The organism is Microbacterium sp. A93 (assembly GCF_051842835.1).
Genome location: NZ_JBPXMT010000001.1, coordinates 737,314 through 793,696, shown reverse-complemented (window position 1 = coordinate 793,696; position 56,383 = coordinate 737,314). Strand labels below are relative to the sequence as shown.

The window sequence follows — 56,383 nt, the reverse complement described above, 5'->3', positions numbered from 1 at the left end:
CGTGCTTGCCACGCAACGGCTCGTGGCGGGTGTGCTCCCGTTGCTGCGTCGTGCCGCGGCATCCGATGGTCACGGTGACCTGGTCTTCGTGACGTCGACGGCCGCATACATCGCCTACCCGGGCGGCAGCGGCTACAACGCAGCGAAGGCAGCACAGTCGATGATCGTCAAGGTACTGCGCCAGGAACTCAACGGCGAGCCGCTGCGCGTCGTCGAGGTCGCACCCGGCATGGTGCACACCGAGGAGTTCACGCTCAACCGACTGCGAGGCGACCGACTCGGTGCAGAATCGGTGTACTCGGGTGTCGAAGACCCTCTCACCGCGCACGACGTCGCCGATGTCATCGGCTACGCCCTTGACGCGCCAGGACACGTGAACCTCGACCTGATCACGATGCGCCCGGTCGCGCAGTCTGCACAGCACCTTCTCGCGCGTGGCGAGCTGCGGGTGCGTAACGAGTCCGAGGGCTGATTCTTCGTGCTGGCCTGGTCACTGGAGGATCTGGCGGCGGAAGGTCAGATCGATCGAGGGTGGGCTGAAGCTCTCGCACCGGCCGCCGACATGATCCGCGAGCTCGGTGAACGTCTTCGCGTGGAGCAGGACGCAGGCCGGGAGTATCTGCCATCCGGCGATCGAGTGCTGCGCGCATTCCAGCAGCCTTTCGCCGACGTGCGCGTGTTGATCACCGGACAGGACCCCTATCCGACCTCAGGGCATCCGATCGGGTTGTCCTTCGCGGTGGATCGCCATGTGCGGCCGCTGCCGAGGAGTCTGGTGAACATCTATGCCGAGCGTGAGAGCGATGTCGGCATTCCACCGGCACCGCACGGTGATCTGACTCCATGGAGCGATCAGGGCGTACTGCTGCTGAACCGGGTGCTCACTGTGCGCCCAGGGGAGGCGGCATCGCACCGCGGATGGGGTTGGGAACAGGTGACCGAGCTTGCGATTCGCGCGCTCGTGGCACGTGAGCAGCCCCTTGTCGCGATTCTCTGGGGGAAGGATGCGGGGGGCCTGCGGCCGATGCTGGGCGAGACGGGAATCATCGAGTCTGCCCATCCTTCGCCGCTGTCCGCGCGACGCGGATTCTTCGGCTCTCGACCATTCTCCCGGGCGAATGAACTCCTCGCACAGCAGGGGGCTGACCCGATCGACTGGCATGTCGACGGAGACGATGCACGACCCGAGCCTGCTCCGGCACTATTCTGACTTCATGCAATTTGAACCCGGCGACCGGCGTCGACGGCTGCCGCGTCATCTGAGGGCCCCTGAGCCTGAGGCCGACACCTTCACATTCGTGATCAGGCCTGCGCGCATCGGCGACCTGCCTGACATTCGTGAAATATACAACCACTACGTCGCGAACTCAGTGGTGACCTTTGACGAGAAGCGCAGCACGCATCGATACTGGCGCGAGAAGTTCGCCTTGCTGACCAGACTCACCCTCCCGTTCCTCGTCGCCGTAGGCCCGTCGAATCAGGTCATCGGTTATGCCCTGGTGCAGCCATGGGCGAGCAAGACGGCATACCGCTATACCGTCGAAGATTCGATCTACCTCGGACCAGGCGCTGGCGGAAAAGGTCTCGGCTCTGCGTTGCTGCAGGCGCTGATCGAGGCCTGTGAACAGATTCGCCTGCGTGAGATCGTGGCAGTGATCAGCGACAGCGGCGCCGACGCATCGATTCACGTGCACACGAAACTCGGGTTCGTAGAAGTGGGGCGCATGGGCAGGGTCGGCTTCAAATTCGGACGATCTCTGGGGACGATCTACCTGCAGAAGTCGCTCAAGCCGAAGCCTGTCAGGTCGAAGCCTCGCCGCCGCGGACAGCACCAGGAATGACCGGGATCGCCGCCAGCAGCTGTTTGGTGTAGTCCTGCTGCGGGTGCCGCAAGACGTCCTTGGTTGTGCCGCGCTCCACGATGTGGCCGTCTTTCATCACAGCGACCGTGTCGCACAGGTTCTGCACCATCCCGATGTCGTGGGAGACGATGATCAGCGTCAGATCCTGCGTCGTCAGCAACTTTTCGAAGAGCTCCAGCACCTGGGCACGTACCGTGACGTCCAACGCCGACATCGGCTCGTCGCCGACAAGGATGCGTGGCCGATGCACGATTGCGCGAGCGATCGCGACACGCTGCCGCTGCCCACCGGAGAACTCGTGCGGGTAGCGGTCGGCCATTTCTGAATCCAGCCCGACCTGCGTGAGAACCTCGCGCACCCGCGCGCGACGATCGCCCTCGATACCCAGCGCCCACAGTGGCTCGGCGATGATCTGGCCGGCGCTCATCCGCGGGTCGAGCGAGGCGTAGGGATCTTGGAAGACGAGCCCGGTCTGGCGGCGCAGCCAGTGCAGCGCACGGGCAGAGCCCGTGGCATCCACCGCCTTGCCATCGATTGAAATCGAGCCGGCTGTCGGACGATCCAGGCCGAGCAACAGCCGGACCAATGTGGATTTTCCGGAACCGGACTCGCCGATCAGGCCGATGGATTCACCGGCCTCGATACTCAGATCGGTCGGATGCAGTGCGGTCTGAAAACGAGCGCGGTCGAACATCGTGCGCTTGGGTACGGGGAAGTCTCGGCGCAGTCCGCGCGTTTCGATGAGGCTCATGCGTCACCGCCATCAGGGCGCCACAGGGTCGCCGTGGCATCGCGCAGCAGCCCCTGTGTGATCGGCGAGACCGGGGCGGTGAGCAGCGTCGTCACCGGGGCCGCTTCGATCACCCGACCGTGTTCGAGCACCACACCATGCGTGGCAACCTGAGCGAGCACGGCAAGGTCGTGGGTGATGAACATCAGCGACATGCCCTGTTCTTCGACGAGCGACAGCAGAAGCCGCAGGATATCGGCCTGGATCGTGACGTCCAGCGCGGTGGTGGGTTCATCAGCGATGAGTAGCCGCGGACGGCAGGCGAGAGCCATGGCGATAGCCACGCGCTGACGCTGTCCACCGGAGAGCTGATGCGGGAACTTCTGCACGATGGATTCCGGATCGGGCAGGTGCACGCGTGCAGCCTCTTCGATCGCCCGCTCGCGCGCCTCGCGTTTGCTCGCGCCGGTGTGGATGCGCACGGACTCGGCGATCTGCCTGCCCACGGTGCGGATCGGATTGAGCGCGGTGCGCGGCTCCTGGAACACGATGCCGATGTCGTCGCCCCGGAAACGTGCCAGCTGCTTGTCCGGCATTCCGATCAGCTCGGTGTCGTTCCAACGGACGCTGCCGCTGGAGGTGGCGCCGTCGGGGAGGAGACCGAGTATGGCGAGGGCAGTGACAGACTTGCCGGATCCGGATTCGCCGATCAGGCCAAGGCGTGCACCGTCTGGCACCTCGAAGGAGATGCCGTCGATGATGCGGCGTCCGTCGATGTTGACGACGAGATCCTGCACGACGAGGCTCATGCGACCACCGCCGGGGTGTGTGTCTCTGCCGCGCGGTGCTGCAGCGTCGGGTCGGTCGCTTCGCGCAGCGCATCACCGAGCAGGTTCAACGCCAGCACTGTGATCGTGATCGCGAGTCCCGGCCAGATGACCGAGAGCGGATGGATGCTGATGTACCGCTGCAGGTCGGCCAGCAGGATGCCCCATGAAGGCTCTACGATCGACGCACCGAAGCCCAGGTAGGAAAGACCGGCCTCGGCGAGCACCGCGACCGCCATCGACCACGACAGCTGCACGATGAAGACCGGCGCGACGTTCGGCAGGAGATGACGCACGAGGTTCTGCGATGTCGTGAGGCCGCAGGCACGCCCGGCGAGCACGAAGTCGCTCTGCTGCACGCGGCGCAGTTCAGGGCGAGTGACTCTGGCGATGTTCACGCCGAATCCGATGCCGACCGACCAGATCACGACCCACAGCGATCCGCCCCACACCGACGAGATCATCATCGCGATGATCAGCACGGGAAACGCGATGAGAATGTCGACGAGGACCGCGATGGTCTCGCGCATCCACCGGAACGTGAGAGCGCCGAGCGCGGCGAGGGTGATGCCGACGACGGTTGCGACGATTCCGGCGCCCACGCTGACGAAGACTGTGGTGCGCGATCCTGCCATGACGAGGCTGAGGATGTCTCGGCCGGTGTTATCCGTACCCAGTAGATGCGGCCAGCCTGGCGCCGCCCAGCGGCCTCGGATATTGGTCTCGAGCGGGTTGAACGGCGTCCAGAACACCGAGACAAGGGCGACGACCGCGATCACGGCGACCGTGATCAGGCCGAAGCGGCCGGTCGCGCTGCGGAAGAGCGTGCGCAGCCAACGGGGCATCAGGCGGCCTCTCTCTGTCGCGGGTCGACGAAGTGGTGAGTGAGATCGACGATGAAGCCGATGATGAGCACGAGTCCGGTGAGCACAAGCAGTTCGCTCTGCACCTTGATCAGGTCGCGTGTGCCGACGTCAGCGACCAACATCCGCCCGATGCCAGGAAGCGTGAAGAGCTGTTCAATCACCACGGAGCCGACGATGATGCCTGCCACCTGGAGACCCAGCACCGTCACGATCGACAGGCCCACGGCGGGGATGCCGTGTTGGATGAGTGCTCGGTTGCGGCTGAGTCCTTTTGCGGCGGCGGTGCGGACGAAGTCCTGACCGCGCGCCTGCAGGGTCGCGCTGCGCACGAAACGCAGCAGCATTGCGCCCTCGACGATGCCGATGGTCAATGCGGGGAGCAGGAGCGAGCGAAACGCCTGCCACGGCTGAGACCAGCCGCCGCGGGGGAAGCCCTGCGCCGGCAGCCAGCCGAGCCAGATGGCGAACACTACGATGAGCATCATGCCCGCCCAGATCACCGGGACTGCGGCCAGAGCCTGCGCAGTGACGCTGAGGGCCGTGCCACCTGCGCGACCGCGAAACAGCGCCGAGAGCACGCCGAACGGGACCGCTATCAGCAGCGCGATCACCAGAGCCATGATTCCCAGCGGCACAGTCACCTGTGCCTTCTCCGCCAGCTCTTCACCGACGGAGGCACCGCTGAGCTGAGAGGTGCCGAGATCTCCGGTGAGCACTCCGCCGATCCACTCGCCGTACTGCGCCATCAGCGGACGATTCAGCCCGAGCGATTCACGCAGCGCTTCCACCGTCGCCGGCGTCGCCTGCGTCCCCGCGATCAGCTGAGCGACGTCTCCGGGGAAGACGCGCAACGTCAGAAAGATGAGCACGCTCGACACGAGGAGCCCTGCGATCAGCAGGACCCCTCGTGTGAGCGTGTAGCGGATCACTCGTGTTTATTCTGCGGCGACGGTGATACCCGCGAGGTTGATTCGCGAGTTGATCGAGTCTTCGGGGAAACCGGTCACGATTGGGCGCACGGCGGTGATGGTCTCACCGGTGTAGAGCCAATCAGCGGCGTGATCCTCGGAGACGAGACGCGCAGCCTCGGCGAGAAGCTCGGCGGAGGAATCTTCATCGATCTCGGCGAGGGCTTCGGCGTACAGCCGCTGCACCTCCGGGTTGTCGTAGTTGAAGTAGTAGTCCGGGTTTGCGAAGTTGCCGAAGTCGCGCGGCTCGACGTGCAGCACGAAGCTGAGCTCGTAGTCCTTGTTGGTGTAGACGTCTTCCAGCCAGGTCGCGAACTCGACCGGCTCAACCTCGAGGGTGACGCCGACCTTTGCGAAGTCGGAGATCAGCACCTGCGGCACAGTGGTGCCGTAGAAGGACGGAAGCGTGAGGGTCAGTTCCAAGTCTTCCTGCCCAGCTTCCGCAAGCAGCTCCTTGGCGCGCTGCGGGTCGTAGGGGGCGAGATCTGACAGGTCTTCGTAGCCGGGGTCAAGTTCGGGGATCGGACCGTACTGTGTCTGACCGGCGCCGACTGCCTCGATGAGCGCCTCGTGATCGATCGCCAGACGCAGCGCCTCTCGCACACGGACGTCGTCAAGCGGTGCCTTCGTGTTATTGAACGCGAGGGTTCCCTTGTCGGTGGTGCGGCCCTTGGTCAGCAGGAACTCGCCGGAATCTTCGAGCTCGGGAGCGAGGTTGGGGTCGACGGCGGTGAGTACGTCGAGGCTGCCGTCGAGCGCGGCATTGACACCCGCGGTGAAGTCAGGGATGTACTCGAAGACCACCTCGGCGACGCTGGCAGGTTCGCCCCAGTAATCGGCATAGCGAGCGAACGTGATCGCGCTGCCCTTGCTCCACTTCTCCAGCGTGAACGGGCCCGTCCCGTTCTCTGCGCTCTGCAGATCGGTGGTATCGCCGGACTGGAACACGAGTCCCGCAGGTCCGGTCAGGGTGAAGAGGAAGTTCTGGTTCGGTTCGGTCAACGTGATGACCACTGAGGTGGCATCCGGTGCCGCGATCGACGCGATGTGAGCGAACTCAGCGAATCCCTGCAGCGTTTCGTCGGTGCGAACAGCTTCATAGGATGCCACGACATCCGCAGACGTGAGTGCGGTGCCGTTGTGGAACGTGACCCCCTCGTTGAGTGTGAATGTGTAGGTGAGACCGTCTTCGGAGACCTCGTAGTCGGAGGCCAGGGCGGGCTCGATGGTGTTGTCCTGCGTGCGGGTGACGAGGCCCTCGTACACGTTGTCGATCAGAATCTGCTCGATCGCTGCACCGCTGGTGTGCCGGATGTCGAGGTTCGTCGGTTCGAGAACGAGGCCGACGGTGAGCGTGGCGTTTAGATCTGGCTCGCCAGTGGAGGTCTCCACTGGCTCAGGGCCCGAACCGGCGCAGGCTGTCAGGATGACGGCGGTCGCGGCGAGTGCGGAGATGACGGCAAGGCGTCTGGGGCGTCGGAACATGAAGTGCGGGATCCTCTCGGTGCGGCAATTGCTGTGTTGCCGATTCGGTAGAGCCTAGGGAAGGGCAGTCAGTGTGATCAGAACAGTGGAATACGGCGTCGCATTCCTCAGACGGGAGCGTTCACAGTTTCGCGGATGAGGTCGGCAAGCTCACCAGGTGCGGTCTCCTGCACGTTGTGGGTGGCGATGAGGGTGATCACCCGGGCGGTCGGTACACGGCGCTGCAGTTCGGCACCATCTTCTTCGCTGACGAAACCCGAGGTGGCACGCACGAGCGTGATGGGCGCCGTCGCTCCGGCGAGGTCATCCCAACCGGTGGTGGCGAGGATCGCCGGCGCGGCGTTGTCGGTGGTGTCCGCTGCCAGCGCACGGGCTGCGAGGTGAGCGAAATGGTGCTTCCACTCGATACGCCCGTCCGCCCGTACGCGCGTGTTGAGAAAGACCCCGCGTTCGGTGTCGGATCGCGAGCCACCGAAACCGAGCGAGATCGCACGATCGACCAGTTCATCGCGACTCGCGAAATCGGTGGGGCCCTCGTAGAACTTACGGAGCACGGCTGGCCCGCCGGAGGTGTCGATGCCGGGGGTGATGTCGACGGTGACCAACTCACGCACCAGATCAGGGCGAGTGAACGCCACGGCTGCAGCCGCGAGCCCACCGAGCGACTGGCCGACCAGCACCTGCGGCTGAGATGTCCACTGCTCGAGCGCGATCACGACATCGGCGGCGAGGGTGCGCGCCGAGTAGTCAACGTCGTCGCGCCAACTGGAGTCGCCGTGGCCGGCGAGATCGATCGCGAGAGTCGGCTGCCGCAGCAGGAGGGCAGTCGTGTCCCAGGTGTGGGCATTGAGGCCAGCGCCGTGCAGCAGCGTGACGGTCGGAGCATCCTCGCCGTAACGGAGCGCACTCAGCTCGCGGCCGTCAGGAAGTGTCAGCGTGAGGCGCGTGACAGGAACCACCTCCACGCCGAGCGCCTGTGCCTGGTGCGGAAGATAGCTGAACTCATCGGTTTCTGTCGCCACGTCCATATTCTCACCCTCACACCCGGCTTGCAGGAAATGCCAGATCAAAATGACACGTAATAAGCGGCACATACGGTGCAGAAATTTCTTAAAATCTAGTAAAAACTTGTCATATTGCATTTTCTGCGAATCGAGCTCTGTCAGCGACTCGTCCTATCATGGAGCCATGAGTGAGACGCGAGTACATCTGTCCAAGACTGAGCCGACGGCCTATCAGGCGTTAGACGCATTCTCCCGCACTGTAGGCGAGATTTGTGCGGCGAACGGGATCGATGACCGGCTGAAAGAGCTCGTGATGATTCACAGTTCACAGCTCAACGGCTGCGCCTATTGCACGCGCGTGCATGTCGATCGTGCGGCCGCGGCGGGCATCGACGCCGATACCCTCACCCAGATCCCCACCTGGCGAGAGAGCGGAGTCTTCTCTGACCGTGAGTGCGCGGCACTGGAACTTGCCGAGGCGTTCACCTTCATTCACGAGGACGGCATCCCGGACGAGGTGTACGACAAGGTTGGCAGTGTGTTCACCGAGAAGGAGTACGCGGCACTGAGTTGGGCGTGCATTTCTATCAACGCCTTCAACCGTGTTGTCATCGCCGGTCGTTACCCGGTTCCGGCACGCTCTGCGCAGGTGACCGAGTGACGGTCATCCAGGTCGATGGTGTCTTCAACGTCCGCGATGTCGGCGGGATGCCGACCGAGAGTGGGCGAATTCGCGAGGGCAAGCTCCTGAGATCGGGAAGTCTCGTTGCAGCGACAGACACGGGTATCGCTGAGTTGCATAAACGCGTCGCTCACGTCGTCGATCTGCGCGACGGAAAGGAAGTCGCTGCCGCGCCCTCGGCGACGAAGACCATCGCGACCACCCATCTGCCGCTTTTCCTCGGATCTGTTGCGTCGTTCTTTGACAACGACCTCAGCCTCGAGCAGATGTACCGTCAGCTGCTCGAGGAGAGTGGTGAACGACTCGTCGATGCGATCCGCGTGATCGCACGCGGCGAATCGACGCTTGTGCACTGCACCGTTGGCAAAGACCGCACAGGCGTCACCGTCGCGCTTGCGCTCGCGGCCGTCGGCGCAGATCGAGATGCGGTGATCGCCGACTACGCACTGACCGCGTCACAGCTGCCAGAGGAGCGAAACCGAAAGATCGTGATGTTCCTGGAGACACAGCATCCCGAAGCGAAACACGCGGTAGCGCTGGCGACGCTGTCGCCGGCCGAGGTCATGCGGAGCATGCTGGACGAAGTTGATGAGCGCTGGGGTTCGGCGGCTGAATACCTCACCATGAACGGGCTTACGGATGCCGAACTCGCAGATCTGCGAACCGCGCTGGTGGAGGACTGACCGCGACCAAGGTTAGGCAACCCTTCATCGGTGGTATGCTGGGGGAATCATGACGACCTCCACCTTCGTTCGCAGCGGACGCGCCCAGCGCCGAGCCGCACGTCTGAGTGCCCACCACCTGGTGACGGCGGACGAGAACTCCCTGGTGGAACTCGAGGTCTTTCTGGCAACGCTTCCGCTGTGCGCATCTGGTCGAGTGTTCATCGAGGTTCCTGAGGTGAGCGACATCAGCGTGGTCGATGTCCCCGCCCGAATGACGGTCACGTGGCTCGCGCGCTCATCGCGCTCCGGTGCACCGGGAACCGGCCGCTCCTGCGCACCGGGTGCGGCTCTGGCGCGGGCCACCTGCGCGTGGGCGGATGAGATGCTGTGCGACGACGAGAAGCCCACACGGGTGACGCTGCTCGGCGGCTACCTGGGCACCGCCGACATTGTCGAGCACCTCACTGATTCGCTCGACGTTCCGATCTCTATGATCCACACGCCGGAGCGTTTCGGTCTGCTTTCGACTGACCGCTGATCTCACGTTCGGTGCCGATCGCTGAGCAACGTTCAGTGCCGACCGCTGATCAACGTCAGCGGCGCACGTAGTTTCCGTCTTCGAGCCCCGCTTCGATCTCAAAGCGGTTGCGCAGCGGATTGCGGCCCGCGAACAGATAGAGCAGCGGCATCAGGAATCCGTAGCGCAACCACTGCGCTTTGTGCACGGCTTCGTGTCGCAGAACGGCGTCGCTCGGGTTCTTATCGCCAGTCAAGAAGCATCCGCCGACGCACACCCCGCCGCGATTGAACGACCACTGGGGCATACCGCGAAATACCCACAGGCCCTGCCGGCGCTCAACGGGGCCGGTGCTCCACAGAGAGCCCCACACCCAGCCGACCGTGGTTCCCCATGCGTAACCGAGCCGACTGATCGGCGAGCGCAGCAGGAACGAGGGGATGCGGCGATCGAAGCGCTGTCCGCGCGCGAGTGCTGCCTCCGCGGCCGGGCGCCAGTCTGCGCTCACGCGACGGCGCCGACGAGTCGCAGGATCGTGCCGAGGTCTTCCATCGCGTCCGTTGGTGACCGCGGCGCGAAACCGGCGATGGTTGCACCGGCCAGAGGAATACGTGCACGCAGCGCGCGGACAGCCGCGGAGAGCACAGCTGCGCTGGTGCCGAACGGTGCGGCGGCGGAGACCCCAGCGATCTCGGCGGGGTCGAGCACGTCGACATCGATATGCACCCAGACCCGCTTTGCGCCGGTGGCGGCGACGGCATTGGCCAGAGCATCGATGTCGGTGAGATCGTCGACGCTCAATCGAGTGAGTGTCGCGAGCGGAGCTTCCTCCGCATCGTCGATGACGCGCGCGCCGACGAGGACCACACGATCGTTCGAGATCGCGGGGGAGAGCGCGAGCTGCGGTTCGCCTTCGCCGAGGATGCTGCGCAGCGCCATACCCGAGTACGCGCCGGATGATGAGGTCTCGGGCGCCTGGAGGTCGGGATGCGCATCGCACCACACGATGGCGAGGTCATCGTGTTCAATCGCACTCAACGCGGCGACCGTGACACTGCAGTCACCACCGATGATGACGGTGTCCGGCGCCATCGCATCGGCGACGAGAGCGCGAACCCGCTGAATCGAGCTCAGTCGGTGCACGCCGGTGCCGAGCGAGTCGCCCGCTTCGATCGGCACGTCGAGAACCGTCGTGGCGCTGCGGGGAAGATCACCGGCAATGGCGGATGCGCCGTCGACGAGCAGCATCGCACGTGCGGCAGGCGAACCCTGCCATTGCGGAACCACCAGGAATTTGGCCACGAGGACCTCCAGAAGTAAAAGGAGGATGCCCCGGGCACACCGGCCCGGGGCATCCGGAGTCTCAGGACTCGAGCTGCGACTGCGGCTTGCCGGCCTTCAGCTCAGCAAGACGTGCTTCGACCTCGGTGAGCTCACCGAGATCTTCGAGGCTCTCGAACTGTGCGTCGAGGCTGGAAGCGGCAAGCTCCACCTTGCCGGCAGCGAGGGCCTCCTGGCGGCGGACCTTGTCCTCGAAGCGGCCGAGCTCACTGGTCGGGTCGAGCACGTTGATCGACGAGACGGCATCCTGCACCTTGGTCTGTGCTTCGGCGACCTTGGCACGAGCCAGAAGTTCGCTGCGCTTGTTCTTCAGCTCGCCGAGCTTGTCCTTCATGCCGTTCAGCCCGCTCTTGAGCTTGTCGACGACCTCGGTCTGTGAGCTGATGGTCGGTTCTGCACCGACCGCCTCACGCTCGGCGCTGATCTGACGCTGCAGCGCGATCTTGGCGAGGCTGTCGAACTTGTCGGCGTCGCTGGCGTCGCCTGCTCCGCGCAGTTCGTCGGCCTTGCGGCTTGCCGCGAGTGCCTTGTTGCCCCAGTTCTTCGCAGACTGGACGTCTTCTTCATGGTCACGCTCGAGCAGGCGCAGGTTCCCGATGGTCTCGGCGATCGCTGCCTCGGCGTCGGCGACGTTATTGGTGTAGTCGCGCACGAGCTGATCGATCATCTTCTGCGGGTCTTCCGCAGAGTCGATCATCGAGTTGATGTTGGCCTTCATCAGCGTGGAAATGCGACCGAAGATGGACTGTTTGGTCATTGTGGTTCCTTTCGGTTGAAACGGAGTCTTTTGAGGTCGTGCACGTCGTGAGAATAGGGGACTGATTAGAAGCGACCCCCTCCGGAGCGTCCGCTGCGGCCGCTGGAGCGACTGCCGCTAGAACGACTTCCGCCACCGAAGCCGGAGCTGCGGAATCCGCCGCTGCTGCCACTGGAACGCCAGCTGCTGCGGTGAGAGGAACCACTGCTTCCACCGCCGGAAAGCAGGCCGCCGATGATGCCACCGAGGATATCGCCGCCCAGGCCGGAGCTGTTCGATCCGCCGGACGAACCGCCGAAGATGCCGCCGCTCCAGCTGTTGTCCTGGTACTGGTTGCGGTTGTAGCCGTTGACATCCGCCTGCGCCGAAGAACGTGCCTGCCGCGCCAGATCGAGCGCCCGTTGCGCCTCGTTGAGAGCTGCCTGCGGATCGCTCGCGCGAAGACTCTGCGCCTGCGCGAGGGTCGCCTCCGCCTGGGACAGCCTTGTGCGGGCGGTGGATCCGACGGAGCCACGCCGCGTCTCGATGTAGTCGCGCACGCTGCGGACGTCTGAGGTGGCCTGTGTCAGAGTCTGCTCGAGCATCAACTGCGTCCGCTGTGCGCGCTCGACCGTCTCTCTGCCCTGGGCAATCGCGGCGTCGATCTGCGTGTTCGCTGCAGTGAGCGCTTCGAGCACCCGCTGGGGGCTGCGTGCAGAACCGGTGAGGTTTGCCTCTGCCTGCTGCAACTGGGTGGCGGTCGCGGCGGTAGCGGCAGCGATCGCTCCCGCGGTATCCGGTAGCTGCTGAGCAGCAGCGAGATCGCCGTGCAACTCGGTGATCAGTGCCCGTGCCTGCTTCTCGCTTTCAGCAAGTTCTGCGCCGAGAGCATCGATGGCGTGTGTCAGCTGCACGGCTTGGGCGACGGCCTGCTCAGCTGTGCGGATCGCGAACGCCGCTTCGCCAGTGCGTCCTTCAACAATCGCCTGGGCCGCCGTGTCGATGGACCGGTCAGCGAGCGCCGCGCGCTCCTGCGCCTGGGCGGGGTTATCCGTGATCGTGCTCAGCGCTTCTGCGTCGTAGGTGGCTGCCAGTGTCGCAAACGCCGGCGCTGCGCTCTCCAGAAGCGGCTGCAGCTGTGCACGTTCGCTACGGACCCGCTCGAGCTCTTGCGGCGCGTTCTGCTCGAGTTTGCGGAGTGCGTCGAAGGCCTCGGTGTTGTCATCGAGGACGTCATCGATCTCATCGCAGAGTTGAATGATGCGGATATGCCAGGCCCGACGATCATGGATCGTGTCTTCGATCTCGTCGTCGAGCTTCTGCTTGAGGTCGAACGCCTCCGACATCTTGGTCTTGGCAGTCTCGATGGCTCCACTGAACGCAGCGGTCGCGCCCTCGCCGTATTGCGCCACCGCGAAGCCGAGTTCCTCACGGCTTGAGGTGATCGCATCGTCAGCCTGCACGAGCGCGGAACCCGCCTCGGTCTCGACCTGCTCGTCAGTCATCGTCGAGAACGGGTTATTGGGGTCGGGCGTTTCCGGCATGGCGCCGCGCTTGCGAATCACGGCATTCTTACGAGCTCGTCTGATCAGCGCGACGATCAGCCAGATCACAAGCGCCAACACCACGATGCCTGCGAGGATCAAGAACACGCGCACCATGCCAGCGCCTCCGTCGCCCTGAATCTCATCGGCGGCGAGGATGATCGCACCGTGCCAGTCGCTCTGCGCGAGCAGGGGCTGGATCTTCTCCTCGATGTCGTCGAGCTTGCTGTAACTCAGTGGCCCATCTTCGGCGGCGGAGATGTAGTAGTTGCGCCCCTCGCTCGAGATCGCGAGCAGGTACTGTTCCGGGCCGAGGTTGTTGATCTCGGCCACTTTGTCGGCCCACGCGGTGTACTCGGATGGCGAGGTGAAGTCATCCACCAGCACGACGAAGAGATCTGCTGTCGAATTTTCGGTGAGCTCCTGCAGGCGGTCTTGCGCAGACTGGTTCTCGCTGGCGCTCAATACACCCGCAGCATCTGTCACGTAGCCAGGATCCAGCGGGAGCGGATCAGTAGCGAATGCCGCTGGCGCAGAGAAGGCTCCGAGCAGAGCAACAAGCGTCACCGCAGCCGCAGTCAGCCACCTCGTCTTCATAACTGTTCCCCTCCGACCGGCAGCCGTGCCCATGCAACGAGTCTATGCACAGCGGCCGACACGCGACAGCATCCAACGCGTGAACTTCGTTCGCCATCAGCGCAGACACATACGCTGGAAGGCATGGACGACATGTATGGCTCGGATGTGCTCGGTGCGGGGTGGCGGGAGCGCGGCGCCGTGCACGTGGCGACCGTGGAGGCCGAGCGTGAACTGGTGGTGGAAGTCGCTGTAGACGGATTCTGCGGTGCTGTCACGCGCGTGCAGGGCGGCACCGTCGAACTTGAGGACTTCCATGGCCGCAAGCGACTTTTCCCGCTCGGAGGCGGGTTCATGATCGACGGTAAACCCGTGCGTCTGATCCCGCCGGCTCCGGCCAAGCAGGCGACAAAACGCACGGCTTCCGGCTCGGTGGCCGTTGCTGACCAGCGTGCACGTATCGCACTGCCTAGCCGCATCCTGGTAGAAGGCAAACATGACGCTGAACTCGTCGAGAAAGTCTGGGGCGCCGACCTGCGGGTCGAGGGCGTCGCTGTCGAGTTTCTTCAGGGGCTGGACAAGCTCGAGGAACTGCTGGCGAGCGAGCCGCCGAATGCCACGCGGCGTTATGGGGTTCTGGTGGACCATCTCGTGCCAGGTTCCAAGGAATCGCGGATCGCGGATGCCATCATGCGTGGGCCGCACGGTCGGCACCTGAAGATCGTCGGGCATCCGTTCATCGATGTCTGGCAGTGCGTCACACCGAAGACGCTCGGGATCACCCGCTGGCCCGAGATTCCGCGGGGCACAGACTGGAAGACCGGGATCTGCAAAGCATTCGGCTGGCCGTACGAGACCCAAGGTGACACTGGTCGTGCGTGGCAGTTCATCCTCAGCAAGGTGAATTCTTACCGCGATCTGGAGCCGACGCTGCTGGGTCGGGTCGAAGAACTCATCGACTTCGTGACCGCTGACTGACAGATACCCTTGAGGTATGCATGATCCCCGCACTTTCCGTGATGAACCGGTCTCCTTCGTTCGCCGGAGTGGGCGGATGTCTGAGGCTCAGGAGCGTGCGTTCACCGAGCTTGCGCCGCAGTACTTTATCGACGTCCCGCGTGGAGACGCCGAGACGAGCGTTCACCCGGATGCGCGGATGGATCCTGCCGCGACGTACGGCCGCGAAGCCCGGCTGATCGTCGAGATCGGTTCGGGTCAGGGACACGCGATCATCTCGGCGGCATCCTCTCGTCCTGACGATGACTTCCTGGCTGTTGAGGTGTTCCGTGCGGGAATTGCGCGCACCATGCTCGATGCAGACAAGGCGGGGGCGCGAAACCTCCGACTCGTCGAGGCGAATGCGCCAGAGGTCCTGGCAACCTACCTCCCGGAGGGCAGTGCCGAGGAGGTCTGGATCTTCTTCTCCGACCCATGGCACAAGTCACGCCATAACAAGCGTCGGCTGATCCGCGAAGGTTTCGGTGCGACCGCTGCCCGCGCGCTCAAAGACGGTGGGCTGCTCCGGCTCGCCACCGACTGGGAGGACTACGCGCGCCAGATGCGCCAGGTACTGGATGCCGAGCCGCAGTTCGAGCGCGCGTTCGAAGGCGACTGGGCGGAGCGTTTCGACGGACGTGTGATGACTTCTTTCGAACGCAAGGGAATCGACAAGGGGCGCGACATCCGCGACCTCGTCTACCGCCGGAAGCCTCGGGCATGACGCGCGCCTCGACAGGGTGGGGGCCGGGACTCGTCCCCGCGGCACTGGTGTGCCTCGCCGCTCCCGCGTTCTTCGTTGCACAGTGGGCCTGGCTGGGCTGGGTGCTGCTAGCGGTCGGAATCGGCACGGCCTGGGTGGTCGAACGGCGCTGGCCGGCGCAGCGACCGACAGTACGGATCGGATCGAGTCTGGACACCGCGCGGGATATTTCAGCATCCCCTTCACTCACGCGCGACCTCTCGCTGATCGCGATCGGCATGCTGATCGTCAGCGTCATCCCACTGGCGGCTGAACTCGACAATATGGCGATGCTGCGGTTCACGCTTGCGCTCGGTGGCGCCGTGGTCGTGCCGTACCTGATTTCGCGATTCGTGTTCCGTGAGCGTGCGATCAGCTTCCCGTGGCGAACCCACAAACGATGGGGAAAGCTGCAGTGGGGATGGCTGATCGCGGTGCTGGTGCTCGGCTGGTTGATCCTGCCGTTCTATTTCATCAGCAGCGGCGTCTACCAGAATTGGCCGGTCGTCGACTCTCCTGAGCTGATTGCGCGCCTGTTCGTCGGGGTCGGTGCGGTGGGCATCTGGGACGAGCTGTTCTTCATTTGCACGGTATTCGCGCTGCTGCGCAGACATTTTCCGGCTGCTCTCGCGAATGTGCTGCAGACGATCGTGTTCGTATCGTTCCTGTGGGAACTCGGCTACCGCGAGTGGGGGCCGCTGCTGACGATCCCGTTCGCACTGTTGCAGGGCTACATCTTCCTGCGGACGCACTCGCTTGCCTACGTCGTCACGGTGCACCTGCTGTTCGACGCGGTGGTTTTCGCGGTGCTGGTGCACGCGCACAATCCAGGAATGCTGCCGATCTTCCTGGTCTGAAAGGCGCCCGGCATGGTGGACAATCAGAAAATGCTCATCATCGGTCTGGTCCTCGCAGCGGCGGCTGCCGCATTCCACGTCTTCATCTTCGCCCTTGAGTCGCTGAGATGGACCGAGCCCGAAACGCGCAAAATCTTCGGCGTCGCCAGCGAAGCGGATGCCGAGACCACGAAGCCCCTGGCGTTCAACCAGGGCTTCTACAATCTCTTCCTGGCGCTCACGGTGCTGCTCGGTATCGCGCTGCTGCTGTCCGGGCTGGCCACGGTGGGCTTGACTCTGGTCTTCGCCGGCACCGGGATGATGGCTGCGGCCGCGCTCGTGCTCGTGCTCTCCAACCCGAAGCAGGCGAAGTCGGCAGCGATGCAGGGCGGGATCCCGTTGCTCGCGATCATCGTGACCGCTGTGGCGGTCGCGATCAGCTGAGCGGTGTGACGGGCTGGACGGGCTGGCGCAGAAGTGTGCGGCGCTTCGCCGGATCGCCCTTGCGTGGATCACTGAAGTAAATCTCGTGATGCTTGCCGGTCATCTGCAACCCGTGTTGCGGGATGAACCCGTCGTGCATTTCGGCGAGGACCGGGCCTTCGTCGTCGAAGGCGCCGACGTGCAGAGTCTGCACGCAGGCTCCTTCGGTGAATGACCCAAAGCGCACTTCATGAAAGCGTGCTTCCGCCTTCTTGGCAGCGGCCTTGGCTACGGCATCTGCGAACATCTCATGATCGATCCAGTCGGGCTGCATGATCATCAGCGTCCAGTCCCACTTCGACTTGTCGCGGGACGCCGTGAACGCGGCGTGATCGTCCGCCCACCACAGCCCTTCCAAGGGCATGACGGTGTAGTCACGGTCGAGCGTGTTCTTGCTGGCGAACTTCAGCGCGTAAGCGACCGGGTAGAGCGCCTCGACGGCCGTGGTGAATTCCGGTGACGTGTTCGGATCGCCATGCCCGTCGATCATGAGGTAGCTGAGCTCAGGAACATCGACGACGTCGAAGCGGCCCTTACGGGCACGGTATGTGTCGATCGTCGTTTTGAAGTCGGCCTTGGATGCCATTTGTGCATTGTGCCATTTGATGGGTGCTGTTGCTGCTGCAGAACCAGTGTTATCGTATTAGGTAACATATTGGTTCCGAACGAATGGGTTGAGTATGCGTATCGGATTGTCGTTGCGGCGGGCTCGCGAACGCGAGGGCGTGAGTCTGCGCCAAGCATCGATCCGAGCCGTCGTGACGCCGAGTAGCTTGTCGTTGATCGAGAATGGATTGCGCGATCCGACCGCCACCACAGTGGAACGACTCGCTGCGTCGTTCGGGCTTCGCGTGGTGCCGTTGTCGTGGCCGACCGGTCACGTTGCGGTAGCGGACGTCGCAGAAGCAATCTCGGATGCGCTTGAGCGAGACGACGAACCCCACGCCTATCGTGCGCTCCTAGAGCTCTCCAACATTTTCGACGGTCTCGGCCCATTCGAAAGGGTGCTGATCGCGATTGAAGCTCCGCTTCGGATCACTCCGCATTGGGATGCCGCGATCGCTGGCGTCGTGGAATGGAAGCTCGTGCAGGGGTCTGCTCCGTTGCCTCAGTGGGTGAAGGATTGCCTGGGTACGCCCGACGAAGACTGGCAACCGCGACGAGTGAAGTTCCCGATCGCACTGGAAGTTCACGACGTCCCAGAACCTCTGCGGCGTCGTGGAGTGCATGTGGGCGCTGCGGAACTGGCTGGAGTATGAATCGCGTCACACTCTCGCGGGTCGACATTATCGATGTGCTCTCCGAGTTGGCGTCGGAACTGCATCGCGACCACGAGACCGCTCATCTTCAGATCGTCGGAGGTGCGGCGATGGCATTGATGCTCACGGGCGATCGAGAATCGACGGTGGATGTGGATGGCGTTCTCGAGCCTCGCGGGGCGATTCGTCGCGCGTCGAATCGTGTGGCTGAGGCGCGCGGGTTGCGCGACGACTGGCTGAACGACGCCGCAATGCACTTCCTACCCAGTGGAATGGGCCGTGCATCCGAGTGGATCACGATTCTCGATGACGACGGAATTCGCATCGAGGTGGCTTCCGCTGAGACTTTACTGGCGATGAAGGTGTTCGCGGCTCAGCGCCGCGGACAGCGCGAAGCCTTCGATCTTGCGGTGCTGATCCGGACGCTTGGTCTTCGGGACGCCGACCAGGTGGAGCGACTGTACGGCGAGTTCTACCCGGGCGACGAACTGACGCCTCGCACGTTCGACTTGATCGAGCAGATTATCCGGAACGCCCCCGCGTCATTCACGCCGCCAGAGCCCCCGCTCATCCGGATTCGGTAGCCAGGATCCCGGCAAACCTGCACGCTCAGCCGAGCGCGCGCTCGGAGATGAAAGCGCGCAACTGCTGCTCGTCGTGGGCCATCTCCACCACGCGCTGCGGAGCATCGAGGAGTGCGCGCGTCTCCGCATCCGGTTCGATCGTGGTGCCGAGCGCCTCTGTGATGAGTTCCGCGAACTTGGCGGGCTTCGCCGTCTCGAGCACGAGCATCGGCACGCCGGGTTCGACGTGGTCGCGGGCGACCTTGGCGCCGTCGGCGGTGTGCGGATCGAGGATGACCCCATTGTTCTCGGAGAACTCACGGATCGTCGCGAGGCGGTCATCGTGTGTGCTGGTGCCGCTGACGATCCCGAACTCGGACTCGAAGCGGTGCAGCTCGGCGGAGAGGTTGATCTCGTCGCGCTCTTCGAGCTCGTGCCAGGCGGCTGCGGTGCGCTCCGGGTCGCGCCCGAGCAGATCGAAGACGAAACGCTCCAGGTTCGAGGCGCGGGAGACATCCATCGAAGGGCTCGAGGTCGCAAGGGTGTTCTCTGCGTTGCGCGGGCGGTAGTGGCCGGTGCGGAAGAACTCGTCGAGCACGTTGTTCTCGTTCGAGGCGAGCACGAGCTTGCGGATGGGGATGCCCATGCTCTTGGCGTAGTGGCCGGAGAGGATGTTCCCGAAGTTGCCCGACGGCACCGCAAAGGACACCTTGAAGCCGGCGCGCTCGGCCTCCGGCAGAGTATCCGTGACGCGCAGCCACGCCCACACGTAGTAGGCGATCTGGGCAGAGATGCGGCCAAAGTTGATCGAGTTGACTGCGCCTAGGCTGTGCGCGCGCTTGAATTCGAGGTCGGTCGAGAGGCGCTTGACGAGGTTCTGGCAGTCGTCGAAGACGCCCTCGACCGCGATGTTGTGTACGTTCTCGTCCTGCAGCGAGTACATCTGCGCGCGCTGGAACGCGCTCATGCGCCCCTGCGGGGAGAGCATGAAGACCGAGACTCGTTCGCGTCCGCGCAGGGCATGCTCTGCGGCAGAGCCGGTGTCACCCGAGGTCGCGCCGAGAATGTTCAGCACGCGGTCGCTCTTTTCGAGGACGTGCTCCAGCGCCTCGCCGAGGAACTGCATTGCCATGTCCTTGAACGCGAGGGTCGGACCCTCTGACAAACCGACGAGGGTCATGCCCTCGCCGATGTCGCTGAGTGGGACGATCTCTTCGGCTGCGAACTTGCCGCCGCCGTACGCCGACTCGCAGAGCCGAGCGAGGTCCTCGCGAGGAATGTCGGTGGCGAATAGCCCGATGATCGCGGTCGCGAGCTGTGGGTATGTCAGCAGCCGCAGCCGTTCAAGGTCATCGGTGCTGAGCTGGGGCAGTCGCTCGGGAACAGCCAGGCCGCCGTTGGGGGCGAGCCCTTCAAGAAGGACATCGCAGAACTGCCCGAGAGTGCCGCCGCGTGTAGAGATGTACTGCAAGTCTCGAACCTCGATTGTGCTGGGGGATGGATACCAGGACGTCGCTTCTATCGTAGAGCGTGGGCTGGTGAGGTTACGTCGCGTTCTCCGGTACTGGCGAGTCTTCTCTGGGGGATCCAATGCCCTCTGCGCGCCAGCGACGTTCGGCGCGAGCTCCCCACCACGTCGCGAAGAGAAGTATGGCTGCACCCGCATACCCGAGTGGCCCGATCCGGTCTCCGGCGATGAGCACTCCCGCCAAGAGCGCCCATCCGGGTTCCGTGCCCAGAAGCATGCCAGCACGCGAGGCAGAGGTCTGCTTGGTGGCCCACAGCTGTCCGAGGAACGCAACAATCGTGCAGCCCAGGACGAGGTAGGCCACTACGAGCCAGTTCGTCGCGGTGAAGTCCGGCATGTGCTCCATCAGAGAACTTCCGCCCCAAATGGCGAAGATGATCGCGCCGAAGGTGATCTCGACCGTCGTCAACCCCAGCACGTCGGCATCCCTACCCATCGTGAACCGTGCTTCGGCCACGCCGAGCAGTGCCCGCGTTGCCGCAGCGATGAGGATGAGTCCGTCTCCGAGGTTGAAGGCGACGAATCCGTTCCCGCTCACGAGGAGCGCGATACCCGCGAGTGCGAGCAGGATGCTCCCGATCAGCGCCGGAGAAAGGCGCCTCCGCGTGAGCGCGGATTCGAGTATCGGGATCAGGAGGATGGACAGCGCGATGATGAGGCCCGCGTTCGTCGCACTCGTGAGCGTGACGCCGATCGTCTCCAGCGCGATGGTTGCTGCACGCAGAGATCCGAGCAGAATGCCGGGAAGAGCGGATTCCCGGAGCGTCGTGCGCGGGCGAGCGAGGCTCAGCGAGAGCAAGATCACAGCCGAGGGTACAAAGCGCGCGCACATCACCGCGGCCGCCGATGAGGCCATCGCCAGGTCTTGCGTCGCGAGATAGCTGCCTCCCCAGAGAATCGCCACGAACAGGAGTACTGCGTCGGGGAGCAGACGGCGAAGAGGCGAGGATGCGAGGGTCACTGTGTCACGGTACTGAGCGCGGTTCATGCAGAACAACGGGCACTATCTTCCGCATCCCGTAAGGTCAGCTTCATGGAAGTGCATCACCTCCGAACGCTACGCGAGCTCAGAGACAGGGGATCGGTCACCGCAGTGGCCGCGGCCCTGCACCTGTCTCCGTCTGCGGTGTCGCAGCAGCTCGCCGCGTTGCAGAGGGGAGTCCCGATCGCGCTCACAGAGCAGCGAGGACGAGTGCTGGTGCTCACTCCTGCGGGTGAGCGACTTGCGGATGCAGGCGGCGAGGTGCTGGAGTCATTGGCGCGCGCGGAGAATTCCGTCGCCGACTATCTCGCGGCGCGCCAGGAGCTCGTTTCGGTCACCGCCTTCCACAGTGCGGGCTTGGCATGGTTTCCCTCATTGATCGTGAGTAGCCTCGCTGACCCAGAGGGGCCGATGGTGCGATGTCGGGACGAAGACGTGTCGGTCGAGAAATTCGTCGACCTGGTCAGCGAGCACGATGTCGTGATCGCTCACCGACCTTGGACGGCAGAGCCGTGGCCCGCGAAGCGCGTGCACGTCACGCCTGTGTTGCAGGAGCCGATCGACGTGGCGCTTCATCGTGAGCATCCGCTCGCAAAGCGCAAGACTGTGCGCCTGTCGGATCTCGCGGAAGAAACCTGGGTGGCAGCACACGAGGGGTATGCGCTCGAACCGCTCATCGTGCAGGCGCAGGCGGCGAGTGCGGGCGCCCCAATCCGGATCACTCATCGGGTGAACGAGTTCAATCTGGTTGCGTCGATCATCGCCGAGACGCGCGCCGTCGGGTTGTTACCTCGCTATACCGGCCTCATCTCACATTTTCGAGAGCAGGTGGTGCTTCGCCCGATCGAAGGGCTGGCCATGGGGCGGCACATTGACATCCTCACCCGCCCGGAAGCGCAGGCGAGAGCGAGCACGCGCATCGTGATCGATCGATTCGTCAAGATTGCGGAAGAAACGCGGCTACTTGCCGAACGGCAGTTCGACTCACCACGTCACTGATCGACGACAGATCACTGAACGGCGACGGCTCGCATTCGGCTCGTGGTCCAGACGACGCCGCCCGCGGCGAGCAGTGCGAACAGCAGGCCGGCGATGTGGAGCCAGAGTGAGAGAGCACCCCGCTCTGGCAGCAGGAAGCCGTACGGAACCCACCCGTCGGTGACGCCGCGCACGATCACGACGATCAACCAGATCACCGGGTAGGGGAGCACGATCCACAGGCGGCGCCAGGCCATCGACGGGCGGTCACGGATGAGCATCCAATCAAGCAGGACGGCGATCGGGAAGAGGATGTGCAAGACGAAGCTCACCCACGGCGGGGCCGAGCCCGTGCCCGGCACCAACACGTTGTAAATCACACCGACGATGATGAGGCAGGTCACCGCGATCGCTCTGACGTGGATGAGCCATTCGGGGACGCGTTGCCGGGCGAGCGCCAATGCTCCGGTTGCGATCAGGATGACGCAGGTGAGCAGCGTGGTCTGATTCGTGAAGTACCCGAAGTAGTCGAACGGGTTGCTGTCGCCGTCGGCGATGCGCAGCGCATACGCGTAGCCCAGGACGCCCAGGACCGTCGTCGCACCTGCGATGCGAGTGATTCCCACGATCTGCGCTGAGGTCATCCGTCGAACGTATCCGACGCGCTGTCGTGTCGCGGAACGCATCGCGCGACGCCGGTGGAATGGGGCAGGGCGAGGGCGCTTTGGGGACCTAGGTCCCCTGCACCGGAGTATGCAGTCACCCTAAGGTTTTGGTGCCGCCTACTACCTGAAGGAATTCACCGTGCACAAAACTGTACTTCCCGGGGTGGCCGCTGCTGCAGCCCTGACGCTCTTCAGCGTCGCTCCAGCATCCGCCGCAACCGAGACAGTGACCACCATCACAACTCACAGCGTGCCAGCAGACGTCGCCGCTGCCATTCCCTTTGACTATGACGTGTGGGGGGACAGCAACTACTTCACAGAAGGCGGCATCGTTGATTTCCCGCTGGAAGCCACGAAATACGACGGCACCTTCACCCATAACACCTTTGCGATGTCGGCAGAGGCACCCGAGGGCTGTGTTCGAGTCGTAGAGAGCTTCTCATTCGGTTACACGCTCGACGAATACCCGCTGGTCGAGCAGCGCTGGATCTCGCTCGCCGGCGGCATCGGTACAGGGGAGCCGTTTGAGTTCGTCTCTGTGGCCGAAGGCGGCGTGAACCACAGTGGCGACGGCGTGGTCTCCGACGAAGAGAGTGAACTTGAAATCGATCGCGCCCGTGTCTGGGTGGACTTGCCGACAACGGGCGAGCGCAATCCTCAATCCGGTGTGGTGACCCTTTCCTACTCCGAGCGGGTTGGTGCCGAAGAAGCCCGTGGATACATCGGCTTTGGGAACCCGGATATGACCACCTGGGTCGTCGATACAGCATCGTTCCTCGTGACCGACACCTGCACCAGCGAGGTTGAGATTCCGGTTGTGCCGCCGGTTGTTGTGCCGCCGGTTGTGGATCCGCCGGTTGTTGTCCCGCCGGTTGTGGATCCGCCGGTTGTCGTTCCTCCGGTTGTGGATCCACCGGTTGTGGATCCGCCGGTTGTCGTCCCTCCGGTTGTTGTCCCTCCGGTTGTTGTCCCGCCGGTTGTTGTCCCGCCGGTTGTTGTGCCGCCGGTCGTTGTCCCGCCGGTTGTTGTCCCGCCGGTCGTGGATCCGCCGATTGTCGTTCCTCCGGTTGTGGATCCGCCTGTTGTCGTCCCACCCGTCGTCGAGCCGCCAGTCGTTGTTCCCCCTGCACAGTCCCTGGCTGCGACAGGCGGGGATGCCGGCTTCGCCACGATTGCCGGAGGTGCTGCGGTGCTCCTGCTCGGTGCTGGTGCTGCCGCTGTGCTGCTGGCCCGCCGCCGCGCGACCAACTGATCGCATGATGAAGGCGATGCACATCGAACCGAGTGCATCGCCTTCATCTGTGTGGGCGTATCACCCCACGGTTGCGTTCTGACCGCTGACTGCGTGGCCCGAGGTATTCGGAGATCCGGTTCACGGTAGAGCATGCGCGGACATGGAATACGCGAGGGCCGGAACTGTTGAAGTCAATAGCCGGACGTCGTGTAAGCCCGCGAAGTTGCCACCCTCTGAAGAAACTGAATACATGCCTATCGATCTGATGCACATCGTCTCGTACGAGGTGCGTTTCTCATGAACTATGGTCATCCGCTGGAGTTCGGCACGCTGATCACCCCGGTTTCTGCATTCTCAGGTGAGGCGGTTGAACTTGCCGTTTTGAGCGAGCGGTACGGCTACGACATCGTCACGGTGCGTGAGGACCACGACCAGTCTGAGCTCCTTGACCCGTGGACGCTCATGTCGTGGATCGCAGGCCGCACCGAACGCATCCGCGTCGGCTCGAGCGTTATGAGCATGCTGGCTCAGACCCCTGCGGTGGCTGCCCGCGCCGCTGCAAGCCTCGATCTGCTTTCGGGAGGTCGATTTACCTTGGCGCTGGGCTCGGGCACGGCGTGGGATGCGCGCGGAACACACGATCCCGCTTTCCTGGGGACCGAGACCGCCGCCGTCGAAGAAGTGATCGAGATCATCCGCAACATGTGGTCTTCCGAACAGGGAAACCTGCGATATTCCGGTGACTACTACCGGGTCGAGGGCACGCCTCGCGGCCCGGAGCCGGCACATGAGGTGCCGATCTGGCTCGCCGGTCTGGATCAGTCGATGCTGCGGCTGATCGGCCGCGAGTCCGATGGCTGGCTGTCTTCAGCTGCCGACATGATCCCCGGCCAGTTCGCGGCAGCGAACCAGGCAATCGACGAAGCGGCGAGGCAGGCGGGGCGGAACCCCCGCGAGATCCGTCGGCTGGTGAACATCTCCGGCGACTTCCGATCCTCGCGAACGGGGTTCCTCGTCGGCCCCAGCAACCAGTGGATCGAAGAGCTGCTGCCGTTCGTTGTCGACGAGGGCGTGGGCACGTTCATCCTCGAAACGGATGACGCGGCGACGATGCGGCAGTTCGCCGAGGAGGTGATCCCCGGTCTTCGCGCCGCGGCCGATCTCGCGCTACCAGGCGACCTCACCGGCGGCAAAATGCGGCGCGCATCCGTGCGTGCTCGCCGTGCCCCCGGCATCGCGTACGAGGCGGTTCCAGCGAGCATTGCCGATCACGTGATCGAGCCCGGCGACGTGGGCTATGGGACGGTGCGTTCGACCTACTTGCGAGGAGGCGCACCCGGACTTGTGATCCAGCCGCGCCACACCGCAGGGGTTGTCGACGCCATCGGCTTTGCGCGGAAGCATCCTGATCTGCCGCTCGGAATCCGCAGCGGCGGACACGGGATCAGCGGGCGCTCGACGAACCGTGACGGCATCGTCATCGACCTGTCTCGGCTGAACACAATCGAGGTGCTCGACGTTGAGGCGCGAATCGTGCGGATCGAACCCGGCGCACGATGGATGGATGTCGCTGCCGCACTGTCCGAGCATGGCTGGGCGCTGAGCTCCGGAGATTACGGGGGAGTGGGCGTCGGCGGGCTCGCCACGACAGGCGGCATCGGGTTCCTCGGGCGCGAGCACGGACTCACCATCGACCATCTGCGCGCGGTGGAGATCGTATTGGCGGACGGCACGGTAGCGAGAGCAAGTGACACCGAGAACGAGGACCTGTTCTGGGCCGTCCGCGGCGCCGGCGCGAACTTCGGCATCGTCACGGCATTCGAGTTCGAGGTCGACGAGGTTGCCGAAGTCGGGTGGGCCCAGTTCGTGATGGATGCCGGCGACACCGCGGATTTCCTGCAGAAATGGGGAGCCACGGTCGAGGCCGCACCTCGAGACACGACGAGCTTCCTCATTCTCGGCGCCCCGCGCCCCGATGAGCCGGCGATCGCAACGGTGATGACGATGGTCGACTCCGCTGATCCGGAAGTGATCGTGCAGCGGCTGCAGCCATTCGCTGATATCTCGCTCCTGCACCAGCAGTCGGTGCAGCTGACGACCTACCGGGCGGTCATCTCCAACGCGGCCGGGCAGAGCAATCAAGGTCAGGGCGAGCCCGTTTCCCGCTCGGGCTTTCTCGAGCACATTACGCCGGAGTTCGCCCGATCGGCCTCGCGGCTCATCCACAGCGGGGCGACTCACTTCTTCCAGGTGCGTTCCGTCGGTGGTGCGGTTTCTGACGTTGATCCGGATGCCACGGCGTATGCCCACAGGTCGGCGAACTTCTCCGTCGTGGCCTTCGCCTCGCGGCAGGAACGGCTGAATGCGCACTGGGCGGAGCTGTATCCGCACTTCGACGGGCTTTATTTGAGCTTCGAAACCGATCAGGATCCGGCGCGCATTGAAGACGCCTTCCCGCCGCGAACACTCGCTCGGCTTCGTCGTCTGAAAGCCGAGTACGACCCCAACAACCTGTTCAATGACAACTTCAACGTCGTCGATACCGAGATATGGAGCGCATCATGACGGATTACGGCCACGACCCGCTGTTTGGGGTCTTCATCACACCGACCAACCAGCCGGTCATGCACGCCGTGGATCTGGCGGTTGTCGCGGAGCGGGCGGGACTCGATCTCGTCACGTTCCAAGATCACCCGTACCAGCCGAGGTTCCATGACACCTGGACGCTGTTGTCGTACGTCGCAGCCCGCACCGAGCGCATCCGGGTGAGCGGAAACGTGCTCAACCTGCCTCTGCGGCAGCCGGCGGTCCTTGCTCGTAGCGCCGCGAGCCTCGATCTGCTCAGCGGCGGACGGTTTGAGCTGGGTATCGGCTCCGGCTCGTTCTGGGATGCGATCGAGGCGATGGGTGGACGCCGGCTCACTCCCGGTCAGGGCGTGCAGGCGCTGGACGAGGCGATCCAGATCATCCGAGGCATCTGGGATGCGGACGAGCGCGCAACTCTCCGGGTCGACGGCGAGTTCTATCAGGTCGCCGGAGCCAAGCGCGGGCCGGCTCCCGCTCACGACATCGGCGTGTGGATCGGTGCATACAAACCGCGGATGCTGCGCCTCACCGGCCGCGCGGGGGACGGGTGGCTCCCCTCACTGTCGTACATGCAGGGTGGGCCCTCGGACCTGACCGAGATGAACAAGTACATCGACGAGGGCGCCGAGCGTGCCGGTCGTGATCCGCGCGCGGTGCGTCGGCTGCTGAACATTTCGGGCCAGTTCTCGGCATCCGGTCGTGGCCTGTTCGTTGGGCCGCCGAGGGACTGGGCGGAGCAGGCCGCTGGCCTCACTCACGACTACGGGATCACCGGATTCATCCTCGCGACCGATGATGCGAACGTCATTGAATACTTTGCCGCTGAGGTTGCGCCGGCGGCGCGGGAACTCATCGCAGCGGAGCGCTGAGCGACTGCTGCGCAGCGCTGCGGCACACCCACACGCGCAAGGCTCCGTCAGTACCGACGGCGCCTTGCGCGCGTTCTCGAACGCTGTCGTCAGCGGCTATGCGATCGCATCGTCCTGGCGGGCGTGTGCGTGGGTGCTCCCGACTTCAGGAACGAGGCCGAAGTCGGTCAGCAGTTGGCCAATCTCCGTCTTGTCGAACTTGTTCACGAGATGACGCTCAACAAACTGACCTCCAGGGATCTGCAGCTCTGCGCCGTCGGCAAGGATCTTCGTGGCGTGCAGCAAGAACCGAAGATCGTAGGTCGAGTTGTACACCTCAGGGACCCCGCGCTCAACGCCCAGCAGCTCGTACGTCGCCTCCATGGCTGTGCGCACCGAGTACTCAGTGGTGAAGATGCAATCCCGCGTGGTCTCGGCGAACTGACCGATGAACGCGAAGTTGACGCTTCCTTCGGGCACGACGGCCGGACGGTCTCCCGCCTTGCGAGGCATGAAGAACGAGGTCACGTACGGCATCATCACCGGTACGGTCTTGGCGCCAGTCGCGGCCAGCTCAGGAATGTCCTCGACGGGAACGCCCATCTGGTACAGCCATTCCTGTGTGATCTCCTCTCCCGTGCAGTCCTGCAGAGCCTTCTTGACGTACGCCCCCGGTACCTCGACGAAGAGACCATAGACCCACACCACGATCTCATTGGGTTTCTGCGCCTTGAAGTGCGGCTGTCGGTTGACCGTCCAGCTCATGAGCCAGGGCGAGTCGCGCGCCGTGACGATGCCACCGGTGACGACCTTTCCGGAGAACGGGTCGCGTTCCGTGATTTTCTCGATGTATGCCGGGATGCGTGCATCCAGAGTCGTGACGGTCGCAGACTCCCATTTCGTCTTGTCGATGTCGCTAGTGAAGACCTCCGGCCGGCCGAAGTCCGGCGCCTTCGCGGCGATCTTCTTCCAGAGATCCCACGCGGGGGCAGGGCCGGTCTTAAGCGCGGCAGCAGTTTTGTGGTCGCCGTTGTCAGAGTTCTCGGTGAGCGATCCGATCGTGATCAGAGCCAGATCGTTGGCGCTGAGATCGACGCCACCAGGGGTTCCCTCCCGTACCCAATCGATTCGAGTCGCCTGCTTGATGCCGTCGCGGAACTCGAACTGGACATCGGTTACCGTGGTGGCGAATTGGAAAGTAACGCCTCGCTCTAGGAGCCACTTGTACATGGGGAGCACGAAAGACTCGTACTGGTTGTACTTCGTGAACTTCAAGGCGGACATATCGGGGAATCCACCGAGCTGGTGCACGAAACGGTGCAGATACAGCTTTATCTCCAGCGCGGAGTGCCATTCCTCGAAAGCGAACATCGTGCGCCAGTACAACCAGAAATTGCTGCCAAGAAACTCTTCGCTGAAGACCTCGTCGATGCGCTTGTCTTCCATGTCAGCGCGGGTGGCGAGGAACACGTTCACGACTTCCTTCTGCGCCTTCGAGCTCAATCCGAACTTGAAGTTGGTTCCAGCATCCTGGCCCTGTTTCTCAGTCACCCGCCGCTTGGTGAAGTTCGGGTCATCTTTGTTCAGCCAGTAGAACTCGTCGAGCACGCTGGCGCCGTCGATCTCGAGAGACGGCACAGACCGCAGGAGATCCCAGAGGCATTCCATATGGTCTTCCAGCTCACGGCCACCTCGGATCACAAAGCCCTTCTCGGGGTACTTGATGCCATCGAGAGCTCCTCCGGGAAGGCGGAGCTCTTCGAGGAGCGTGATCTTGTCGCCCTGCATATGGCCGTCACGGATCATAAAGATCGCGGCTGCCATGCTTCCGAGTCCCGCACCGACCAACCAGGCCGTCTTGTCATCGACGCCTTCAGGCTTGCGGGGCCGCGCAAATGCTTCGTAGTTTCCACTGCTGTAATGCATGGTGATTCACATCCCATTCGTTGTACCAGCGGGCTGGCGCCCACGAGGGACAGTTCACCCCCGATGCGCTCAGGCTAAAAGGAAGGCCAGAGCAAGTGGGGAAGATCTCCCATAGATCACCCTTCGCTTCATCCTCTTGACACCCCGCAAGCACCCGGCACAGAGGGTCGCATCACTTCATCAGTGTTGCGTCCACGCGGAACGCTCGCAGCGTCTTGTCCGTGACGACCACGAGCGAGGCGCCCATGGCGATCAATCCTGACGCCGCGATCATCGGCGCTGTGCCGGTGGCCGCGACGAAGACACCGATCAAGGGATTCACGATGAGTTGCGGGGCCAGTTGCGCGAATATCAGCAAGCTTTGGAACCGTGAGAGCATCGACGGCGGTGCGAGCAGGATGTATGTCGGGAAGACATGAGCGGTGAAGACCACGACTCCTACCCCGACCAGTGTTGTGCCGGCCGCCGCAACGATCCAACTCGATGCGATCGCGACGAGTCCGAGACCGGCGGCGACGACCAGCGGGCCTGCCGCCATAGGCCGCCACGCCTTGGATGCTGTGCCTCGCCATGAGAACCATGCGCCGCAGATGAGACCGCCGGCGATCCAGCCTGCTTCAATCAGTCCTGCCTCGGACGCCGACCATCCTCGCTCGCGGGCGGCAAGGGGAATTCCGAGCAGAACCGACGGGATCACTGCGCCAGCGACGATCGCCACGCATATCAGCAGCGCCGGCGCGCCATGGGTGGCTCTGGCAGTTGTGATGCCCGCGATGATCCCGCGAAGCGTGACGGTTGCTGACTCCGGCTTCTGTTCCCGAGGTGGGCGGATCAGCAGGAGCGTCGCCAGCATCACAACACCTGCCAGGACGTCGAGTAGAGCGATACCGCTCAACGCGATGATGCCGATGAGCAGCCCGCCAAGGGGTGGTGCGAGCGTCCGCGCGAGTTGGCTCGCCATGCCCACGCGCGCCATGGCTGCCCCGAGAGCATCGTCTGTGACGAAGAGCCGCGGGAAGACACCCGCTGCCGGGCGATGGAAAGCGGCGACCGTGCCGATCAGTGCGGCCGTGATCACCAACAGAGCGGGCGGAGCACCCCAGAACGTGACTGCAATGGCGAGGCATGCGCTGATGACCAGCATTCCGATCGTGCCGAAGATCATGACGAGGCGTGCTCCGAACCTGTCAGCGACCGCGCCGCCGAGAAGTCCCAGAAGCACCGAGGGAGCCACTGTCAGCGTGAGAACCGCGGATGCGACGTGTGGGCCGTATCCGGATGCTGTCCATGTCAACGCGAATGCGAGGACACTGGCACCGAGTTCCGAGCCGACTGTTGCCGCAACCCAGGCGTTGAACCCTCTCGGCATCCTGTGTGGCCTCATGCGCGACGCGGCATCACCAGAGCAGCGAAGTCCGGCTGGGCGGGGGAGCGCCACACCAGAGCCCGATCTTGTCCGCGTACATCACACGTGAGTTCGTGGCCGAGGACCGCTTCAACGATGCGTCTCAACGCGTGCGTAGAGATCTCAAGGGAGGGGAGTGAGTCGACCGCATATCCCGACACCGTCAAAGCGCCGGAGGAGAGTCTCGCGCATCCGCTCTCGGCGGCGAGGAGCACACTTTGATCCTCAGACTGCTCGGCAAGGCGCAGAACATCATCCCGTTGGAAAATTGCCCGGGTCGCAGACAAGGGGTCTGTGGCGAGAACCCGGTGCACGCTGGGGAAGCGGTCGGGCTTCGCGCTCAGGACGAGCTCCTCGCCCTGTAGGTCGCGGAATCGGCCGAGCTCGCTGATTGTGTGAGGGTCTCGCCCGGCCGGCACGTCGATGATGAGGTCGACCTCTTGCCGGGTTCGGACCCATTCCACTACCGTCGACGGCGAGATACGCACCCGGACGGACGGGCCGTCGATGACAGCGGGGAGATTTGTTCGCGTCAGCAGGATGTACCGATCAGTTGCCACGATCGCTACAGCGGCCGGTTCGACCTCAAGGAGTACACCGTCGAGGCCGCTTTCATCTCCGGCATCCAGGCTGGCAGGCATCACCTGCCTGATCGCGGATGCGAGCACCATCCCATCGAATCGGACTGTCGTGCGACGCGTGGGGTTCGTGTCCGCCTGCGCTCGCAGGCTGAGCTTCAGATCATCGACCAGAGCTCCGGCTGATTCGGCTCGCTCATGTGCCTCGGCAAGCCACTCATCCAGTATCGAGTCGGCGCTCGCCGCATCGTTCTCGAACACGGCCCTGATGCGTTCCAAGCGAAGCCCGGCGTCCCGCAGACGGCGAATCCAGATCGCACGCTGCTGCTGATCGAGCGCGTAGTACCGATACCCGGTGCGCTCTTCGACGTCGGCAGGTGAGAGCAGCCCGCTGTCTGCGTACTGGCGCAGAGCACTCGCGCTCAGCCCGACCGCTCGTGCGAATGTGCTGATCGTCTGAAGTGGTGGCTCTGCGCTCACTCGCCGTTGGAGGCCGTCAGACTCGCGAAACTGCGTCATAGACCCATGATCGACGTTCACCCCGGATGAAGGTCAAGAGGTTGTGCCGCCGCCATCGATCTGCGGTGGTGAGGGAATCCCTGAGCTTCCGGGCTCGTGCGCCGAATGCCTCAACGCGCACCACCGTCAATCACCCCACGCACCCGACGACGAATCGCACTGGCGGCACGGCCCATCGCGTCATCGATCGGGTCGTCTCGCAGCATGTACGTCCACGTTGCGGACGGTCTACGGAGCCCGAGTTCGGTGAGAGGATCCGCTCCGTCACCGACCTGCTGCATCCGATCGCGCACAGCCTCGTCCACTGCCGCGAAGAATCCGTCGAATTCGCGAAGCACGATGCGGTGGAATTCGTCGACCGGATTCTGTCCCGCGAGCTTGCGCAGGTGAATGCCGTCGCGAATCTCACTGAGCAGCGACAGATGCTGTTGCCACTGCTCATCAAGCGAGAAAAGAGTCACAAGTCGGCGTGTGTGATCAGATTCGGCCAACGCCTCCTCACGCACACGCAGCACCTTCTCGCGCTGCTTGCTGATCGCGCGGGTGTACTGCCATGTGCTGCGATGCCGATCCAATCGCACCGACTCTGCGATCGTCTGTGCCTGCTTTGCGATTCGTTCTCGTGTGGGAGCGTCAGTCGAGCCTCGTTCGATGCGACGTAGCGCGCCCTCGGTGGCGTTCGCCTGCACAAGCTCGTCCTCCAGAGCCGAAAAGAGCACGGTCGTCCCTGGATCCCCTTGCCGGCCGGCGCGCCCGCGCAACTGCAGATCGAGCCGAGCCGACGGATACAGTGCGGTTGAGATCACTGCCAGGCCACCGGTTTCCACGACTCGCTCGCGATCACGCTCGTCTGCCCCGCCGAGTCGGATGTCTGTTCCGCGACCGGACATCTGCGTCGAGATCGTCACCGCTCCGTATTCGCCCGCCCGAGCGATGATCGACGCCTCCTGAGTATCGTTGCGCGCATTCAGCACGCGTACCCCGAGCGATTGCGGCAACCGTGCGGCGGGTGCCTCGGACTCTGAAACGCTCTGGGTTCCGACGAGCACGGGTTGCCCCTCGCCGTGCCGGCGCAGAATCTCAACCACGACGGCCGCAGTCTTTTCTTCTTCGGTCACGAACACGCGCGCGGACAGATCCTGCCGGATGCTCGGCCGGTGCCGTTCGATGCGACCGGAATCGAGCTGATAGAACTCCTTCAGCTCCTCGGCGACGGGCAGGATAGTGCCGCTCATTCCGGCGAGTGATTGATACCGCAGCAACAGATCCTGCACGGTGATCTGGTCGAGGAGGATCCCCGGCGGTGTGATCGGCAGTTTCTCTTTCGCTTCAACAGCGGCGTGCAGGCCGTCCGGCCAACGCTGCAACTGCGCGATGCGACCCCGCGCCGTGTTGATCAGACGGATGCCGTCGGCTGAAACGAGGTAATCGACGTCGCGCTGGACGAGTTCCTGCGCGTGCAGGGCGAGATTCACCCGGGTGAGCAGGTCGCTGTGCTCTTCGTCGAAGAGGTTCACACCGCCGGCATGCTGCTCGACGAGGTCGATACCTGCATCAGTGAGCGAGACGGTTGAACGATCCGCGTCGGTCTCGAAATGGATGCCTCGCTGCAGGTGCGACACGAGCTCGGTGGCCTCGATCAGCGTCTCACCCGCCGCTTCGTCGGACCCGGCCAGTACCAGTGGTGTCATGCCCTCGTCGATCATCACGGCATCCGCTTCGTCAACGATGCCAACGTCGAACTGCGGATCCACGCGATCGTTGGGGTCCTCCACCTGACGGTCACGTAGTACGTCGTATCCGAGTTCGGAGAATGACGCGTAGACGACGTCCGCACGATACGCCGCGCGTCGCTCTTCAGCGTTTGCGGACTGTCCGACCGATGAGACTTCCAGACCGAGCAGGTGGAACATCGGCCGCATCCACTCGGCATCCCGCCGCGCCAGGTAGTCATTGACCGAGAGCACGTGAACATGCCGACCCTCGAGCGCGAACATCGCGGCGGCCATTGCGCCGGCGAGAGTCTTGCCTTCGCCGGTGTCCATCTCGACGGCAAGGCCGCTGTGCAATGCGGATGCCGCGGTGAGCTGTTCCTCGAATGGCGCGTAGCCGAGGCCGCGGGCGACTGCGTCACTGATCTTCGAGAGCAGTTCTTCGTCCGCCGGTGCGCGACGTAACGATGTAGATCCGGCGAATCCCAGCATCCGTGACGCCCACAGGGGGAGGCGACGACGCAGATCGAATTCCGTCGAATCTGTCCGGCGATAGGCCATGCGGCTCAGCCTACGCGTACGCTGGATGGCTCCTGACTGCGCGTCAGCGAGCATGGATGAGGGCGGAAGCAGTATGCGATCAACTGAACCGATACCGGGCAATCCGTGGCCGCATGACATGACATTCACGATTGATGATCGACCGACTGATCTCCTGGATTTGCTCTGGCTGCGGGAAGCGTATGAACTGCAGCCTCACGGGGATGACCTGCCGCCACTGTTGGTGGACACCCCGGCGGTTGTGGACGCCGTTATTAGTGCTGAAGTGCGCGCCGAATGGGAAGAGGCGTGGCCCCGTGTGTGGAACGCCGTCGCGGCGCACACTGGTGCCGAGGTCGATCACGGACTCTTCGAAGACTTGCAGCGCACCGCGGACGGATCTGCGCAGCGCACCGAACTGCTTCGCAGGATCATCGGCCCGACCTGGCAAGAAGAATTCGGCGGCGAGGCTTTCGACACTTCTTCCTACGACACCTGGGTGCAACGGGGGATCGACGCACACATGGCCAGCGTGCGGAAGAAGCTAGAGAACAGCCCTGAACGGCGAGATCTGACCGATCTCATTGCGGCGTGGCGCACAGGAGTGACCAAGATCGTCACGATCCCGTGCGAGGGCGAGTTCACGCGCAGGATCACTGCGAACGCTCTTCTCGTGACGGATGCGACGCGTGAAGACAGCGCCCGCTATCGCGTGGCGCTGGGCACTGTCAGCTGATCGTCGCCGCGCTCACGCGGGAAGGAAAACACGGCTGCGATCCGAATTCTGGCCGTGTTTTTCATCCCGCATCGGATGGACCGACGAGGATGACCCGCCCGAAAACAACAAAGGCCCGGCCTCCGAAGAGACCGGGCCAAACAGTGTGCCCCCGACTGGAATCGAACCAGCGACCTACGGTACCGGAAACCGGCGCTCTATCCACTGAGCTACGGAGGCGTACTGATCGACAATATCACTGGTCTACGTCGGGCTCCGCACCGCCGGCCTCGGTCACGGGAGCTGCGGCCATCTCGGCCAGCGCAGCCGCCACCTTCTCCGCGAGATAGTGGTGGCCATCCGTGGATGGATGCTTGTTGCCCAGCCCCACGTCAATCACGTCGAGGTAGTTCTTATCGGTGATCCATTCCTCCTGCACGGGGGAGATGTACCACCAGCCGCGCGCGGCGGCGAGGGCGGAGAGATCCCGATCGATCCGAGCAGTACCGACGCCGACCGGCAGTTCGTGCGGTGCAGGACCGAGAACCACGATTGCGGCATCCGGATACGTGGCCGCCAGAGCATCCCACGCGGCGGTCACCGCCTCGCGATATCCCTCCGCGCCTTGCTCGCGGTCGTTGATCGAACCCTGAATGATCACGAGGTCTGCGTCGAGCGTCAGGTCGAGTGCCGCGATGCGCTGGCCGAAGTCCGGACCATCCCACCCCGGCTTCAGATACCCGCTGCCGCGCACGCCATCTACGGTCGTGGTGCCGTCCAGCAAGTTTGCGAGGAGGTAGGCGTAGCCGAGAGTCGGCGCACTCGCGGCGGAGCCGTATGTCCACGAGTCGCCGAAGACCAGAACATCCGGATGCTCCGGCAGCGTGAGCGGCACCGGGGCGATGGCGACAACCTCTTCAGACGCGAGGACCGGCACATCGATCGGGCCGGGAATCCACGGCCGCCAGACGCCCAGTGCGACGGCAGATACAGCCGTGACAAGCACGACGACCAGCGCTGCTGCGCGCGCCCTGCGCCGCGTCGTCCCCAGAGCCATGGCATGAGGGTAAGCGATCGGCCGAGTATCACCAACTCGGCGAGGAAAAATGGGGCCTCGACGCGCCGTAGACTTGATGGGCTATGAACCCCGATACTCTCGCTGCAGCCATCTTCGCCGTCGTCACGCCGATCGCGGCATCGCTGCGACCCGACGAAGCCCTTGACCTCGATGCCGCCGATGTGGTGCTGGAACGTCCGCGTAACCGCGACCACGGCGACTGGGCATCGAACATCGCGATGCGTCTCGCCAAGAAGCTCGGCACGAACCCGCGCGAACTCGCTCAGCGCATCGCTGACGAGGTCGCATCGATCGAGGGCGTCGCGAGCGCTGAGGTGGCCGGTCCTGGGTTTATCAACTTCCGACTCGACGCCGCGGCAGCAGGGGTGCTTGCCAAGACGATCGTCGAAGCCGGCGCCGCATACGGCACCAACAGTTCGCAGCAGGGGCTCAGCGTGAACGTCGAGTTCGTCTCGGCGAACCCCACCGGACCGCTGCACATCGCCCACACCCGCTGGGCGGCCCTGGGCGACTCGATTGTGCGTCTGCTGCTCGCCAGCGGCGCGAACGCTGTCCGCGAGTACTACATCAATGATGCTGGCGCTCAGATGCAGCGCTTCGCCTCGTCCATCGTGGCGGCCGCGAAGGGCGAGCCGACGCCCGAGGGTGGTTACCCGGGGGAGTACATCGCCACCCTCGCCGGTCGCGTTCTCGAGGCGCGCCCCGATCTGCTCGACCTGCCGGATGCTGAGCAGATGACTGCGGCTGAGGACCTGGCTTACGAGTTCCAGCTCGCCGAGATCAAGAACTCTCTCGACCGCTTTAACGTGCCGTTCGACGCCTGGTTCTCCGAGCGCACGCTGCACGCGAAGGATGCTTCGGGCACCAGCCTGATCGACCAGGCGGTCGACCGATTGCGCGAGCAGGGTCATGTCTTCGATCTGGACGGCGCCGTCTGGGTGCGCACCACCGACTTCGGAGACGACAAGGATCGTGTCATCCGCCGTTCGAACGGCGAGTACACGTACTTCGCCGCGGATGCCGCCTACTACTTGAACAAGGGTGACCGCGGCTTCGAGAACAAGATCTATCTGCTGGGCGCGGACCACCACGGTTACGTACACCGCCTCAAGGCCATCGCCGGTGCCGCGGGTCAGGACCCGGCGAAGAACGTCGAGGTGCTGATCGGCCAGATGGTGTCGATCAACGGTGCTCGCCTCTCTAAGCGCGCCGGCAACATCATCGAGATGGACGACCTGCTCGACTGGCTCGGTACCGACGCACTGCGCTACTCGCTGGAGCGTTCACCCGCCGACTCGCCGCTTGACCTCGACCCGGAGCTCTTGCAGAAGCGCACGAACGATAACCCGGTCTTCTACGTGCAGTACGCCCACGCGCGCACGCACAACGTCGGCCGCAACGCCGCTGACTCGGGAGTCGACCGCTCCGAGTTCGCTCCGGAAACGCTGACGCACGAGTCCGAGTCCGCACTGCTGGGTGCCCTGCAGGAGTTCCCGCGCATCGTCGCCTTCGCAGCCGAGGTGCGTGAGCCGCACCGCGTCGCGCGCTACCTGGAAGAGCTCGCGGGCCTCTACCACCGCTGGTACGACAGCTGCCGGGTTACGCCGCTCAGCGACGACCCGATCGAGAGCGTGCACCGCACCCGCCTGTGGCTGAATGACGCCACAGGTCAAGTGCTGCGCAATGGCCTCGACCTGCTCGGCGTCTCCGCACCCGAGCGGATGTAGCTCAGCGCCTGTAACCCGGCGATTGTAACCAGGAGTGCGCTCGAGCGGCCAGGATGGTCTCATGAGCGATGAGAACCCCACCATGCCGTATCCGGACACCTCGGTGGAGCATCCAACGCTCGTCATCCCCGACAGTGATTTGCCCAAGGCGTCGAAGAGGCGCCGTCGGCGCTGGCCGTGGGTGGTGCTGATCATTGTCGTGGTGATCGCCGTCCTCGTCGTCGTGGCCGAACTCGTTGCTCGCGCCGTCCTGCCAGGAATCGTGCGCGGCATCGTCATCGAACAGCTCGAACTTCCCGCCGATCAGCAGCTCGACGTCGATGCATCCGGCATCCTGCTGCCGCAGCTCATCGGGGGAGGTCTCGACGAGCTCCACCTGTCGACCGAGCAAGTCACCATCGGCGGGATCACCGGCGCGGTAGACGTCACGGCATCTGGAATCCAATTTGATGGTGGCGACCTCGCCGCCGCGAGCGGCACAGTGCGCATCGATCAGGAGCAGTTCACCGCGCTCGTCGCGGCAGCTGATCTGCCGATCGACGAGATCACGTTCGCCGCCCCCGATGTCACGGCATCCGGGAGCTTCAGCGTTCTTGGCCTTCCGATCCCGGTGGCGCTGACCGTGAAGCCGGGGGTGGATGCCGGTGAGCTGCTGTTGACGCCGATCGAACTTCAGGTCGCCGGTCTGACACTGAACGCGGCCCAGATTGCCGATCGCTTCGGCGATATCGCCGGGCAGCTCACCCAGCCGCAACGAATCTGCATCGCCGATCAGCTGCCGGCAGGAGTCACCGTGACGGGGCTGTCAATCGATGGTTCCGAGGCCGTCATCGACATCGACGTCGACGGGGCGATCGTGACCGACGAGTCGCTGCAACAGAACGGCGTGTGCGGCTAGGCACCCCGCTCCTCGGCTTCCGCTGCTTCGGCGGCGCGTAGCGCCTTGGTCGCAATCATCACGTCTTGCCTGGCACGCTGTACGCGTCGCTGGGTGAAGCTGCGTGCTCCCTCACGGGCGGACACACGATCGCGCTCCTCCTCAGCGAACGTGGTGATGTAGGCACAGGCGATGAGGATCACCTGCGCACTGAGGTTGAGCCAGATCAGCAACGCCAGGAGCGAGGCGAATGACGCCAGCAGCGGGTTGGAGGTGGCACCTCCCACGAACAGGCTCGACAACTGCTGCAGCACGAGCAGACCGACGGCGCCGAGCAACGCCCCTGACCACACCGCACGCGCAGAGACCCGCTGACCGGACAGCAGCCGGAACACACCGAAGATCAGCACGGCATCCAATGCGAAGACGATGAACAGCGACACGAGCCGAACGCCCCAGACAGCACCCGCGGCATCCGCGGGAAGGCCGAGCAGATCTGTCACGAAGCTGATCCCGATCCCGACCGCGAAAGTCATCGCGGCCGCCACGATGAATGACAGCCCGATCCCGACTGCCAAGGCAAGATTTCGCAGGATTACCCAGAGCCAGAAGGTGTCATCGAGTATGACTCCGCCGATCGTGCGCACCGCCGTACGTAGAGACCCGATCGCACCGAGCGCCGCGCCGACCAGAGCGACCAGCGAGATGATGCCCGCGATGGAGAGCCCACTCGGAGCCGGGATGGATGTCGGATCCTCGACGACGCCACCCGGTCCCAGCAGTCCAGGAACGGCAGAGTCGACGGCGGAGATGATTGCATCCCACGCCGACTCGTTCCCCGCCAGCCAGATCGCCGCGATAGAGAACCCGAGCAGAACGGCGGCGAACACGCTGAACAGCGCGCGATAGGTGATGCTGTCGGCGAGCATCGCGCCGCGTCTTTCGGAGTGCAACAGGTAAGCGCGCACGATCCTGCGCGCGAGCGCCCAGGCGATCACGGACTTGATCAACATCGCGATTCCACCGGGCTTGTTCTGCTGCTCGGATTCACTGTTCTGCGTGGAGTGCATAACCTCACCGTAATGATTCGACGCGCGGATGGGCGAGGGGCGTTCGGATGCGAGTGGCTTCTTCGAGTTGCCATAGAATCGGGGCAACCTCGAATGGCGTGATCTGGCCCGAGGCTCCCTCCCACGATTGGTGCTCTGTGCTTTCTGATGCAGACTCGCTCGCCCCGGACTGGCTCATCGAACCTGACGATGCCAACGACCTCGCAGCCGGCGTATGGCCGGCATCCGCGAGTCGCGATGCTGACGGGGTCCTCATGCTCGGTGGAGCGACGGCCGTGGAGCTTGTCCGCGACCACGGCACGCCGCTGCTCGTGCTCGACGAAGACGAGATACGAGCTCGGGCTCGTGCCTTCCACGAGTCCTTCACCGCGGCCGCTGCCGCGCATGGTACAACGGCCCGCGTGTACTACGCGGGCAAAGCATTCCTTTCGACCGCCATCGCCCGTTGGGTGACCGAAGAAGGTCTCAACGTCGATGTCTGCACGCGCGGTGAGCTCGAAGTGGCTCTCGCCGCAGACGTCGAACCCGCCCGGATCGGCTTTCACGGCAACAACAAGTCCGTGAGCGAAATTGAACGTGCAGTGTCGGTCGGAATCGGCACGATCATCATCGACAGTGCGATCGAGGTCGAACGGATCGCTGCTGCTGCCAGCCGCCTCGGTGTCGTGCAGCGCGTGCTCGTTCGTGTCAACAGCGGCGTGCACGCCGAAACCCATGACTTCCTCGCGACGGCTCACGAGGACCAGAAGTTTGGGATGGTCTTCGCGGATGCCGAGGCTGTTGTCGCGCGCGTGCGGGAACTGCCCAGCCTGGAGTTCCTCGGCCTGCACTGCCATATCGGTTCGCAGATCTTCGGTGTCGCCGGCTTCCGTGAGTCCGCATCGCGCGTGCTCGAGCTGCACGAGCGGCTGCTCGCCGGCGGTGAGGTTCCGCTGTTGAACCTCGGCGGCGGCTTCGGTATCGCGTACACGAGAGTCGATGACCCGACGCCCATCGAGCAGCTCGCTGCAGAAATCGTCGCCGCGGTCGCGGAGGGGTGCGCAGCACGCGGCATCCCCGTGCCGATCCTCGCATTCGAACCAGGGCGGGCAATCGTCGGAACCGCCGGTGTCACTCTGTACGACGTGGGCACGACCAAGGATGTGCGTCTCGACTCGGGCGCAAACCGTCTGTACGTGAGCGTCGACGGTGGAATGAGCGACAACGCCCGCACTGCGCTTTACGGCGCCCAGTACTCGGCTCGCATCGCCTCACGTCTCGGCGTCCATGCTCCGGTGCTGACACGTGTTGTCGGTAAGCACTGTGAGTCCGGCGACATCGTCGTCGATCATGAATATCTCCCGGGTGATATCACTCCGGGTGATCTGCTGGCAGTTCCGGCGACCGGTGCCTACTGCGCCTCGCTGGCCAGCAACTACAACCATGTCCCTCGTCCCGCGATCGTCGCGGTCTCAGGCGGTACTTCTCGCGTCATCGTGCGCGGCGAGAGCCTTGATGACCTGCTGGCACGCGATACCGGGATCCGCACGAACGAAGGAACACGATGACCTACCTCCAAGGGAGCAATGTGACACAGTACCGACGACTTCGGGTGGCGCTGCTCGGCGCTGGAGCTGTGGGCTCACAGGTCGCTGATCTGTTGCTGCGCCACGGTGACGAACTGGCAGACCGTGCCGGCGCAATTCTCGAGCTCGCAGGCATCGCCGTGCGCGATGTCGATGCGCCGCGCGATGTGGACCTCCCGAAGGAGCTGTTCACGACAGACGCGGAGAGCCTGATCGTCGGCAGCGACATCGTGATCGAACTGATGGGCGGCATCGAGCCGGCCCGCGCGAATCTTCTGCTGGCATTGAGCTCCGGCGCCGACGTCGTCACTGCCAACAAGGCACTGCTCGCCACGCACGGCACCGAGCTGTTCGAAGCAGCCGATCAGGTGGGTGCTTCGGTGCACTACGAGGCCGCTGCAGCGGGAGCCATCCCGATCATCCGTCCGCTGCGCGACTCGCTCGCGGGCGACCGAGTCGTGCGTCTGATGGGCATCGTCAATGGCACCACGAACTACATCCTTGACCGTATGGACACCGAGGGTGCTGACTTCGCCGAGGTGCTCGCCGACGCGCAGCGCCTGGGCTATGCCGAGTCTGACCCGACTGCCGATGTCGAGGGGTATGACGCCGCGCAGAAGGCCGCGATCTTGGCATCCCTCGCTTTCCACACCGCCGTTCCGCTCGACGCGGTGCACCGTGAGGGCATCACTGAGATCACGCCATCCATGATCGAAGAGGCTCGTGCGGCGGGCTTCGTCATCAAGCTGCTCGCGGTGTGCGAACGGGTCGACGTGAACGGTACGGAGTCGATCTCAGTACGCGTGTACCCCGCACTGGTCTCTCGCACGCACCCGTTGGCCTCAGTGCACGGGGCGAACAACGCGGTGTTCGTCGAGGCGGAAGCGGCTGGCTCGCTGATGTTCTACGGCGCTGGCGCCGGTGGGGTGCAAACCGCATCGGCAGTTCTGGGTGACGTCGTCTCGGCAGCGCGCCGGCACATCGCCGGTGGCGTCGGGGTGGGGGAGTCCACCAGGGCTAATCTGCCGACCGTGCCGATCGGGCACGTCATCACTCGCTACCAGATCACACTCGAAGTCTCTGACCAGCCTGGTGTTCTCGCGTCGATCGCGGGCATCCTCAGCGATGGCGGCGTCTCGGTCGCGACTCTTGTGCAGACGATCGAGTCGGAAGATGACCCGTTCGCACGTCTTATCATCGGCACGCACCGCGCGACCGAGCAGGCGTTGAGTGCCGCCGTCGAGCGTCTGTCGTCGAGCGCTGTCGTCGAGCGCGTCGTTTCCGTGCTGCGTGTGGAGGGTGAGTGATGGCCGCTGACGCTCTGCGCGTCGTGCAGGTGCAGGTGCCGGCCACGAGCGCGAATCTCGGCCCTGGCTTCGATACGCTCGGCCTGGCGCTGAGCGTCTACGACGAGCTGACCGTATCAGCGCTGTCGAGTGATCGACTCGAGATTGAGGTCACCGGCTCGGGTGCATCCGAGATTGCCCGTGATGAGTCGAACTTGGTGTTCCGTTCGATCGAGCACGTCTACAAGGACGTCGGTCGTGAGATGCCTGGTCTGCGCATCGATGCCCGCAACGGTGTGCCGCACGGGCGCGGCCTCGGATCTTCCGGCGCGGCCGTAACTGCGGGTGTACTGGCGGCCAAGGGCCTTCTTGAGGGTGACGTCGATTTCACTGACGCCGACCTGCTGCGTCTGGCAACTGAGCTGGAGGGCCACCCAGACAACGTGGCGCCCGCGCTGTTCGGCGGCCTCACGATCGCGTGGACCGGGGAACGCGGCCCGCAGCACAAGAAACTGCTGGTGCACCGCGGTGTCGCACCGCTCGTGTTCGTTCCAGAGCGCACGATGTCGACGACACTGGCTCGTTCACTGCAGCCTCCGCAGGTCTCAAGAGAGGATGCTGTCTTCAACGTGTCGCGTTCCGCGCTGTTGATAGCCGCCCTCACACAGAGCCCAGAGCTCCTGCTCGATGCGACCGCAGATCGTTTGCATCAGGACTACCGCGCCGAAGCCATGCCGGAGACACACCGACTGGTCACGGCGCTGCGCGCGGCCGGATTCGCTGCGGTCGTCTCGGGTGCGGGCCCCAGCGTGCTCGTCCTCGCGGATGGCCCTGGCAATCGCCAGCACGCAGTGGAGCTCGCCGATTCCGTTACTGACACCCCGTGGGACGCCCTCATGCTGGCCGTTGACGTACGTGGTGGTACAGTAAGGGATCGAGCGGAGGGCTACACGTAATTTCGTGAATCTGGCCCCCATCGCAATTCTGCGAGATCCGCACAGAACCCCAGAACCGCTTTCAACGTTCTGGCTGGCAGTCACCAAGTTCCTGCCTGTGCGATTGCGCGCAGCACCCGTTGTGCGCGATACATGCTCATTTCCCGCGACATATAAGGGAGTACTCGTGGAGAATTTCTCCGAGACCCAGAACGACTCGGCAGCAAACGCGGCCGAGGCACCCACTACAGCGGCCGTTGCTGCTCCGCCACGCAAGCGCGCTCCGCGCCGTGCCACAACCGCCACTGCGGCGGCCAAGGCTGAGCAGGCGGCAACTGCAGCACCTGCCGCCGAGGCACCTGCTGCTGCGCCGGCCACTGCCGACGCACCTGCGGCTGACGCACCTGCGGCTGACGCAGCACCGAAGGCGAAGGCACCTCGCCGCAGTCGGGCGAAGAAGGCTGATGTCGCACCCGCGGTGGATGCTGACGCTTCCTCCACCGCGACCGACGGCGCCGCCGCTGACACATCCTCAGCTTCCAAGTCGTCAGCTGCCAAGTCGTCAGCTGCCAAGAAGACCGCATCGGATGCGCCGGCATCGCACAGTGCAGCATCCGACAGCGTTGCCGAGGCACCGGTCGAAGCCGCGCCGAAGACGCCCGCTCGTGGTCGCCGCAAGAAGGCTGACCCCGTCGCCGAAGCCGCACCGGCTGAGGAAAAGTCTGCCGACAACGCGTCGAGCGACACTGCGGCCGCTGCAACGACTGCAGACACTGCATCCACTGCATCCACTGACGGTGCCACGGACGACAAGCCCGCCGATAACGCTCCGACCGCAAGGTCGGGCCGCGGCCGCAGGGGTGCCCAGGGCGCCAAGACTGAGCAGGCGGATTCGTCCGACACGAAGCAGTCTGACGACACGACCTCTGACAAGTCTGATGCCGGTGACAACGGCTCCGACTCGAACGACGGCGATGAGGGTTCCAGCCGTAGCCGTAGCCGCAACCGCAACCGCAACCGTGGACGCGGCCAGAACGGTGGCCAGGACACCCCGCAGAACGCTCCCGCTGACGACGACAACGGCAACGCCCGCGGTCGCCAGCGCAACAAGCGCCGCAGCGGTGGAGCATCCGACGAGTTCGACACCGAGTTCGGCGAGGACGACGTCCTCATTCCGATCGCCGGCATCCTCGACGTGCTCGACAACTACGCATTCGTGCGCACCACGGGTTACCTCGCCGGTGCCAGCGACGTCTACGTCTCGCTCGGTCAGGTGAAGAAGTACAACCTGCGAAAGGGCGACGCGATCGTCGGCGCCATCAAGCAGCCGCGCGAGAACGAGCAGCAAGGCCGCCAGAAGTACAACGCTCTGGTCAAGGTTGATTCGATCAACGGCCTGTCTGTCGAAGACGCGGCCACTCGTGTCGAGTTCGGCGAGCTCACTCCGCTGTACCCGCAGGAACGCCTGCGGCTGGAGACGGCACCCGAGAAGCTGACGCAGCGGATCATCGACCTGGTTGCTCCGATCGGCAAGGGCCAGCGTGGCCTGATCGTCGCGCCGCCCAAGGCCGGCAAGACGATCGTGCTGCAGCAGATCGCCAACGCGATCGCGCAGAACAACCCTGAGGTTCACCTCATGGTCGTGCTTGTAGATGAGCGTCCTGAAGAGGTCACCGACATGGAGCGCACGGTGAAGGGTGAGGTCATCGCCTCCACCTTCGACCGTCCGGCCGAAGATCACGTCACGGTCGCCGAGCTCGCCATCGAGCGCGCAAAGCGTCTCGTGGAGCTTGGCCGCGACGTCGTCGTGCTGCTCGACTCGATCACCCGCCTCGGCCGCGCCTACAACATCGCAACGCCCACCTCAGGCCGCGTGCTCTCCGGTGGCGTGGATGCCGCAGCGCTCTACCCGCCGAAGCGTTTCTTCGGTGCCGCACGCAACATCGAGAACGGTGGATCGCTCACGATTCTTGCCACGGCACTCGTGGAGACCGGCTCCAAGATGGACGACGTCATCTTCGAGGAGTTCAAGGGCACCGGAAACAGCGAACTGCGTCTTTCTCGTCAGCTCGCCGACAAGCGCATCTTCCCGGCCGTCGACATCAACGCGTCGTCTACTCGCCGTGAAGAGATGCTGCTCTCGGCCGATGAGGTCAAGATCACCTGGAAGCTTCGTCGCGCACTTGCGGGCCTTGACCAGCAGCAGGCCCTCGAGGTCGTGCTGGGCAAGCTCAAGGAGACGCAGTCGAACGTCGAGTTCCTCGTGCAGATGCAGAAGTCGATGCCTGCTCCCGTGGCCGGTGGCTCCAGCCACAGCCATGAGAACAACATCCGCTGAGCTGACACTGATCGGAGCATAGGCGTGTTCGAGTCTGTTCAAGCGCTGATCGACGAACACCGCCAGGTTCAGGAGGAACTCTCCGACCCGGCGGTGCACGCCGATGCTGCACGCGCCAAGCGTGTCAACCGTCGCTATGCCGAACTGAGCCGGATCGTTGCCGCCTACGATTCCTGGGCGGCAGCATCCGCCGATCTGGCTGCTGCGCGTGAATTCGCCAAAGAAGATGACGCCTTCGCTGCGGAGGTGCCCGACCTCGAACAGGGCCTGGCGCGCTCCCAGGAGAAGCTGCGTCGCCTCTTGATTCCGCGTGACCCTGATGACGCTCGTGATGTCATCTTGGAGATCAAGGGTGGTGAGGGTGGTGCGGAGAGCGCACTCTTCGCCGGCGATCTGCTGCGGATGTACAGCCAGTACGCGGCTCACAAGGGCTGGAAGACGGAACTGCTGGAGCAAAACGAGTCTGACCTCGGTGGCTACAAAGATGTTCAGATCGCGATCAAGGGGTCATCTTCGGATCCCGCGCAGGGCGTTTGGGCACATTTGAAGTACGAGGGCGGCGTGCACAGAGTGCAGCGCGTGCCAGCGACAGAGTCGCAGGGGCGCATCCACACCTCGACGACCGGTGTGCTGGTCTTTCCTGAGGTTGATGAGCCTGAAGAGGTCTTGATCAGTCAGAACGATTTGAAGATTGACGTGTTCCGCTCGTCTGGCCCTGGTGGCCAGTCGGTCAACACGACTGACTCCGCGGTGCGCATCACGCATCTGCCGACCGGCATCGTCGTGTCTATGCAGAATGAGAAATCGCAACTGCAAAACCGCGAGGCCGGAATGCGCGTGCTTCGTGCACGCATCCTCGCGAAACGGCAGGAAGAGCTGGATGCCGCGGCATCCGACGCCCGTAAATCGCAGATTCGAGGCATGGACCGCTCCGAACGCATTCGCACGTACAACTTTCCGGAGAACCGGATTGCGGATCACCGCACCGGGTTCAAGGCATACAACCTCGACCAGGTGATGGACGGCGCACTCGACCCGATCATCGAGAGTGCGATCCAGGCGGACGAAGAAGCACGTCTCGCCGCAATCGGCTCCGTTTCCTGACGACGTAGGCGTGCAGCGCTAGGCTCAGGACGTGATCACACTCCTGTTCCGCTCCCTCACCTATCTCGTCTCTGCGGCGATCGGGCTCATCGTCGCCGATCTCGTGCTGGAAGGCTTCCAGATCGAGTGGGACAAGTGGTGGGGATTCGTCATCTGCATCGCTATCTTCGCGGTCCTGCAGAGCGTCCTCAGCCCGTGGATCGCAAAGCTCGCTGACCGTTACGCGCCCGTGTTGATGGGCGGAATCGGCATCTTCTCCACGCTGGTCGCCCTGATTGTCGTCGTGCTGCTGCCCATCGGCGGACTGCGTATCAGCGGCATCGCCGCATGGATCCTCGGCGCGGTCATCGTCTGGATGATCACAGCGCTGGGATCGATTCTGCTGCCGCTGATCTTCCTCAAGCGCAAGGTGTCCGAGCGTCGCAGCAAGCGCTGACCGGCTCAGGACGCGCCACGCGCTGAGCCACGCGGCGCTAGGGGTCAGATCGAGTAGTCGGCGGCGATGCGCAGTGCACTGAAATCGTCGTGGCCGCTGCGTCGATGTGCGCGGGCCGGTACGCCGACCAGGATGCTGTCTTCCGGTGCATCCTTCGTGACGACGGCGTTCGCTCCGACCACGGTGTTCCGACCGACCAGGATGGGCCCCAGCAGCTTTGCACCAGAGCCCACCACGACGCCGTTCGCCAGGGTCGGATGCCGTTTCCCAGTCGCATCCTGCGTTCGGCCGCCGAGCGTGACGCCGTGGTACAGCATGACGTCGTCGCCGATCTCTGCGGTCTCGCCGATGACGATGCCCATACCGTGGTCGATGAAGAACCGTCTGCCGATCTTGGCGCCCGGGTGTATCTCGACGCCGGTGAGCCAGCGAGCGAACTGCGAATTGGCGCGCGCAAGGAAACGCAGCTTACGACGCCACAGGCCGTGCGAAACGCGATGCGCCCAGATGGCATGTAACCCGGGATATAGCAGCCCGATCTCGAGCCCGGTGCGCGCTGCGGGGTCACGAAGGCGGGCGGAGGCGATATCCTCGCGCATTCGGCCGATCATGCGCTCAACCCTCGCGCAGGTCCTCGAACAGGGCGGTGGAGATGTAGCGCTCACCCGTGTCAGGCATGATCACGACAATCGTCTTGCCTGCGTTCTCGGGGCGTGCGGCGACCTGCAGCGCAGCGGAGAGTGCAGCGCCGGAAGACATTCCGACCAGCAGACCTTCCTTCGACGCGAGTTCACGAGCCAGGCGCAGTGATTCGTCGAACTCGACCGCGATCACCTCATCGAGAACCTCACGGTCGAGCACTGCGGGCACGAAGTTCGGGCCGATGCCCTGAATCTTGTGCGGGCCGGGGTGTCCTTCGGTGAGGACGGGGGAGTCCTTGGGCTCAACGGCGATGACCTGGACATCGGGCTTCGCTGCTTTGAGCGCCTGACCGGTGCCGGTCACTGTGCCGCCGGTGCCAACGCCGGCGATGAAGATGTCGATGTTGCCTCCCGTATCCCGCAAGATCTCCTGCGCCGTGGTGTCACGGTGGATCTGCGGATTTGCCGCGTTCTCGAACTGCTTGATCCAGACAGCGCCGGGCGTCTCGGCAACGATCTTCTTGGTCTCTTCGATGGCGCCACTCATCCCCGTAGTCGGGTCGGTGAGCACGACCTCCGCACCGTATGCCTTGAGCAGCACGCGCCGCTCCTTCGACATGGATGCCGGCATCGTCAGAATGACCTTGTAACCGCGGGCGGCGCCGACCATCGCTAGTGCGATGCCCGTGTTTCCACTGGTGGACTCGACGATCGTCCCACCCGGCTTCAGCTCGCCAGAGGCTTCGGCTGCGTTGATCATGGCGATGCCGATGCGATCCTTGACGCTGCCAGCCGGGTTGTATGACTCCAGCTTGGCCAGAATCGTCACATCAAGGCCCTCCGTCACATGGTTCAGGCGAACCAACGGCGTGTTGCCGAAAGCGGTGGTGATGTCGGAATGGATGCCGGTCATGGGCCAGGTCCTTCGCTCGGGGAACGGTGCGTGACAAAGCCTATGCGAGTACATACGGGCATGGGGCATTGTGACGCAGGAGAGTCACGCTCACACCGTACGCTGGAGGGATGCCTGAACAGACCCTCGCCGCCGTTGTGCGCTCTGCCGCAGAGCGGCTGGCGGCCGCCGGTGTGACCGATCCACTTGTCGATGCGGAACTGCTTGTGGGCCACCTGCGGGGTCTGCGCCGCGGAGAAGTGCAGGCTGCCATCGTGCGCGGCGACACTCTTGACGAGCAGGAGGCTGAGACATTCGAGGCACTGGTCGTCAGGCGCGCTGCGCGCGAGCCATTGCAGCATCTCACCGGTGTGGCGCCATTCCGCTACCTTGAACTGGCTGTCGGCCCCGGCGTCTTCGTACCGCGGCCGGAGACGGAGATCGTCGCGCAGTTCGCGATCGATGCGCTGTTGAACGCTCCCGATCCGGAGCCGATCGGAGTTGACCTGTGCACCGGAAGTGGAGCGATTGCGTTGGCGATGGCGAGCGAGGTTCCGCATTCGCGCGTCTTCGCCGTCGAACTCTCGCCTGATGCGCATGCATGGGCCGCGCGCAACACCGCCGATGCCGAGAATCTCACTCTCGTGCACGGTGATCTCGCCGACACGCTCGACGAGATCGACGGGACGGTAGCCGTCGTGATTTCGAACCCTCCCTATGTTCCGGATGAAGCGATCCCGCGTGATCCCGAGGTGCGGCTGTTTGACCCGGCCATGGCACTGTACGGCGGGCCGGACGGCCTGGATATCGTGCGTGTGCTTAGCACCAGAGCCTTGCGGCTGCTGCGTCCTGGCGGGCTTCTGGTCATCGAGCATGGTGAGTTGCAGGGGGAGGAGATTCGTACTCTGCTCGCCACGGACGGCTGGCGTGCGCCGACCACTCATCTCGATCTCACCCGTCGAGATCGCGCGACGACGGCGCTGCGCCCATGATGGCGTAGCCATGCCGCGTTCGCCGGTGCACGTAGACTGTGGAGGTCATGTCCTCTGTCTTCGATTGCCGCGATGAGGCACAGTTGCTTGCCGGAATGCGCCACGCTCGTCAGGCGATTGCCCGCGGTGAGCTCATCGTCCTGCCCACAGATACCGTCTACGGTGTCGCCGCCGATGCGTTCGCGCCGGCGGCCGTCAGGCGACTGCTTGAGGTTAAGGGGCGTGGACGCAGTCAGCCGCCGCCCGTGCTGGTCGCGAACCAGTCAGCGTTGGCGGCTCTCGTGGAGTCGATTCCCGAGCCGGTGCAGCGTCTGGTAGACGAGTTCTGGCCCGGCGGGCTGACCATTGTTCTTCCTGCGCAGCCCTCGCTGTCGTGGGACCTCGGTGACACGCTCGGCACGGTCGCCGTGCGCATGCCGGATCTGCGTCTTGCGCTGGAATTGCTTGAAGAGACCGGCCCACTGGCCGTTTCCAGCGCGAATCTCACGGGCAAAGCAGCAGCGGTGTCCGCTGCGGATGCCCAGCGGATGCTGAAGGACGGTGTCTCGGTGTACCTCGACGCAGGATTCAGCGAGACCGGTATCGCCTCGACGATCATCGATGCGACCTCTCTTGTTCGTCGTGGCCCGGATGACCCCACCGAACCGCGTGTGCGCATACTGCGTGAGGGAGCGATCTCCCGGCAACAGTTGGAAAGCATCATCGGTGATCTGCTGGAGCCCGCTCCTGAGCTGGCACCTGAGCCCGATCGCGGGGGCGAATCTTTGGCTGAGCCGGATCCGTCGTCGGATGGCACGGCGTGAAGCAGTACCTCTTCACGATCATCCTCACCGCGACCGTCACGCTCGTGATGTCGTGGGTGGTCTGGCAACTCAGTCTTCGCTTCAAGCTCTATCCCGGCATCCGCGAACGCGATGTGCACACGACCCCGACGCCGAGACTCGGCGGTGTGGCGATGCTGCTCGGAATCGCAGCCGCCATCGGAGTTTCATCGGCGAATCCGTTCTTCAGCATCATGTGGGTGCCGCCGCAGACGATGTGGGCGGTGCTGGGAGCAGCGGTGCTCATCGCCGTCGTCGGTGTGATCGACGATCTGTGGGATCTCGACTGGATGATCAAGCTGGGAGCACAGTTCCTTGCTGCCGGCATCATCACTGTGGTCGGAGGCCTGCAGATCCTCGCGCTGCCGTTGGGCGACATGATCATCTTCTCGAGCTGGCTGAGCATCGCAGTCACGATGTTCGCGATCGTGATCGTCATGAACGCCGTCAACTTCATCGACGGTCTCGACGGCCTCGTCGCGGGCGTCTGCCTGATCGCGAACGGCGTGTTCTTCGCCTACTCGTACATCCTCACGCGCGACACCGGCGCCAGCAGCTACTTCAACCTGGCGACATTCCTCGCTGCGGTGGTGATCGGTGCCTGCATCGGATTCCTGCCGTTGAACTGGAGCCCGGCGAAACTGTTCATGGGCGACTCGGGTGCACTCGTCCTGGGGCTGCTGATGGCCACCTCCGCGATCGTGCTGACGGGCCAGATGTCTTCCAGCGCGATGAACCCTGAGGAGTTCGGTCGTTCGCAGTTGCTGGGGGCGTTCATTCCGATCCTGCTCCCACTCGTGGTCGTCATGCTGCCGCTGCTCGACTTCGGGCTTGCGGTGTTCCGTCGCATGCGGGCGGGGAAATCACCGTTCTCCCCGGACCGCAAGCATCTGCATCATCGGATGCTCGACCTCGGGCATCGCGACCGGGATGCCGTCCTGATCTTCTATGCCTGGACAGCAGTGATCTCACTCGCGGTTCTGCTGATGTACGTGGGCACGAGCGAGGACTGGCCGGGGCAGTATCTGCCCGGCGTTGCCTTCGGAGTGATCGGAATCGCCGCCTGCCTCGTTGTCACCCTTCTTCCCACCCACAGAGCGCCCAGCGCGCCCACCGAGCCGACACCCTCCTTGGAGACCCGATGAGCGACACACCCGAACATAAGACCCCCGCGATCACCCCAATGCTGCGGAAGGTGCTGATCTGGACGGGGATAGCAGCCATCGTGCTGATCATCCTCGGCGGTGGCATCGGATTCCTCACCGTCGGCACAGACGGCCTGTGGAGCGGACTGACCGGTGTCGGTCTTGCCATCTTCTTCCTCGCACTCACCCCGCTGAGCGTGCTGATCGCCAACCGCTGGTACGGCAAGGAGATGTTCGCCACGGTGTTCTTCGGCATCGTGATGGGCGGCTGGCTGCTCAAGCTCGTGCTGTTCATCGTCGCGATCGTCATTCTGCGCGACCAGACGTGGGTTGTCCCGCTGATCATCTTCCTCTCGCTCATGGCGGGCGTCCTGGTCAGCCTTGCGATCGATGTGTTCGCCTTCACGACGATGCGGATGTCCTACGCATCAGACGTTTCTCTTCCGGAAACCAATCCCGAAGAGCCGGAAATTAGCTCTGATAAGCCCGAAACTGGCGCTGAGAAGCTGGAAATTCGCCCCGAGGACCACAACGATTCGTGAGCCTGGGAAAATCTTGATAGTCTAAATCTGAGTTCGCTGGGCAAGCTTTCGCGTCGTGTGAAATGCTCTGATTCAGCTAGAACTCCTCACCCAAACGTCGCCTCGATCTTGATCGGCGCCCCGAAGCTGGAGCAACGTTGACTCACGCCACGAGCCTCCTCGTCCGATTCGCAACGGATGAATTCCACCCACCGTCGATCTCAGAGTTCTTCCCGGAGATCCTCTTCAGTATCGGCCCGCTCTCGGTGCATCGCATTCACCTGGTGCAGTTCCTCGCCACCCTTGCCGTCGTCCTGATCCTCTGGCTCGGCACGCGCAAGCTCAAGTTGGTCCCCGGCCGCGGCCAGGGCGTCATCGAGATGCTCTTCGACCTCGTGCGCGTCAACATCGCTCACGACATGATTGGCAAGAAAGACGGCGACCGTTTCCTGCCGTTGCTGACCACGATCTTCTTCATGGTCCTGTTCTTCAACATCACAGGTGTCATCCCGTTCTTGAACATCGCGGGAACGAGCATCATTGCGGTGCCGTTGTTGTTGGCCGTCATCTCATACTTCACCTTCATTTACGCAGGTGTGCGCAAGAGCCCGTTGGGCTTCATCCGCAACTCGCTCTTCCCCCCTGGGGTTCCGCCGGCTCTGTACATCATCGTCGCGCCGCTGGAGTTCATCTCGACCTTCATCGTTCGACCGGTCACGCTCACGCTGCGACTGCTGATGAACATGATGGTCGGCCACCTGATGCTGGTGCTGTTCTTCGCGGCGACCCAGTTCTTCATCTTCTCGATGGGCGGCTTCTGGACGGTACTGGGTGCGGGCACGCTCGCATTCGGCTTCGCGTTCACGGCCTTCGAGATCCTGGTGGCTTTCCTCCAGGCATACGTCTTCACTATCCTCACCGCGGTCTACATTCAGCTCGCAGTCGCGGACGAACACTAATCGGGGCGCTTCGGCCCCCTCAATGAAAGGAAGAATCCGTGGATTCTGTTTCTGTTCTCGCCCAGATCAACATTGACATCACCGGCTCGATCGCCAACATCGGCTACGGTCTCGCGGCCATCGGTCCGGCCATCGGTGTGGGTATCGTCGTCGGTAAGACGATCGAGGGCGTCGCACGCCAGCCTGAGCTGTCCGGCAAGCTCCAGGGCACCATGTGGATCGGTATCGCCTTCACCGAGGCGCTTGCGTTCGTCGGTATCGGCGTGGCGTTCCTCTTCGGCTACTGATCCGTTCCCACCACACGTAAGGAGACAGGATGCTGAACGCTCTTGTCACGCTCGCAGCCGAAGAAGCGGAGCACAACCCGCTTCTTCCGGCGATGTACGACATCGTCTGGTCCGCGGTTTGCTTCGTCATCATCCTGGTCGTGGCCTGGAAGGTCGCGCTTCCGAACGTGGCGAAGATGCTCGACGAGCGGTCCGCCGCGATCGAGGGCAACATCGCCAAGGCTGATGAAGCTCAGAAGCAGGCGGAAGTGGCTCTCGAGGAGTACACCCGTCAGCTCGCTGAGGCGCGCACCGAGGCCGGTGAGATCCGTGAGGCTGCCCGTGAGGACGGCAAGAAGATCGTCGCCGAGGCGAAGGATGCTGCGACCACTGAGGCCGCACGTGTCACCGTCGCAGCTCAGGCTCAGATCGAAGCAGAGCGCCAGACGACGCTCGTCGCGCTTCGCTCTGAGGTGGGCACGCTCGCCATCGACCTCGCCGGTGGCGTGGTTGGCGAGACGCTCTCGGACGACGCCCGTGCGACCGCTGTTGTCGACCGCTTCCTCGCCGACCTTGAGGCAGCAGAAAAGGCGGCCAAGTAATGGGCAGCGCGACCACTCAAGCACTCGCGGCTTCGACGGCGGCCCTCGCTCAGGCGAAGGGCGTCACCCTCGACACGGCCGGTGAGCTCTTCACCGTGGCGCGTCTGGTGGGCGAATCCGGACAGCTGAGCGGCGCGCTTGCCGACCCGGCTGCTCCCGCAGGTCTGCGGGAGCAGGTCGTGACCTCGGTATTCAGTGGCACGTCGGATGTCACGCGCCAACTGGTCACTGCTGCCGTCAGTCAGCGGTGGTCCGATGCCGACGGCCTTATCGCCGGCATCGAGGAACTCGCGATCCGCGCTGCGGCTATCGCTGAGCCCAAGGCAGATATCGAGGGGGAGCTTTTCTCCTTCCTTCGCATCATCGCCGCCAATGCAGAACTCGAGCTTGCGCTCGGCGGACGCCTGGGCGATAACACCGCGAAGGGCGGCCTCGTCGAGACGCTGCTCGGTGGCAAGGTAAGTGCTCCGACCACGCTGATCGTCTCGTCGCTGGTGCGCCAGCCGCGTGGCCGCCGGGTGCGTCAGCTCCTGAACCGAGCGATGAAGATCGTCTCGGCACAGGGTGGGCGCATCGTTGCCACTGTGCACACCGCATCACCGCTGTCAGCTGCTCAGCGCACTCGCCTCGGCGAGTCGCTGGCGAAGCGCTACGACGGCCAGATCTCGATCAACGAGGTCATCGACCCCACTGTCGTGGGCGGACTGCGAGTGCAGGTCGCCGACGACGTCATCGACGGCAGCATCTCCGCGCGGCTCGCCGAACTTCGACAGAAGCTCGCGGGCTAATACGATTTCGCGCGGGGAACCGCGCAGACTCTCTCAATACAAAGGGAAGACAATGGCAGAACTATCGATCAGCCCCGACGTCATCCGCGACGCGCTGAAGGACTTCGCCGCTGCGTACGAGCCCACAGGCGCCGCAGCGACCGAGGTCGGCACAGTCGTGGATGCCGCTGATGGCATCGCCCACATCGAGGGCCTGCCCGGCGTCATGGCGAACGAGCTCCTGACGTTCGCCAACGGCACGCAGGGCCTCGCACTGAACCTTGACGAGCACCAGATCGGTACCGTGGTGCTCGGTGACTTCTCCGGCATCCAGGCGGGCCAGGAAGTTCGCCGTACCGGCGAAGTGCTCTCCGTTCCCGTCGGTGACGGTTACCTGGGCCGCGTCGTCGACGCGCTCGGAAACCCGATCGACGGTCTCGGTGCGATCGCTTCGGAAGGTCGTCGCGAGCTCGAGCTCCAGGCACCTGGTGTCATGCAGCGTAAGAGCGTGCACGAGCCGATGCAGACCGGCATCAAGGCGATCGACGCGATGATCCCCGTCGGCCGTGGCCAGCGCCAGCTGATCATCGGTGACCGCCAGACCGGCAAGACGGCCATCGCGATCGACACGATCATCAACCAGAAGGACAACTGGGCCTCCGGCGACACGAACAAGCAGGTTCGCTGCATCTACGTCGCCATCGGCCAGAAGGGCTCCACGATCGCTTCCGTCAAGGGTGCGCTCGAGGACGCCGGTGCGCTTGAGTACACGACGATCGTCGCTGCTCCCGCATCCGACGCTGCCGGCTTCAAGTACATCGCTCCCTACACGGGTTCTGCGATCGGTCAGCACTGGATGTACGCGGGCAAGCATGTCCTCATCATCTTCGATGACCTGTCGAAGCAGGCCGAGGCTTACCGCGCCGTTTCGCTGCTTCTTCGTCGTCCGCCGGGCCGCGAGGCATACCCGGGTGACGTCTTCTACCTGCACTCTCGTCTGCTCGAGCGTTGCGCGAAGCTGTCCGACGAGCTCGGTGCCGGTTCGATGACGGGTCTGCCCATCATCGAGACCAAGGCCAACGACGTCTCTGCGTACATCCCGACCAACGTGATCTCGATCACCGATGGCCAGATCTTCCTGCAGTCCGACCTCTTCAACGCCAACCAGCGTCCAGCGGTCGATGTGGGCATCTCGGTCTCGCGAGTCGGTGGTGACGCTCAGGTCAAGAGCATCAAGAAGGTCTCCGGAACGCTGAAGATCGAGCTTGCGCAGTACCGCTCGCTTGAGGCCTTCGCGATGTTCGCGAGCGACCTTGACGCGACTTCGCGTCGTCAGCTCGACCGTGGCGCGCGTTTGACCGAGCTGCTCAAGCAGCCGCAGTACTCGCCGTACCCGGTTGAAGACCAGGTCGTGTCGATCTGGGCCGGTACCAACGGAAAGCTCGACAAGATCGAGGTCTCCG

At 63.9% G+C, this 56,383-nt stretch carries 56 protein-coding genes and 1 tRNA gene (2 of these 57 running past the window's edge); 34 read left to right on the top strand and 23 right to left on the bottom strand.

All coding sequences use genetic code 11. The features are described 5' to 3' along the window. The 3 genes in view from ACSU1G_RS03975 to ACSU1G_RS03965 are tightly spaced (at most 9 nt apart) and all read left to right on the top strand, a layout consistent with a single transcriptional unit that may run on beyond the window. Positions 1-472, top strand: partial view of an SDR family oxidoreductase gene (locus ACSU1G_RS03975; protein WP_439278587.1) — the 3' portion only. It extends 317 nt beyond the left edge of the window; the window shows 472 of its 789 coding nt (coding positions 318-789); its start codon lies beyond the left edge, outside the window; the stop codon is at positions 470-472. Between the two features lie 9 nt (positions 473-481). After that, positions 482-1,210 carry a uracil-DNA glycosylase gene (locus ACSU1G_RS03970; RefSeq protein WP_439278692.1) on the top strand — a complete coding sequence of 243 codons (729 nt, stop codon included), beginning with the start codon at positions 482-484 and terminating at the stop codon, positions 1,208-1,210. Between the two features lie 4 nt (positions 1,211-1,214). Next, positions 1,215-1,841, top strand: a complete 627-nt coding sequence (locus ACSU1G_RS03965; protein WP_439278691.1) for a GNAT family N-acetyltransferase — start codon at positions 1,215-1,217, stop codon at positions 1,839-1,841. Here the strand turns inward: ACSU1G_RS03965 and ACSU1G_RS03960 are convergent. From ACSU1G_RS03960 to ACSU1G_RS03935, 6 genes are all read right to left on the bottom strand, one after another. After that, entirely contained in the window at positions 1,801-2,613 is an 813-nt protein-coding gene (locus tag ACSU1G_RS03960) for an ABC transporter ATP-binding protein (protein ID WP_439278586.1), read from the bottom strand. The genes ACSU1G_RS03965 and ACSU1G_RS03960 overlap by 41 nt on opposite strands. Next, on the bottom strand, positions 2,610-3,401 hold the full coding sequence (locus ACSU1G_RS03955) for an ABC transporter ATP-binding protein (protein WP_439278585.1): 792 nt from the start codon (positions 3,399-3,401) through the stop codon (positions 2,610-2,612). The genes ACSU1G_RS03960 and ACSU1G_RS03955 overlap by 4 nt, the downstream gene beginning before the upstream one ends. Then, positions 3,398-4,264: an ABC transporter permease gene (locus ACSU1G_RS03950; protein ID WP_439278584.1), complete on the bottom strand. Its 867-nt coding sequence runs from the start codon at positions 4,262-4,264 to the stop codon at positions 3,398-3,400. Before ACSU1G_RS03950 ends, ACSU1G_RS03955 begins: the two co-directional genes overlap by 4 nt. Then, complete coding sequence (locus ACSU1G_RS03945) at positions 4,264-5,214, bottom strand: ABC transporter permease (RefSeq protein ID WP_439278583.1); 951 nt, start codon at positions 5,212-5,214, stop codon at positions 4,264-4,266. The genes ACSU1G_RS03950 and ACSU1G_RS03945 overlap by 1 nt, the downstream gene beginning before the upstream one ends. Positions 5,215-5,220: 6 nt before the next feature. Further along, positions 5,221-6,738, bottom strand: coding sequence for an ABC transporter substrate-binding protein (locus ACSU1G_RS03940; RefSeq protein WP_439278582.1), 1,518 nt, complete (start codon positions 6,736-6,738; stop codon positions 5,221-5,223). Between the two features lie 107 nt (positions 6,739-6,845). Next, positions 6,846-7,766, bottom strand: a complete 921-nt coding sequence (locus ACSU1G_RS03935) for an alpha/beta fold hydrolase (protein ID WP_439278581.1) — start codon at positions 7,764-7,766, stop codon at positions 6,846-6,848. A gap of 160 nt (positions 7,767-7,926) precedes the next feature. Between ACSU1G_RS03935 and ACSU1G_RS03930 the strand changes: the two genes are divergently transcribed. From ACSU1G_RS03930 to ACSU1G_RS03920, 3 genes are read left to right on the top strand one after another with little or no spacing between them, the layout of a single operon-like run. Beyond that, positions 7,927-8,403 carry a carboxymuconolactone decarboxylase family protein gene (locus ACSU1G_RS03930; protein WP_439278580.1) on the top strand — a complete coding sequence of 159 codons (477 nt, stop codon included), beginning with the start codon at positions 7,927-7,929 and terminating at the stop codon, positions 8,401-8,403. Continuing rightward, positions 8,400-9,107 (top strand): tyrosine-protein phosphatase, encoded by a 708-nt coding sequence (locus ACSU1G_RS03925; RefSeq protein WP_439278579.1) that lies wholly within the window; start codon positions 8,400-8,402, stop codon positions 9,105-9,107. The genes ACSU1G_RS03930 and ACSU1G_RS03925 overlap by 4 nt, the downstream gene beginning before the upstream one ends. 49 nt (positions 9,108-9,156) lie before the next feature. Continuing rightward, positions 9,157-9,627, top strand: a complete 471-nt coding sequence (locus ACSU1G_RS03920) for an SIP domain-containing protein (protein WP_439278578.1) — start codon at positions 9,157-9,159, stop codon at positions 9,625-9,627. Positions 9,628-9,682: 55 nt separating this feature from the next. On the opposite strand, the gene ACSU1G_RS03915 is transcribed toward ACSU1G_RS03920, so the two are convergent. The 4 genes from ACSU1G_RS03915 to ACSU1G_RS03900 all read right to left on the bottom strand — a co-directional run bounded on the left by ACSU1G_RS03915 (position 9,683) and on the right by ACSU1G_RS03900 (position 13,824). Next, the gene (locus ACSU1G_RS03915) at positions 9,683-10,114 is read right to left on the bottom strand and encodes a Fe-S oxidoreductase (RefSeq protein WP_439278577.1); all 432 of its coding nucleotides are present in this window, start codon (positions 10,112-10,114) and stop codon (positions 9,683-9,685) included. Then, entirely contained in the window at positions 10,111-10,908 is a 798-nt protein-coding gene (locus tag ACSU1G_RS03910) for an arginase family protein (RefSeq protein WP_439278576.1), read from the bottom strand. Before ACSU1G_RS03910 ends, ACSU1G_RS03915 begins: the two co-directional genes overlap by 4 nt. Before the next feature lie 61 nt (positions 10,909-10,969). Then, positions 10,970-11,704: a PspA/IM30 family protein gene (locus ACSU1G_RS03905; protein WP_439278575.1), complete on the bottom strand. Its 735-nt coding sequence runs from the start codon at positions 11,702-11,704 to the stop codon at positions 10,970-10,972. A gap of 65 nt (positions 11,705-11,769) precedes the next feature. Further along, complete coding sequence (locus ACSU1G_RS03900) at positions 11,770-13,824, bottom strand: TPM domain-containing protein (RefSeq protein WP_439278574.1); 2,055 nt, start codon at positions 13,822-13,824, stop codon at positions 11,770-11,772. A gap of 123 nt (positions 13,825-13,947) precedes the next feature. On the opposite strand from ACSU1G_RS03900, the gene ACSU1G_RS03895 reads away from it, so the two are divergent. From ACSU1G_RS03895 to ACSU1G_RS03880, 4 genes are all read left to right on the top strand, one after another. After that, complete coding sequence (locus ACSU1G_RS03895; protein WP_439278573.1) at positions 13,948-14,781, top strand: DUF3097 domain-containing protein; 834 nt, start codon at positions 13,948-13,950, stop codon at positions 14,779-14,781. Between the two features lie 76 nt (positions 14,782-14,857). Continuing rightward, the gene (trmB, locus tag ACSU1G_RS03890) at positions 14,858-15,523 is read left to right on the top strand and encodes a tRNA (guanosine(46)-N7)-methyltransferase TrmB (RefSeq protein WP_439278572.1); all 666 of its coding nucleotides are present in this window, start codon (positions 14,858-14,860) and stop codon (positions 15,521-15,523) included. Continuing rightward, entirely contained in the window at positions 15,520-16,398 is an 879-nt protein-coding gene (locus ACSU1G_RS03885; RefSeq protein ID WP_439278571.1) for a CPBP family intramembrane glutamic endopeptidase, read from the top strand. The genes trmB and ACSU1G_RS03885 overlap by 4 nt, the downstream gene beginning before the upstream one ends. 30 nt (positions 16,399-16,428) lie before the next feature. Then, positions 16,429-16,821 carry a DUF1304 domain-containing protein gene (locus ACSU1G_RS03880; RefSeq protein ID WP_439278690.1) on the top strand — a complete coding sequence of 131 codons (393 nt, stop codon included), beginning with the start codon at positions 16,429-16,431 and terminating at the stop codon, positions 16,819-16,821. Here the strand turns inward: ACSU1G_RS03880 and ACSU1G_RS03875 are convergent. Continuing rightward, positions 16,814-17,446, bottom strand: coding sequence for a GyrI-like domain-containing protein (locus tag ACSU1G_RS03875; protein ID WP_439278570.1), 633 nt, complete (start codon positions 17,444-17,446; stop codon positions 16,814-16,816). The genes ACSU1G_RS03880 and ACSU1G_RS03875 overlap by 8 nt on opposite strands. A 94-nt stretch (positions 17,447-17,540) precedes the next feature. Here ACSU1G_RS03875 and ACSU1G_RS03870 point away from each other — a divergent pair, with 94 nt between their 5' ends. Beyond that, positions 17,541-18,119: a helix-turn-helix domain-containing protein gene (locus ACSU1G_RS03870; RefSeq protein ID WP_439278569.1), complete on the top strand. Its 579-nt coding sequence runs from the start codon at positions 17,541-17,543 to the stop codon at positions 18,117-18,119. Further along, a complete protein-coding gene (locus ACSU1G_RS03865; protein ID WP_439278568.1) occupies positions 18,116-18,703 on the top strand; it encodes a hypothetical protein in 588 nt (195 codons plus the stop codon). The genes ACSU1G_RS03870 and ACSU1G_RS03865 overlap by 4 nt, the downstream gene beginning before the upstream one ends. A 25-nt stretch (positions 18,704-18,728) precedes the next feature. Here ACSU1G_RS03865 and thrC read toward each other — a convergent pair whose 3' ends face one another. Together thrC and ACSU1G_RS03855 are read right to left on the bottom strand one after the other, a co-directional pair. Next, positions 18,729-20,153: a threonine synthase gene (gene thrC, locus ACSU1G_RS03860; RefSeq protein ID WP_439278567.1), complete on the bottom strand. Its 1,425-nt coding sequence runs from the start codon at positions 20,151-20,153 to the stop codon at positions 18,729-18,731. Between the two features lie 73 nt (positions 20,154-20,226). Beyond that, positions 20,227-21,171 carry a DMT family transporter gene (locus ACSU1G_RS03855; RefSeq protein ID WP_439278566.1) on the bottom strand — a complete coding sequence of 315 codons (945 nt, stop codon included), beginning with the start codon at positions 21,169-21,171 and terminating at the stop codon, positions 20,227-20,229. Positions 21,172-21,243: 72 nt separating this feature from the next. On the opposite strand from ACSU1G_RS03855, the gene ACSU1G_RS03850 reads away from it, so the two are divergent. After that, on the top strand, positions 21,244-22,191 hold the full coding sequence (locus tag ACSU1G_RS03850; RefSeq protein ID WP_439278565.1) for a LysR family transcriptional regulator: 948 nt from the start codon (positions 21,244-21,246) through the stop codon (positions 22,189-22,191). Between the two features lie 11 nt (positions 22,192-22,202). Here ACSU1G_RS03850 and ACSU1G_RS03845 read toward each other — a convergent pair whose 3' ends face one another. Further along, the gene (locus ACSU1G_RS03845; protein ID WP_439278564.1) at positions 22,203-22,814 is read right to left on the bottom strand and encodes a Pr6Pr family membrane protein; all 612 of its coding nucleotides are present in this window, start codon (positions 22,812-22,814) and stop codon (positions 22,203-22,205) included. A 184-nt stretch (positions 22,815-22,998) separates the two neighbouring features. Between ACSU1G_RS03845 and ACSU1G_RS03840 the strand changes: the two genes are divergently transcribed. From ACSU1G_RS03840 to ACSU1G_RS03830, 3 genes are all read left to right on the top strand, one after another. After that, entirely contained in the window at positions 22,999-24,087 is a 1,089-nt protein-coding gene (locus tag ACSU1G_RS03840) for a hypothetical protein (RefSeq protein ID WP_439278563.1), read from the top strand. 279 nt (positions 24,088-24,366) lie between these two features. Further along, positions 24,367-26,634: an LLM class flavin-dependent oxidoreductase gene (locus ACSU1G_RS03835; protein ID WP_439278562.1), complete on the top strand. Its 2,268-nt coding sequence runs from the start codon at positions 24,367-24,369 to the stop codon at positions 26,632-26,634. Further along, positions 26,631-27,524 carry an LLM class flavin-dependent oxidoreductase gene (locus ACSU1G_RS03830; RefSeq protein WP_439278561.1) on the top strand — a complete coding sequence of 298 codons (894 nt, stop codon included), beginning with the start codon at positions 26,631-26,633 and terminating at the stop codon, positions 27,522-27,524. The genes ACSU1G_RS03835 and ACSU1G_RS03830 overlap by 4 nt, the downstream gene beginning before the upstream one ends. Positions 27,525-27,620: 96 nt before the next feature. Here the strand turns inward: ACSU1G_RS03830 and ACSU1G_RS03825 are convergent, their stop codons facing one another. From ACSU1G_RS03825 to ACSU1G_RS03810, 4 genes are all read right to left on the bottom strand, one after another. Then, complete coding sequence (locus ACSU1G_RS03825) at positions 27,621-29,429, bottom strand: oleate hydratase (RefSeq protein ID WP_439278560.1); 1,809 nt, start codon at positions 29,427-29,429, stop codon at positions 27,621-27,623. A gap of 172 nt (positions 29,430-29,601) precedes the next feature. Continuing rightward, positions 29,602-30,798 carry an MFS transporter gene (locus ACSU1G_RS03820; RefSeq protein WP_439278559.1) on the bottom strand — a complete coding sequence of 399 codons (1,197 nt, stop codon included), beginning with the start codon at positions 30,796-30,798 and terminating at the stop codon, positions 29,602-29,604. A gap of 11 nt (positions 30,799-30,809) precedes the next feature. Next, positions 30,810-31,931: a MerR family transcriptional regulator gene (locus tag ACSU1G_RS03815; protein WP_439278558.1), complete on the bottom strand. Its 1,122-nt coding sequence runs from the start codon at positions 31,929-31,931 to the stop codon at positions 30,810-30,812. 110 nt (positions 31,932-32,041) lie between these two features. After that, positions 32,042-34,204, bottom strand: coding sequence for a DEAD/DEAH box helicase (locus tag ACSU1G_RS03810; RefSeq protein ID WP_439278557.1), 2,163 nt, complete (start codon positions 34,202-34,204; stop codon positions 32,042-32,044). Between the two features lie 118 nt (positions 34,205-34,322). Here ACSU1G_RS03810 and ACSU1G_RS03805 point away from each other — a divergent pair, with 118 nt between their 5' ends. Further along, positions 34,323-34,919 carry a hypothetical protein gene (locus ACSU1G_RS03805; RefSeq protein ID WP_439278556.1) on the top strand — a complete coding sequence of 199 codons (597 nt, stop codon included), beginning with the start codon at positions 34,323-34,325 and terminating at the stop codon, positions 34,917-34,919. A 146-nt stretch (positions 34,920-35,065) separates the two neighbouring features. Here ACSU1G_RS03805 and ACSU1G_RS03800 read toward each other — a convergent pair. Next, positions 35,066-35,138: transfer RNA gene (locus tag ACSU1G_RS03800), tRNA-Arg, on the bottom strand. Between the two features lie 16 nt (positions 35,139-35,154). Beyond that, complete coding sequence (locus tag ACSU1G_RS03795) at positions 35,155-35,955, bottom strand: SGNH/GDSL hydrolase family protein (RefSeq protein ID WP_439278555.1); 801 nt, start codon at positions 35,953-35,955, stop codon at positions 35,155-35,157. Positions 35,956-36,038: 83 nt separating this feature from the next. On the opposite strand from ACSU1G_RS03795, the gene argS reads away from it, so the two are divergent. Further along, the gene (argS, locus tag ACSU1G_RS03790) at positions 36,039-37,703 is read left to right on the top strand and encodes an arginine--tRNA ligase (RefSeq protein ID WP_439278554.1); all 1,665 of its coding nucleotides are present in this window, start codon (positions 36,039-36,041) and stop codon (positions 37,701-37,703) included. A 61-nt stretch (positions 37,704-37,764) separates the two neighbouring features. Then, the gene (locus ACSU1G_RS03785) at positions 37,765-38,601 is read left to right on the top strand and encodes a DUF2993 domain-containing protein (RefSeq protein ID WP_439278553.1); all 837 of its coding nucleotides are present in this window, start codon (positions 37,765-37,767) and stop codon (positions 38,599-38,601) included. Here ACSU1G_RS03785 and ACSU1G_RS03780 read toward each other — a convergent pair. After that, a complete protein-coding gene (locus ACSU1G_RS03780; protein ID WP_439278552.1) occupies positions 38,598-39,650 on the bottom strand; it encodes a YhjD/YihY/BrkB family envelope integrity protein in 1,053 nt (350 codons plus the stop codon). The genes ACSU1G_RS03785 and ACSU1G_RS03780 overlap by 4 nt on opposite strands. 137 nt (positions 39,651-39,787) lie before the next feature. Here ACSU1G_RS03780 and lysA point away from each other — a divergent pair, with 137 nt between their 5' ends. The 6 genes from lysA (at position 39,788) to ACSU1G_RS03750 (ending at position 47,314) form a co-directional block, all read left to right on the top strand. Further along, positions 39,788-41,197, top strand: a complete 1,410-nt coding sequence (gene lysA / locus ACSU1G_RS03775) for a diaminopimelate decarboxylase (protein ID WP_439278551.1) — start codon at positions 39,788-39,790, stop codon at positions 41,195-41,197. Positions 41,198-41,217: 20 nt separating this feature from the next. After that, positions 41,218-42,522 (top strand): homoserine dehydrogenase, encoded by a 1,305-nt coding sequence (locus tag ACSU1G_RS03770; RefSeq protein WP_439278689.1) that lies wholly within the window; start codon positions 41,218-41,220, stop codon positions 42,520-42,522. Continuing rightward, on the top strand, positions 42,522-43,457 hold the full coding sequence (thrB, locus tag ACSU1G_RS03765; RefSeq protein ID WP_439278550.1) for a homoserine kinase: 936 nt from the start codon (positions 42,522-42,524) through the stop codon (positions 43,455-43,457). The genes ACSU1G_RS03770 and thrB overlap by 1 nt, the downstream gene beginning before the upstream one ends. A gap of 166 nt (positions 43,458-43,623) precedes the next feature. After that, positions 43,624-45,774 carry a transcription termination factor Rho gene (gene rho, locus ACSU1G_RS03760; protein WP_439278549.1) on the top strand — a complete coding sequence of 717 codons (2,151 nt, stop codon included), beginning with the start codon at positions 43,624-43,626 and terminating at the stop codon, positions 45,772-45,774. Between the two features lie 24 nt (positions 45,775-45,798). Then, on the top strand, positions 45,799-46,878 hold the full coding sequence (gene prfA, locus ACSU1G_RS03755; RefSeq protein WP_439278548.1) for a peptide chain release factor 1: 1,080 nt from the start codon (positions 45,799-45,801) through the stop codon (positions 46,876-46,878). Between the two features lie 31 nt (positions 46,879-46,909). Further along, positions 46,910-47,314 (top strand): hypothetical protein, encoded by a 405-nt coding sequence (locus tag ACSU1G_RS03750; RefSeq protein ID WP_439278547.1) that lies wholly within the window; start codon positions 46,910-46,912, stop codon positions 47,312-47,314. A gap of 44 nt (positions 47,315-47,358) precedes the next feature. Here the strand turns inward: ACSU1G_RS03750 and epsC are convergent, their stop codons facing one another. Together epsC and cysK are read right to left on the bottom strand one after the other, a co-directional pair. Then, on the bottom strand, positions 47,359-47,913 hold the full coding sequence (epsC, locus tag ACSU1G_RS03745; protein WP_439278546.1) for a serine O-acetyltransferase EpsC: 555 nt from the start codon (positions 47,911-47,913) through the stop codon (positions 47,359-47,361). 16 nt (positions 47,914-47,929) lie between these two features. Beyond that, the gene (gene cysK / locus ACSU1G_RS03740) at positions 47,930-48,868 is read right to left on the bottom strand and encodes a cysteine synthase A (protein ID WP_439278545.1); all 939 of its coding nucleotides are present in this window, start codon (positions 48,866-48,868) and stop codon (positions 47,930-47,932) included. 110 nt (positions 48,869-48,978) lie between these two features. On the opposite strand from cysK, the gene prmC reads away from it, so the two are divergent. From prmC to atpA, 9 genes are all read left to right on the top strand, one after another. After that, positions 48,979-49,839: a peptide chain release factor N(5)-glutamine methyltransferase gene (gene prmC / locus ACSU1G_RS03735; RefSeq protein ID WP_439278544.1), complete on the top strand. Its 861-nt coding sequence runs from the start codon at positions 48,979-48,981 to the stop codon at positions 49,837-49,839. A 47-nt stretch (positions 49,840-49,886) separates the two neighbouring features. Continuing rightward, the gene (locus tag ACSU1G_RS03730) at positions 49,887-50,642 is read left to right on the top strand and encodes an L-threonylcarbamoyladenylate synthase (RefSeq protein WP_439278543.1); all 756 of its coding nucleotides are present in this window, start codon (positions 49,887-49,889) and stop codon (positions 50,640-50,642) included. Then, positions 50,639-51,805, top strand: a complete 1,167-nt coding sequence (locus tag ACSU1G_RS03725) for an MraY family glycosyltransferase (RefSeq protein WP_439278542.1) — start codon at positions 50,639-50,641, stop codon at positions 51,803-51,805. Before ACSU1G_RS03730 ends, ACSU1G_RS03725 begins: the two co-directional genes overlap by 4 nt. After that, complete coding sequence (locus ACSU1G_RS03720) at positions 51,802-52,347, top strand: hypothetical protein (RefSeq protein WP_439278541.1); 546 nt, start codon at positions 51,802-51,804, stop codon at positions 52,345-52,347. Before ACSU1G_RS03725 ends, ACSU1G_RS03720 begins: the two co-directional genes overlap by 4 nt. Before the next feature lie 137 nt (positions 52,348-52,484). After that, positions 52,485-53,285 (top strand): F0F1 ATP synthase subunit A, encoded by an 801-nt coding sequence (gene atpB / locus ACSU1G_RS03715; RefSeq protein ID WP_439278540.1) that lies wholly within the window; start codon positions 52,485-52,487, stop codon positions 53,283-53,285. 38 nt (positions 53,286-53,323) lie between these two features. Next, positions 53,324-53,572: a F0F1 ATP synthase subunit C gene (gene atpE / locus ACSU1G_RS03710; protein WP_439278539.1), complete on the top strand. Its 249-nt coding sequence runs from the start codon at positions 53,324-53,326 to the stop codon at positions 53,570-53,572. 29 nt (positions 53,573-53,601) lie between these two features. Further along, positions 53,602-54,153, top strand: a complete 552-nt coding sequence (locus ACSU1G_RS03705) for a F0F1 ATP synthase subunit B (RefSeq protein WP_439278538.1) — start codon at positions 53,602-53,604, stop codon at positions 54,151-54,153. Next, positions 54,153-54,941 (top strand): F0F1 ATP synthase subunit delta, encoded by a 789-nt coding sequence (locus ACSU1G_RS03700; protein WP_439278537.1) that lies wholly within the window; start codon positions 54,153-54,155, stop codon positions 54,939-54,941. The genes ACSU1G_RS03705 and ACSU1G_RS03700 overlap by 1 nt, the downstream gene beginning before the upstream one ends. A gap of 52 nt (positions 54,942-54,993) precedes the next feature. Further along, positions 54,994-56,383: the 5' portion of a F0F1 ATP synthase subunit alpha gene (gene atpA, locus ACSU1G_RS03695; RefSeq protein ID WP_439278536.1), read on the top strand. 251 nt of this gene lie beyond the right edge of the window; 1,390 of the gene's 1,641 nt are visible here — the first part of the coding sequence; the start codon lies at positions 54,994-54,996; its stop codon lies beyond the right edge, outside the window.

What these genes read in the sequence shown, in the direction of transcription:
- ACSU1G_RS03905 (WP_439278575.1), bottom strand. Translation starts at nt 11,704, where the DNA reads ATGACCAAACAGTCCATCTTCGGTCGCATTTCCACGCTGATGAAGGCC.
- cysK (WP_439278545.1), bottom strand. Translation starts at nt 48,868, where the DNA reads ATGACCGGCATCCATTCCGACATCACCACCGCTTTCGGCAACACGCCG.
- ACSU1G_RS03885 (WP_439278571.1), top strand. Translation starts at nt 15,520, where the DNA reads ATGACGCGCGCCTCGACAGGGTGGGGGCCGGGACTCGTCCCCGCGGCA.
- ACSU1G_RS03785 (WP_439278553.1), top strand. Translation starts at nt 37,765, where the DNA reads ATGAGCGATGAGAACCCCACCATGCCGTATCCGGACACCTCGGTGGAG.
- ACSU1G_RS03830 (WP_439278561.1), top strand. Translation starts at nt 26,631, where the DNA reads ATGACGGATTACGGCCACGACCCGCTGTTTGGGGTCTTCATCACACCG.
- ACSU1G_RS03835 (WP_439278562.1), top strand. Translation starts at nt 24,367, where the DNA reads ATGAACTATGGTCATCCGCTGGAGTTCGGCACGCTGATCACCCCGGTT.
- ACSU1G_RS03935 (WP_439278581.1), bottom strand. Translation starts at nt 7,766, where the DNA reads ATGGACGTGGCGACAGAAACCGATGAGTTCAGCTATCTTCCGCACCAG.
- ACSU1G_RS03845 (WP_439278564.1), bottom strand. Translation starts at nt 22,814, where the DNA reads ATGACCTCAGCGCAGATCGTGGGAATCACTCGCATCGCAGGTGCGACG.
- ACSU1G_RS03730 (WP_439278543.1), top strand. Translation starts at nt 49,887, where the DNA reads ATGTCCTCTGTCTTCGATTGCCGCGATGAGGCACAGTTGCTTGCCGGA.
- thrB (WP_439278550.1), top strand. Translation starts at nt 42,522, where the DNA reads ATGGCCGCTGACGCTCTGCGCGTCGTGCAGGTGCAGGTGCCGGCCACG.
- ACSU1G_RS03920 (WP_439278578.1), top strand. Translation starts at nt 9,157, where the DNA reads ATGACGACCTCCACCTTCGTTCGCAGCGGACGCGCCCAGCGCCGAGCC.
- ACSU1G_RS03820 (WP_439278559.1), bottom strand. Translation starts at nt 30,798, where the DNA reads ATGCCGAGAGGGTTCAACGCCTGGGTTGCGGCAACAGTCGGCTCGGAA.
- ACSU1G_RS03955 (WP_439278585.1), bottom strand. Translation starts at nt 3,401, where the DNA reads ATGAGCCTCGTCGTGCAGGATCTCGTCGTCAACATCGACGGACGCCGC.
- ACSU1G_RS03700 (WP_439278537.1), top strand. Translation starts at nt 54,153, where the DNA reads ATGGGCAGCGCGACCACTCAAGCACTCGCGGCTTCGACGGCGGCCCTC.
- ACSU1G_RS03780 (WP_439278552.1), bottom strand. Translation starts at nt 39,650, where the DNA reads ATGCACTCCACGCAGAACAGTGAATCCGAGCAGCAGAACAAGCCCGGT.
- ACSU1G_RS03810 (WP_439278557.1), bottom strand. Translation starts at nt 34,204, where the DNA reads ATGGCCTATCGCCGGACAGATTCGACGGAATTCGATCTGCGTCGTCGC.
- epsC (WP_439278546.1), bottom strand. Translation starts at nt 47,913, where the DNA reads ATGCGCGAGGATATCGCCTCCGCCCGCCTTCGTGACCCCGCAGCGCGC.
- ACSU1G_RS03875 (WP_439278570.1), bottom strand. Translation starts at nt 17,446, where the DNA reads ATGGCATCCAAGGCCGACTTCAAAACGACGATCGACACATACCGTGCC.
- ACSU1G_RS03815 (WP_439278558.1), bottom strand. Translation starts at nt 31,931, where the DNA reads ATGACGCAGTTTCGCGAGTCTGACGGCCTCCAACGGCGAGTGAGCGCA.
- ACSU1G_RS03950 (WP_439278584.1), bottom strand. Translation starts at nt 4,264, where the DNA reads ATGCCCCGTTGGCTGCGCACGCTCTTCCGCAGCGCGACCGGCCGCTTC.
- ACSU1G_RS03825 (WP_439278560.1), bottom strand. Translation starts at nt 29,429, where the DNA reads ATGCATTACAGCAGTGGAAACTACGAAGCATTTGCGCGGCCCCGCAAG.
- ACSU1G_RS03960 (WP_439278586.1), bottom strand. Translation starts at nt 2,613, where the DNA reads ATGAGCCTCATCGAAACGCGCGGACTGCGCCGAGACTTCCCCGTACCC.
- ACSU1G_RS03900 (WP_439278574.1), bottom strand. Translation starts at nt 13,824, where the DNA reads ATGAAGACGAGGTGGCTGACTGCGGCTGCGGTGACGCTTGTTGCTCTG.
- ACSU1G_RS03865 (WP_439278568.1), top strand. Translation starts at nt 18,116, where the DNA reads ATGAATCGCGTCACACTCTCGCGGGTCGACATTATCGATGTGCTCTCC.
- argS (WP_439278554.1), top strand. Translation starts at nt 36,039, where the DNA reads ATGAACCCCGATACTCTCGCTGCAGCCATCTTCGCCGTCGTCACGCCG.
- ACSU1G_RS03850 (WP_439278565.1), top strand. Translation starts at nt 21,244, where the DNA reads ATGGAAGTGCATCACCTCCGAACGCTACGCGAGCTCAGAGACAGGGGA.
- ACSU1G_RS03940 (WP_439278582.1), bottom strand. Translation starts at nt 6,738, where the DNA reads ATGTTCCGACGCCCCAGACGCCTTGCCGTCATCTCCGCACTCGCCGCG.
- ACSU1G_RS03880 (WP_439278690.1), top strand. Translation starts at nt 16,429, where the DNA reads ATGCTCATCATCGGTCTGGTCCTCGCAGCGGCGGCTGCCGCATTCCAC.
- ACSU1G_RS03870 (WP_439278569.1), top strand. Translation starts at nt 17,541, where the DNA reads ATGCGTATCGGATTGTCGTTGCGGCGGGCTCGCGAACGCGAGGGCGTG.
- ACSU1G_RS03895 (WP_439278573.1), top strand. Translation starts at nt 13,948, where the DNA reads ATGGACGACATGTATGGCTCGGATGTGCTCGGTGCGGGGTGGCGGGAG.
- ACSU1G_RS03795 (WP_439278555.1), bottom strand. Translation starts at nt 35,955, where the DNA reads ATGGCTCTGGGGACGACGCGGCGCAGGGCGCGCGCAGCAGCGCTGGTC.
- ACSU1G_RS03720 (WP_439278541.1), top strand. Translation starts at nt 51,802, where the DNA reads ATGAGCGACACACCCGAACATAAGACCCCCGCGATCACCCCAATGCTG.
- ACSU1G_RS03705 (WP_439278538.1), top strand. Translation starts at nt 53,602, where the DNA reads ATGCTGAACGCTCTTGTCACGCTCGCAGCCGAAGAAGCGGAGCACAAC.
- trmB (WP_439278572.1), top strand. Translation starts at nt 14,858, where the DNA reads ATGTCTGAGGCTCAGGAGCGTGCGTTCACCGAGCTTGCGCCGCAGTAC.
- ACSU1G_RS03930 (WP_439278580.1), top strand. Translation starts at nt 7,927, where the DNA reads ATGAGTGAGACGCGAGTACATCTGTCCAAGACTGAGCCGACGGCCTAT.
- ACSU1G_RS03805 (WP_439278556.1), top strand. Translation starts at nt 34,323, where the DNA reads ATGACATTCACGATTGATGATCGACCGACTGATCTCCTGGATTTGCTC.
- prmC (WP_439278544.1), top strand. Translation starts at nt 48,979, where the DNA reads ATGCCTGAACAGACCCTCGCCGCCGTTGTGCGCTCTGCCGCAGAGCGG.
- ACSU1G_RS03965 (WP_439278691.1), top strand. Translation starts at nt 1,215, where the DNA reads ATGCAATTTGAACCCGGCGACCGGCGTCGACGGCTGCCGCGTCATCTG.